34 protein-coding genes (1 of these 34 running past the window's edge) are annotated in these 57671 nt (G+C 71.4%); 16 read left to right on the forward strand and 18 right to left on the reverse strand.

What is annotated here, in order from left to right; all coding sequences use genetic code 11:
• From ACFQ7Q_RS17770 to ACFQ7Q_RS17785, 4 genes are all read right to left on the reverse strand, one after another.
• Positions 1-378, reverse strand: a 378-nt coding sequence (locus tag ACFQ7Q_RS17770; protein ID WP_383555746.1) for an AAA family ATPase, incomplete at its 3' end; no start/stop codon positions are given.
• Positions 375-3986: a DUF4132 domain-containing protein gene (locus ACFQ7Q_RS17775; protein ID WP_383555749.1), complete on the reverse strand. Its 3612-nt coding sequence runs from the start codon at positions 3984-3986 to the stop codon at positions 375-377. The genes ACFQ7Q_RS17775 and ACFQ7Q_RS17770, both read right to left, overlap by 4 nt.
• Before the next feature lie 77 nt (positions 3987-4063).
• On the reverse strand, positions 4064-4990 hold the full coding sequence (locus tag ACFQ7Q_RS17780; protein WP_383555752.1) for a ketopantoate reductase family protein: 927 nt from the start codon (positions 4988-4990) through the stop codon (positions 4064-4066).
• Complete coding sequence (locus tag ACFQ7Q_RS17785; protein ID WP_383555754.1) at positions 4987-5550, reverse strand: winged helix-turn-helix transcriptional regulator; 564 nt, start codon at positions 5548-5550, stop codon at positions 4987-4989. The genes ACFQ7Q_RS17780 and ACFQ7Q_RS17785 overlap by 4 nt, the downstream gene beginning before the upstream one ends.
• Positions 5551-5617: 67 nt before the next feature.
• Here ACFQ7Q_RS17785 and ACFQ7Q_RS17790 point away from each other — a divergent pair, with 67 nt between their 5' ends.
• From ACFQ7Q_RS17790 to ACFQ7Q_RS17805, 4 genes are all read left to right on the forward strand, one after another.
• The gene (locus tag ACFQ7Q_RS17790; RefSeq protein ID WP_383555756.1) at positions 5618-6865 is read left to right on the forward strand and encodes an ROK family protein; all 1248 of its coding nucleotides are present in this window, start codon (positions 5618-5620) and stop codon (positions 6863-6865) included.
• 265 nt (positions 6866-7130) lie between these two features.
• Entirely contained in the window at positions 7131-8603 is a 1473-nt protein-coding gene (locus ACFQ7Q_RS17795; protein WP_383555758.1) for an ABC transporter permease, read from the forward strand.
• Positions 8604-8645: 42 nt separating this feature from the next.
• On the forward strand, positions 8646-9356 hold the full coding sequence (locus ACFQ7Q_RS17800; protein ID WP_383555760.1) for an ABC transporter ATP-binding protein: 711 nt from the start codon (positions 8646-8648) through the stop codon (positions 9354-9356).
• Positions 9357-9685: 329 nt separating this feature from the next.
• A complete protein-coding gene (locus ACFQ7Q_RS17805) occupies positions 9686-10408 on the forward strand; it encodes a CDP-alcohol phosphatidyltransferase family protein (RefSeq protein ID WP_383555763.1) in 723 nt (240 codons plus the stop codon).
• Here the strand turns inward: ACFQ7Q_RS17805 and ACFQ7Q_RS17810 are convergent.
• Positions 10389-10871, reverse strand: coding sequence for an adenylyltransferase/cytidyltransferase family protein (locus ACFQ7Q_RS17810; RefSeq protein WP_383555765.1), 483 nt, complete (start codon positions 10869-10871; stop codon positions 10389-10391). The two genes, ACFQ7Q_RS17805 and ACFQ7Q_RS17810, sit on opposite strands and share 20 nt — an antisense overlap.
• 195 nt (positions 10872-11066) lie before the next feature.
• Between ACFQ7Q_RS17810 and ACFQ7Q_RS17815 the strand changes: the two genes are divergently transcribed.
• Genes ACFQ7Q_RS17815 through ACFQ7Q_RS17825 form a run of 3 tightly spaced genes read left to right on the forward strand, consistent with a single transcriptional unit; the run spans position 11067 to position 15243 of the window.
• Positions 11067-12272, forward strand: coding sequence for a glycosyltransferase family 4 protein (locus ACFQ7Q_RS17815; RefSeq protein ID WP_383555839.1), 1206 nt, complete (start codon positions 11067-11069; stop codon positions 12270-12272).
• Positions 12269-14005, forward strand: coding sequence for a lipopolysaccharide biosynthesis protein (locus ACFQ7Q_RS17820; RefSeq protein WP_383555768.1), 1737 nt, complete (start codon positions 12269-12271; stop codon positions 14003-14005). The genes ACFQ7Q_RS17815 and ACFQ7Q_RS17820 overlap by 4 nt, the downstream gene beginning before the upstream one ends.
• A complete protein-coding gene (locus ACFQ7Q_RS17825) occupies positions 14002-15243 on the forward strand; it encodes a hypothetical protein (RefSeq protein WP_383555770.1) in 1242 nt (413 codons plus the stop codon). Before ACFQ7Q_RS17820 ends, ACFQ7Q_RS17825 begins: the two co-directional genes overlap by 4 nt.
• Here the strand turns inward: ACFQ7Q_RS17825 and ACFQ7Q_RS17830 are convergent.
• A complete protein-coding gene (locus tag ACFQ7Q_RS17830) occupies positions 15216-16721 on the reverse strand; it encodes a hypothetical protein (protein WP_383555772.1) in 1506 nt (501 codons plus the stop codon). The genes ACFQ7Q_RS17825 and ACFQ7Q_RS17830 overlap by 28 nt on opposite strands.
• 159 nt (positions 16722-16880) lie before the next feature.
• Between ACFQ7Q_RS17830 and ACFQ7Q_RS17835 the strand changes: the two genes are divergently transcribed.
• Both ACFQ7Q_RS17835 and ACFQ7Q_RS17840 read left to right on the forward strand, forming a co-directional pair.
• Entirely contained in the window at positions 16881-17417 is a 537-nt protein-coding gene (locus tag ACFQ7Q_RS17835) for a WcaF family extracellular polysaccharide biosynthesis acetyltransferase (protein ID WP_329113513.1), read from the forward strand.
• A gap of 5 nt (positions 17418-17422) precedes the next feature.
• A complete protein-coding gene (locus tag ACFQ7Q_RS17840; RefSeq protein ID WP_383555842.1) occupies positions 17423-18556 on the forward strand; it encodes a glycosyltransferase in 1134 nt (377 codons plus the stop codon).
• On the opposite strand, the gene ACFQ7Q_RS17845 is transcribed toward ACFQ7Q_RS17840, so the two are convergent.
• The 3 genes from ACFQ7Q_RS17845 to gmd all read right to left on the reverse strand — a co-directional run bounded on the left by ACFQ7Q_RS17845 (position 18535) and on the right by gmd (position 23228).
• Positions 18535-19215, reverse strand: coding sequence for a hypothetical protein (locus tag ACFQ7Q_RS17845; protein ID WP_383555775.1), 681 nt, complete (start codon positions 19213-19215; stop codon positions 18535-18537). The two genes, ACFQ7Q_RS17840 and ACFQ7Q_RS17845, sit on opposite strands and share 22 nt — an antisense overlap.
• Positions 19216-19295: 80 nt before the next feature.
• Positions 19296-22016: a LamG-like jellyroll fold domain-containing protein gene (locus ACFQ7Q_RS17850; RefSeq protein WP_383555777.1), complete on the reverse strand. Its 2721-nt coding sequence runs from the start codon at positions 22014-22016 to the stop codon at positions 19296-19298.
• A gap of 198 nt (positions 22017-22214) precedes the next feature.
• Positions 22215-23228, reverse strand: coding sequence for a GDP-mannose 4,6-dehydratase (gene gmd, locus ACFQ7Q_RS17855; protein WP_383555780.1), 1014 nt, complete (start codon positions 23226-23228; stop codon positions 22215-22217).
• A 125-nt stretch (positions 23229-23353) separates the two neighbouring features.
• Here gmd and ACFQ7Q_RS17860 point away from each other — a divergent pair, with 125 nt between their 5' ends.
• Complete coding sequence (locus tag ACFQ7Q_RS17860) at positions 23354-24319, forward strand: GDP-L-fucose synthase family protein (protein ID WP_383555782.1); 966 nt, start codon at positions 23354-23356, stop codon at positions 24317-24319.
• Between the two features lie 18 nt (positions 24320-24337).
• Here the strand turns inward: ACFQ7Q_RS17860 and ACFQ7Q_RS17865 are convergent, their stop codons facing one another.
• A complete protein-coding gene (locus tag ACFQ7Q_RS17865; RefSeq protein ID WP_383555785.1) occupies positions 24338-25813 on the reverse strand; it encodes a sugar transferase in 1476 nt (491 codons plus the stop codon).
• Between the two features lie 613 nt (positions 25814-26426).
• On the opposite strand from ACFQ7Q_RS17865, the gene ACFQ7Q_RS17870 reads away from it, so the two are divergent.
• Both ACFQ7Q_RS17870 and ACFQ7Q_RS17875 read left to right on the forward strand, forming a co-directional pair.
• The gene (locus ACFQ7Q_RS17870; RefSeq protein ID WP_383555788.1) at positions 26427-27956 is read left to right on the forward strand and encodes a glycoside hydrolase family 71 protein; all 1530 of its coding nucleotides are present in this window, start codon (positions 26427-26429) and stop codon (positions 27954-27956) included.
• Between the two features lie 54 nt (positions 27957-28010).
• Positions 28011-28481, forward strand: coding sequence for a hypothetical protein (locus tag ACFQ7Q_RS17875; RefSeq protein ID WP_383555791.1), 471 nt, complete (start codon positions 28011-28013; stop codon positions 28479-28481).
• 3 nt (positions 28482-28484) lie between these two features.
• On the opposite strand, the gene ACFQ7Q_RS17880 is transcribed toward ACFQ7Q_RS17875, so the two are convergent.
• Positions 28485-28907, reverse strand: coding sequence for a DUF350 domain-containing protein (locus ACFQ7Q_RS17880; protein ID WP_352189376.1), 423 nt, complete (start codon positions 28905-28907; stop codon positions 28485-28487).
• A 189-nt stretch (positions 28908-29096) separates the two neighbouring features.
• Here ACFQ7Q_RS17880 and ACFQ7Q_RS17885 point away from each other — a divergent pair, with 189 nt between their 5' ends.
• Positions 29097-29624: a DoxX family protein gene (locus tag ACFQ7Q_RS17885; RefSeq protein WP_383555793.1), complete on the forward strand. Its 528-nt coding sequence runs from the start codon at positions 29097-29099 to the stop codon at positions 29622-29624.
• 12 nt (positions 29625-29636) lie between these two features.
• Here the strand turns inward: ACFQ7Q_RS17885 and ACFQ7Q_RS17890 are convergent, their stop codons facing one another.
• The 7 genes from ACFQ7Q_RS17890 to ACFQ7Q_RS17920 all read right to left on the reverse strand — a co-directional run bounded on the left by ACFQ7Q_RS17890 (position 29637) and on the right by ACFQ7Q_RS17920 (position 46426).
• On the reverse strand, positions 29637-32234 hold the full coding sequence (locus ACFQ7Q_RS17890; protein WP_383555796.1) for an ATP-binding protein: 2598 nt from the start codon (positions 32232-32234) through the stop codon (positions 29637-29639).
• Entirely contained in the window at positions 32231-35461 is a 3231-nt protein-coding gene (locus ACFQ7Q_RS17895; protein ID WP_383555799.1) for a hypothetical protein, read from the reverse strand. Before ACFQ7Q_RS17895 ends, ACFQ7Q_RS17890 begins: the two co-directional genes overlap by 4 nt.
• Positions 35458-39081, reverse strand: coding sequence for an AAA domain-containing protein (locus ACFQ7Q_RS17900; RefSeq protein WP_383555802.1), 3624 nt, complete (start codon positions 39079-39081; stop codon positions 35458-35460). Before ACFQ7Q_RS17900 ends, ACFQ7Q_RS17895 begins: the two co-directional genes overlap by 4 nt.
• A complete protein-coding gene (locus ACFQ7Q_RS17905; protein WP_383555804.1) occupies positions 39074-43027 on the reverse strand; it encodes an AAA family ATPase in 3954 nt (1317 codons plus the stop codon). Before ACFQ7Q_RS17905 ends, ACFQ7Q_RS17900 begins: the two co-directional genes overlap by 8 nt.
• Positions 43028-43031: 4 nt before the next feature.
• Positions 43032-44483 carry a hypothetical protein gene (locus ACFQ7Q_RS17910; RefSeq protein ID WP_383555807.1) on the reverse strand — a complete coding sequence of 484 codons (1452 nt, stop codon included), beginning with the start codon at positions 44481-44483 and terminating at the stop codon, positions 43032-43034.
• A 276-nt stretch (positions 44484-44759) separates the two neighbouring features.
• Positions 44760-45926 (reverse strand): N-acetylmuramoyl-L-alanine amidase, encoded by a 1167-nt coding sequence (locus ACFQ7Q_RS17915; protein ID WP_383555810.1) that lies wholly within the window; start codon positions 45924-45926, stop codon positions 44760-44762.
• The gene (locus ACFQ7Q_RS17920) at positions 45923-46426 is read right to left on the reverse strand and encodes a hypothetical protein (RefSeq protein WP_383555812.1); all 504 of its coding nucleotides are present in this window, start codon (positions 46424-46426) and stop codon (positions 45923-45925) included. The genes ACFQ7Q_RS17915 and ACFQ7Q_RS17920 overlap by 4 nt, the downstream gene beginning before the upstream one ends.
• 452 nt (positions 46427-46878) lie before the next feature.
• Between ACFQ7Q_RS17920 and ACFQ7Q_RS17925 the strand changes: the two genes are divergently transcribed.
• The 3 genes from ACFQ7Q_RS17925 to ACFQ7Q_RS17935 all read left to right on the forward strand — a co-directional run.
• A complete protein-coding gene (locus tag ACFQ7Q_RS17925) occupies positions 46879-55455 on the forward strand; it encodes a DNRLRE domain-containing protein (protein WP_383555814.1) in 8577 nt (2858 codons plus the stop codon).
• A gap of 112 nt (positions 55456-55567) precedes the next feature.
• On the forward strand, positions 55568-56521 hold the full coding sequence (locus tag ACFQ7Q_RS17930) for a hypothetical protein (protein WP_383555816.1): 954 nt from the start codon (positions 55568-55570) through the stop codon (positions 56519-56521).
• 227 nt (positions 56522-56748) lie between these two features.
• On the forward strand, positions 56749-57671 hold the start of the coding sequence (locus ACFQ7Q_RS17935; protein ID WP_383555818.1) for a molybdopterin-dependent oxidoreductase. The gene runs 3289 nt beyond the window's last position; 923 of the gene's 4212 nt are visible here — the first part of the coding sequence; its start codon is at positions 56749-56751; the stop codon falls past the right edge of the window.

The following is a 57671-nucleotide window of genomic DNA, read 5'->3' on the forward strand; positions in this document are numbered from 1 at the left end:
GTACTTGATCTGGTCCTCGGTGGTCGCCGCTCCGCCCTGGACGACGAGGGTGGAGTCACCGCTGACCGCCGCCGCGATCAGCTCGGAGAGGAGCGACTTGGCCGTGCCCGGCTCACCCACCAGCATCAGCCCGCGGTTGGTGGCGAGGGTCACCAGCGCGCGCTCGACCAGGGCGGTGTCGCCGACGAACTTCCGGCTGACGCCCGCCTCGTCGTCACCGACGATGAACCGGCGCGCGGCCAGCAGGCTCAGCCGCCAGCCCGGGGGCCGGTGATCGGTGTCGCCGGCCCGCAGGGCCGCCAGCTCCTCGGCGTACCGGATCTCGGCCGGTGGCCGCTGCAGCCGCTCCTCCGGGGCCTGTGCGAGGGAAGTGCTCACGAGGTCAGCTCCGTCAGATCGGCCAGCAGCTCGGACACGGTCACCGGGTCGAGGTCCGCGAACTTCAGCCGGTACTCCCGGCTGCCCCAGTGGTCACCCGGCTGCCTGTCCAGCCAGATGGTCTCCAGCAACTGGTCCGGGAACATGTCGACCACGCCCACCGCGATGCCCTCGTGCAGGGCGATCACCAGATAGCACTCGGGTCCGATGCGGCGCGAGAACCACCGCTCCACGCCCGCGTCCTGCGGCTGCCCCCGCTCCCAGCCGCGCTTCTGCAGTCCGAGCAGCTTCCCGACGGGCACGGTGATGCCCTCGAAGCGGGTCAGGCGCGCCCCGCCGGCCTCCTCCTCCGTCACCGCGAGGACGGGCCGTCCGAGCTGCGGGAACGGCTGCACGATCTCGTAGTCGGCGAACAGCTCCGACCACGTCTCGACCAGGGTGTCCCCCAGGTGCAGGGGGTGGGCGAGCGTGACGGTCGCGTCGTCGGCGACGGCCACCGTCTCGTCCTCGGCATCCGCGTACGTACGGTCCTCGGCCACCCGGAACGCGGTGACCGTCCCCTCCTCCTCGGCGAGCCACACCAGACGTCGCACCAGGTGCCAGACCAGCGGATGGTCCACGAACAGCTGCCGGAACTCAGCGCCCGTCCAGGAACGCCGGGTCACCATCGCCTCCTCCAGGCGCCGCACCTGGTCCGAGGCGATCGTCCGGGCGTCCTTCTTCAGCGCGGCGAACCGCTTGCGCTCGGCCGGGGCGAGCTCGGCGTCGTCCCGTACACCCGGCTTCGGCAGATCCTTGAGGCGCCGGCCGCTCTCGTCCCGTACGAAGGGCCTGAGCTGCTCGTCGAAACCGACCGTGAAGCGGCGGGTGCCGTAGTCGACGACCGTGCTCCCGTCGGTGTCCAGACCGAGGTCCGGCACCAGACGGTCCGCCAGCTGCTCGCCGGTCAGGCCCAGCTCCGCCGCCACGGCGGAGATCTTCTCCTGCGCGCGGAGCTTCAGCGCCTTGAACTTCACCCGCTGGGCGATGCCGTGCAGATGCAGGAGCGCCACGTCGGTACCGATGGCGGCCAGGACGTCGAGCCCGTCGACCGCCCGGTGGTGCGCGCCCTCGCCCGGCCAGGCACGGATGATCGGGGTGAGCGCGCGGACCGTGTCGTCGTCCCCGAACCAGCCGAGGGCATGCAGCGCCCACGCGTCCTTGGGGGGCATCCCGGCGAGCCGCCACTCCTCGAACAGCGCCCAGGCGAACGCAGAGAGGGAGTCCTTCGCACAGAGCTCCCGTACGACGGCGACACCCGGATACAGCGCACCCGGCTTGGAGAGCGCGAGCATGGTGAGGACATGGCCGACGACCGAGGAGGGCAGGCCCCCGCCTGCGGACGTCACGAGCTGCGGCAGGGCGGGCGGATCGGCCCAGGTGCCCAACTGCGGCATCCGCGCGGGCAGCGCGGCCTCCAACGGATCGGAGTCGAGCAGGATCTCGATCGCCTCGGCCGCCTCCGCGCCGTACTCCGCGGCCGCCTTCCGTACGACGTCCGCGCCGTGCGCCGACACGATCACCCCCAGCGCCCGCTCGGCGGCGGTCCGCGCCGCACCGGGCTTGCCCAGGGCGTCGGGCACGAGCAGCCGTGCGGCCTCGACGCCGTGCCGGACGAACCAGGCCATGGCCGTCTTCCCGGCCGTCTTGAGCCGCTCCAGCCAGTCGGCCATCAGCCGGGCCACCGCCGGATCGACGAACGGCAGGAGGACCGGCGCATGCGACGTCGGCTGGCTCGCGGCGCTCCGCAGCATCGCCGGCAGCGCGGCCAGCTCATGCCGGGCGACGAGCGGCTTGAAGGTGTTCGGTCCGTCGTAGACGGCGTCGCCGCCCTTCCACTCGGCGAGGAGCGGCCGGACGTCGTCGACGGGAGCGTGGGTGAACACCGCCACGTCGTGCCAGGAGCTCAGCCTGCCCGAGCGGAGCTGTTCGACCAGTTCCTCCATCGGCCGGTACGGCTCCCAGCCCGAGACCCATGACTCGGCGGTCGTCCACTGCTGCCGCTCGCCCGGCTGCCACTCGATGCGGGAGTCGGACGGGGCGACGAGCCCGGTCACCACCCGTGGCTTGACGACCTTGCGGGGGCGCGTCCACGGCGGAGCGGTCAGCAGTTCCGGCAGGGACTCCACAGGGACGTCCTCGACACGCCCGTCCTGGCGCGCGAGCGGACCGACGATCTCGGCGACCTCATCGGACAGTTCGGGCAGGACGGCGAGCGCCGTCTCACGGTGGGCGGCGACATGCGTCCGGAGCAGCCGTCCGGCGAGCGAGGCGCGCTCACCCGAACCGCGTGAGGCCTCCGCCAGCAGGCGCAGCGCCCGCACGGGGAAACGGTGCGTGGCGGTGATCAGGGCGGCCCGTACGTGCTTGTCGTCGATACGGTCGACCAGATGGCGGAAGGCCGTGTCCGAGGGCAGTTCGCCGAGAGCGGCGGCTATGGCCTTGGTGTCGTCCGTGTCGATGTACTCCCGGTTCAGCTCACCGGCGAGCAGGGGCGCCATGGCGGCCCCCACGCCCTCGCCGAGCGTCGCGACGACGGCGGGGCTCCAGCCTCGCCAGTCGAGCTCGCAGCGGTCGCCGAACAGCGCGACCTGCTCGGCGGATCCGAGGGAGCACAGCAGCATCTCCCGTACACCGGCCTCGATGTGTGCCGGCGCCTGGCGCTGTGCGCAGCACTCCTCCACCCATTCCCTCTCCGAGGGAACCAGGAACGACACGGAGACGGACCTGCGGACGCTGTCCCGGTGGGTGGCGAGGGCGTCGACCGAAGCCCGGTACGTCGTCTCGTCCGCCACCGCCAGCAGGGACCGGACCCGGTCGAGCGCCGCCCGCGAGGTCTTCCGCCCCCAGGAGCCGGAGCCCTCCTGCTCGACCCGCACGCCGACGAGGAAGCTCCGGTGGCCCTGCTGGTGCCAGTCGTTCTGCGTCTCCTGCAGCTCGACGGCGGCGCGGGCGGCGAACGCCAGCCCGAACTCCGCCGTCCAGGCGTCCGCGACCACCGCGTAGCTCTCGCCCTGGGCGTTGACCAACCGCGCGAGCACCGCCGCGCCGACGGCGTTCGGCACGCCGTCCCGGTGCGAGCGGGCCGCTTCCACGAGCACGGCATCGCTCCGCGAGCCGTCGAGCGCGCGCTCGATCGCCTCGGCGTCCCGCGCGAGCCACCCCCGGAGCTTCTCGGGCGCGTCGCCGTCCACCGGGGGTACGTCGACCCGGACGCCTCCGCGCCGCGGGAGGAGCTTCCGCTTCCAGGCCGCGGACAGAACGAGGGCGTCCTCCTCGGCAAGGACGGCGGGCGCGGAGGAGGCGGCCTCGGAGACCTCCGGAGCGGCCCTCTCCGGCGTGGGCGGGACGGTGACCGTCGACTCGCCTGCCTCCCGGTAGCCCTTCCGCTCCTTCTCCGCGACGGCCTTGGCCAGGTACGACTGCGCGGCCTCGGACGAGTCGAACTCCTTGACCCGAGTCTGGCCGTCGGTGCCGACGCGGCCGAAACGGACCGTCACCGACGTCCCGGCCGCCTCGGCCTCCCAGAACTTGTCCGAACCGTCACCGACGTACTCCCAGCGCCGCACGGGCCCTCCCCTTTTCCCGGTTGATCATGTGTCCGCACACTAACGCGGGCCTCTGACAACGGGATCGGGCACGGGGATCAGAGGGCGGCCGCGACCCGTTCCTGGTGGACGCGCAGGTGCAGGGTCGCCAGGTCGAGGAGGGGGGTGGGCACCGACAGAGCCCGGGCCCTGGCCACCAGATCGCCGAAGAGGTGCTCGACCTCCGTCGGGCGCCCGGCCACCAGATCGCGGTAGAGGGAGGGCACCATCGAGGACCCGGGCGCGGTCACGATGCCCAGCGTCGCGGACCGTTCGGACTCCGGCACGGGATGGCCCGCCGCGGCCGACACGGCCACCGCCTCCGCCAGCACCGCCGGCCCCAGTTCCGCGCCGCCCGGGACGGCGTTGACCTCACCGACCGTGCCGCGCATCAGACTCGTCACCGCGCCGAAGGTCGTGATGAAGACCCACTTGTGCCACATGGAGGCCATCACGTCCTCGGGCACCAGGGCGTCGATGCCGGCCTCGCTCAGTACCGCCCGGACCTTCTCCACCCTCGGCGAGGGGGACCCGTCCTGCTCACCGATCGTCAGATGGGCTATCGGCGCGAGGCGGACGATGTCCCCTTCCTCGTCGAGGGTGGTGACCACCTTGGCGACGCCCCCGAGGACCGGTGCGGTGCCGAAGCGGGCGTTCAGGGTGTCGATGTGGGCGAGCCCGTTGAGCAGCGGCACGATCGCCGTGTCCGGGCCCACGGCCGGGGCGATGTCCTCGATCGCCTGCTGGAGCGCGGTGGACTTCACCGAGAGGAGGACGAGGTCGTACGGCGTGGTCAACTCGTCGGCCGTGAGCAGCCGAGGCTCCACGGACCATTCGTCGTCCCGGCCGGTGATGCGCAGACCGCGCTCGCGGAGCACGGCGGCGCGGTGCGGGCGGACCAGGAAGGTGACGTCCTGTCCGGAGCGGGCCAGCAGGGCTCCGAAATAGCCTCCGGTGGCTCCGGCGCCGACGACCAGGATCTTCATGAGTGGGAACCTCTCTCGGGGCCTTGAGTGGCGGACGGGGTGAGCAGCGGGCTGAGCAGACGGTGCGGGCGGGTGAGCGCAACCGTCACCGGGTCGTCGGCCTCGGAGGCGGGCGCGAGTCCGGGGCCGGGGGTCACGAGGGTGTCGCGGGCCTCGACCGGCGCTCCGCAGCCGGTGCAGCGGCCGTCCCCCGCGAGGGGGGCGTCGTCGGCGGCGTGGCGGAGGACGCGGCGCGGGCCGCCGTCCCGTGCGTAGAACTCGTCGCCCCAGGAGGTGAGCGCGCGGACGGCGGGCCAGAGCGCCACGCCCTTGGGGGTCAGGCCGTAGACCTCACGGCGCCCGGTGTCCGGGAGGCGCTGGAGGACACCGGCCTCGGTGAGGGTGGTGAGCCGGTCGGAGAGGACGGCGCGGGGGAGGCCCAGATGGGCGGCGAACTCCCCGAAGCGGCGGACCCCGTAGAAGGCGTCGCGCACGATCAGCAGGGTCCAGCGCTCGCCGATGATCTCCATCGAACGGGCGAGGGCACAGGTCTGACCGCTGTAGTCGCGCGGAAGGGGCATGGCGCAGACAGTAGCGCAGAGAGTTCGGTGGTTGAACTGTTTTCGCCGGGGTTAGGCTCGGCGCACGATGAAGAAGACTCCGGGGACCGGGGACGCGCACGCGGCTCCGCCCAAGGCCGACAAGGCGAGCGTGCGACGGCACAACCTCAGCCTCGTCCTGCGGACCGTCCACGAGGCGGGCGAGACGACCCGCGCGGCGGTCGCCGCGCAGGTGGGACTGACCCGCGCCGCCGTCTCCTCGCTGGTCGAGCACCTCCTCGACCAGGGCTTCCTGATGGAATCGGGCAAGACGTTCAGCGGGCAGGCGGGGCGGCCGGGGACGGTGCTGAAGGCTGCCGACACCGGACCGGCCGGGCTCGGTGTCGAGATCAACGTCGACTACGTGTCCGTGTGCGTCGTCGACCTGGCGGGCACCGACCGGCTCCGGATCACCGAACCACTCGACAACCGCGCGGCCGACGCCACCGACGTCCTGGGGCGCGCGGCCCGGATCGCGGCGCGGGTCCTCGCACGGGCGGCGGAACGGGAACTCCACCCGACGGGCGTACGGCTGGCCCTGCCCGGTCTCGTCTCGTCCGGGACCGTCCACCAGGCCCCGAACCTCGGCTGGAACCGCGTCTACGCCGACCGGATCTTCGCCGCCGCCCTCACCGCCCTGCGCCCCGGCCACCCCGAGCTCCGGGTCGCCTCGGACAACGAGGCGAACGTCGCGGCCCTCGCGGAGCTGTGGTTCGGCGCGCTGGGCGACGTACGGAGCTTCCTGCACCTCACCGGCGAGATCGGCGTCGGCGGCGCGATCGTCGTCAACGGCGAGCTGCTGCGCGGCGCGCACGGATTCGCCGGCGAGATCGGCCACATGGCCGTCGACGCGGAGGGCCCGCTGTGCCGCTGCGGCTCGCGCGGCTGCCTGGAGCAGTACGCCGGCCAGTCGGCGCTCCTGCGGGCGGCGGGACTCCCGGAGACGGGGGAGGCCGGGTCCTCGGGGGTCGAGGAGTTGGCGCGCCGAACGGCGGAGGGCGAGCCGCGGGCGGTGGCCGCCGTCGAGGAGGCCGGCCGGATGCTCGGCCTCGCCCTCTCCGGCGCGGTGAACCTGCTCGACCCGGAAGTCGTCGTCCTCGGCGGGATCTACCCCCGTCTGATTCCCCGACTGGGCCCCGCCGTGGACGCCGAACTCGCCCACCGCGTCGTCTCCGGCCTCTGGACCCCCACCGCCGGCCGCCTCCGCCCGGCCTCCACCTCGGCCGACGCGGCGCGCGGAGCGGCAGCCGTGGTCATCCGCGAAGTCCTGGCGGACCCCTTGTCCTACGGCCACTGACCCCGGCCCCCGCGAGCGCCTGGGGCCCCGTCCGATAGCGCCCCGCGCGCCGCCGAGCTCCGACTCGCCCGGGGCGTACGCCCCGTGCCGTCCTGGGCACCCGTCCGAGGCCGACGCATGCGGCACCCCGACCGTCCCGCGAACGCAAGGCGCCCCAGGGACACGGACGGCGGTCCCCCCGCGCCCGCATGCCCCGTCACGACTCTCATGCCGCTCTCACGTGGGCCTTATCCAGCCATCACCACGCGCACCTAGCTTCGCGCCCATGTTCTTCACCTACCTCCGGCGCGAGCTGCGCCGTCGCAGAAAGGCGGCGCTCGTCGTCGCCTCCGGGCTCGCGCTCGGGATCGCGCTCGTCATCGTCGTCAACTCCGTGGCCTCCGGGATGAAGCAGGCGCAGACCCAGGTCCTGGAATCCCTCTACGGACTCGGCACCGACCTGACCGTCACCAAGGCCCGTGAGGAGCCCTCGGCGGGTGGGCAGGCGCAGCGGCCGCGGTTCGAGTTCGACGCCGGGGAGGACGGCGAGGAGCAGAGCAGCGACCGGTTGATGGTTCAGGGGTTCCAGACCCTGCCCGCCTCCACCGTCGCCACCGTCGCGAAGCAGAACGGCGTCGCCGACGCCGTCGGCGGTCTCAGCCTCACCAACCTCAAGATCGACGGCCAGTTCAGGCGCGGCGAGATCAGGGAGGGCACCCGGCAGGCCCAGCCCGGCGGCCCGGGCGGCGGCAACGGCAGCGGTGGCGGCGGCACCGTCGAGGGTGGGGGCGCCGCCTTCGACGTCAACTCCTTCACGCTCTACGGCACCGACGTCACCGCCCCCGAGCTCGGCCCCCTCACCACCTCCACGATCTCCAAGGGCCGTACCTTCAAGACCTCCGAGACCGAGGCCAAGGTCGTCGTCATCGACAGCGCCTACGCCAAGCAGGAGGGCCTCGACGTCGGCGAGACCCTCACGGTCAAGGCGGTGAAGTTCGAGATCGTGGGCATCGCCACCGCCGACAGCGGACAGTCCGCCGCCCAGGTCTATCTGCCGCTGAAGCAGGCGCAGACCCTGTCGGACTCCAAGGACAAGATCACCACGGTCTATGTGAAGGCGACCGACTCGACGAAGATCGACGCCGTCAAGTCCGCCATCCAGAAGAACGTCTCCGGCACCACGGTCACCACCTCCGCCGATCTCGCCGAGACCGTCTCCGGCTCCCTCGACACCGCCGCCAACCTCGCCACCAACGTGGGCAAGTGGCTCTCGTACGCCGTCCTCGTCGCCGCCGTCCTCGTGGCCGGTCTGCTCACCTCCTCCGCGGTCAGCCGCCGCGTGCGCGAGTTCGGCACGCTCAAGGCCCTCGGCTGGAAGAGCGGCCGGGTCACCCGGCAGGTCATGGGCGAGGCGCTCGTCAACGGCCTCATCGGCGGCGCCCTCGGCATCGCCGTGGGCCTCGGCGGCGCCTACCTCGTGACCGCCGTCAGCCCCACCCTCACCGCCGAACTCGGCTCCGGCGCACTGAACAGCGGCGGCCCCGGCGGCGGTCGCATGATGGGCGGCCCCGGCATGACCGCGGCCCGCGACGGCGCCGTCGGCAAGACCCTCGACATCGCCCTCACCGCCCCCGTGAGCGTCACCACCGTCGGTCTCGCCGTGGTCCTCGCCCTCGGCGGCGGGCTCGTCGCCGGCGGCTTCGGCGCCTGGCGCGCCTCGCGACTGCGGCCGGCGGACGCCCTGCGCCGCGTCGAGTAGCCGGAAGCCCGAACCCCCTTCACGTATCGCAGGAGTTGCACCATGTACGAACTCACAGGCGTCACCAAGCAGTACCGCAGAGGCCAGGAGAGGGTCGACGCGCTCGCCGGGATCGACCTCACCATCAGCGAGGGCGACCGACTCGTCATCCAGGGTCCGACCGGCGGCGGCAAGTCCACGCTGCTCCAGATGCTGGGCGGCCTGGACCGGCCCACGGCGGGCACCGTGATGCTCGACGGGGTCGACCTGGCGAAGCTGCCGGAGAGCCGACTGACGCGCGTGCGCAGTCAGAACATCGGCTTCGTCTTCCAGTCCTTCAACCTCATCCCCACGCTCACCGCCCAGGAGAACGTGGAGACCGCGCTCGTCCCGATGGGCCTGAAGGCGTCCCAGCGGCGCGGCATGGCCGCCGAGGCGCTGGAGTCCGTGGGCCTCGGCGAGCGCCTGAAGCACCTTCCGTCCGAGCTCTCCGGAGGCCAGCAGCAGCGCGTCGCGATCGCCCGGGCCCTGGTGAAGCGGCCCAAGGTGCTCCTGGCCGACGAGCCGACCGGCAACCTCGACGAGTCGATGCGCGACGAGATCGTGGAACTGCTCGAAGGCCTTTGGAAGGAGCACGGGTTGACGTTCGTGATGGTGACGCACGACAGCGCGATCGCCCGCCGCGCCCCACGCCTGGCGACCATCCGCAAGGGCCGGATCACCCTCAAGGAGAACCGCCACGCCGAAGCCGTGGAGGCGTCGCCGAGCTCTTGATCACAGGCCGCATCGCCTGTCGTGATCATGATCGCCGGGTGACGCCCGTCGGCCTCGTGTCCGGTGACCGGGCCGCCGCACGATCCGGGGTGCCGGGTTCGCGCCCTTTCCGGGGGCCGGTCCCGGCACCTCGCAGGACGTCGTCGCACATCATCGCGTCTGGGGCCGCCGGCGGCGCCCGCGCGCCCTGCCGGGGCGGATGACTCGTTCTGCTCGGTCCGGCACCGGCATCGACCCCCGCACCTCCCGGGTCCTGCGATGATGTGCGCCATCATCACGTACAGATGTACGGCTTTCGACCGTACGTAGAGACGACCCGGGGGGGGTTCGTGGGAACGATCGGGACCGCGCTGGCCGAGCTGAGATCCGCGCAGAAGTCCGCGAAGGGGGTCTCGCTCTACTCGCGCTTCGTCAACCGGCCCGTGGGGCGGTACCTCGCGGCAGGCTCGTACGCCGCCGGACTGACACCCAATCAAGTCACTTTGATCAGCGCCGGGTTCAGTTTTGCCGCCGTCGCAGGGGTGGCCCTCGCCACGCCGTCCTGGGCACTCGGTCTGCTGATCTGGCTCGGTCTCGCCGTCGGCTTCGCCTTCGACTCGGCCGACGGGCAGCTCGCCCGCCTGCGCGGCGGCGGCAGCCCGGCGGGGGAGTGGCTCGACCACGTCGTGGACTGCGCGAAGATCACCGCCCTGCACCTGGCGGTGCTCATCGCCTTCTACCGGTACCCCGAGCACTTCGGCACGAGCACCGACGGCTGGCTCCTCGTCCCCCTCGGATTCCAACTCGCCGCCGTCGTCACCTTCTTCGGCGGACTCCTGACCGAGAAGCTCAAGCCCCGCCCGGCCCCCGGCACACCCGCGCCCCAGCCCTCAACCCTGCGGGCCGTGGCGCTGCTCCCCGTCGACCACGGGGTGTTCTGCCTGGTCTTCCTGCTGCTCGGCGGCGGCTCCGCCTTCCGCTGGGGCTACACCGCGCTCGCCGTGGCGAGCGCGGTGTTCCTCCTCGCCTTCCTCGCCAAGTGGTTCCGCGAGCTCAGCGCAGCCCCTCGCTGACCCCGCCCACTCCCGTGCCCGGCTCGGCCTCCTGCGTCAGGAGGTCGAGCGCACGGCGGAGCTGGGTGCTGGAGGTGTGCATCGTGTACGGGAAGTAGACGATCTCCACGCCCACCCCGGCGAAGTCCCGTTCCAGACGGTCCCCCTTGGGCGTACCGCGCCAGTCGTCGCCCTTGAACAGCACGTCGAACCGGACCTGTTTCCACGTCTCCAGCTTGTCCGGCACGGTCTCCACGAAGGCCGCGTCGACGTACTTCACATTGCGCACGATCTCGAGGCGCTCGACCAGCGGGATCATCGGGCGCCGCCCCTTGGCGAGCTCGGCCATCTCGTCCGAGACCACGCCGGCCACCAGATAGTCGCACTGACTGCGGGCGTGCCGCAGGATGTTGAGATGGCCTATGTGGAAGAGGTCGTAGGCGCCCGGCGCGTAGCCGACCCGGTACGGCCGTCCATCGGTCATGTGTGAAACCCCCCAGGTGCGTTCGCGCTCCCCAGCGCGAAGGAGTTCCGACGATAGCGTGCACGTTCCGTTGAGAGTGGGTGAACGACTAGGGTGAGGGCTGGTTCACGTACGGGGGAGAGGGACGTCAGCGTGGGGGAAGTGGCAGCGGGGAACAAGGGTGGCGGTACGCCGGTCATACGGCGGCGGCTGCTGATGGTGTCCACCAACTACGCGCCGGAGCACGCCGGAATAGGCCCCTACGCCACCCAGATAGCCGAGCACTGGGCGGCGGTCGGCCACGAGACGCATGTGCTCACCGGAATGCCGCACTACCCCTCCTGGTCCCTCGACCCGGCCTACGCGGGCGCCTGGCGCCGCACCGAGCAGCGCGCCGGAGTCATCGTGTACCGCAGACGCCACACCGTTCCGCCTCGCCAGACCGCCCTGAAACGCGCCGCGTTCGAGGCGTCCGTGCTGGCCCACGGACTGCTCGCGCCTCCCTCGATGGCCCGGCCCGACGCGGTTCTCGCCCAGATGCCCAGCCTCGCCGGCGGCGTCATCGGCGCCCGTCTCGCGGCCCGTTGGCGCATCCCCTACGTCCCCGTCGTCCAGGACCTGATGGGCGCCGCCGCCGCGCAGAGCGGCATCCGGGGCGGTGACCGGGCCGCGGCGCTCGCGGCCCGGGCCGAGACGTACGCCCTGCGCAGGGCCACGCTCGTCGGCGTCATCCACGAGACCTTCGTGGACAAGGTCGCCGACATGGGCGTCGACCGAGGCCGCATCCGCCTCGTCCCCAACTGGTCCCACGTGCCCAGCCCTTCGGCGCCCCGCGCCGAGACCCGGGCGCGGCTCGGCTGGGCCGACGGCGAGACCGTCGTCCTGCACTCCGGGAACATGGGCCTCAAGCAGGGACTCGAGGTGCTCGTCGAGGCGGCGCGGCGCGACCCGAAGATCCGGATCGTCCTCCTCGGTGACGGCAACCAGCGCGCTCACCTGGAGGAGTTGGGCGCCGGCATACCCAACCTGGACTTCATGGAGCCCGTCGGCGACGACGAGTTCCCCGACACCCTCGCCGCGGCGGACGTCCTCGCCGTCACCCAGCGGGCCTCGGTCCTCGACATGAGCGTCCCGTCCAAGCTGACCTCGTACTTCGCGGCCGGACGCCCCGTCGTCGCCTCCGTGGCCGCCGAGGGCGGTACCGCCCTCGAAGTGCTGCGCTCCGGCGCCGGCGTGCTCGTACCGCCCGAGGACCCCGACGCGCTCCTCGCCGAGATCCGTAGACTCGGCGACGATCCGTCGGCCGCAGAGGCCCTCGGCGCCCAGGGGCCCCGTCATGTCGAGGCCCATCTGACCCGGGCGGCCGGACTGGCCCGGATCGACGCACTGATCGACGAGGCTCTGGGGGGTCCGAGCACGTGACACACACGCACGTCACCGCGGTGGAGGACGACGAACCGGAGCTGCTGCGCGACCAGTTCCGCCAGCTCCTGCGCTACCGCGCGATCATCGGCGCCGGCATCGGGATCGGCCTCCTCGGCGGTGTCTGGTTCGGCCTGTCCAACGCCGACACCTACGTCGCCACCAGCCAGGTCGTGCTGCGCGCCCCCGTCAACGACCCGTTCAACCCCAGCGTCTCGCAGGACAAGACGCTCAACATGGGGTCCGAGCGGCAGACCGCGCTCAGCAGCAGCGTCGCCGAGCAGGCCGCCAAGAAGCTGGGCTGGACCGGCACCCTGGGCAAGCTCCAGAAGGACCTCCAGGTCACCAACCCGCCGCAGAGCCAGGTCCTGCAGTTCACCTACACCGCCGACACGCCCCAGGCCGCCGCCGACCGGGCCAACGCGGTCACCCAGGCCTACCTCGACCTGCGCAAGAAGCAGTGGACGGACCTGCGGGCCACGATGCTGGCGGGCCAGCAGAAGCAGCTCGACGAGGTCGCCAAGAAGCACGACCAGAAGACCAAGGAAGTCGACCGGATGTCCGACGGGGCGGCCCGGGACAACGAGTACGCGGTCAAGACGAACCTGCTGAACCGGATCAACGAGCTCGACGCCCGGATCAGCCAGCTCAAGTCCCTCGACATGTCGGCCGGCACCGTGATCCGTACCGCCACCGCCCCCGGCTTCTCCGACGGCCCCGGGCTCACCATGAGCCTCGGCCTCGGCGCCCTCGTCGGCGTGGCGCTCGGCCTCCTCGCCGCCTGGGTGCGGCTCGTCTTCGACCCCGCGCCCCGCTCCGCCGGCGACGTCGCCCGCGCGGTGCGCGCCCCCGTCCTCGGCACCCTGCCGCGCGGAGCCACCGACGTCCTGCTCGCCGACGACCACACGGACGCCCGGGTCGCCGAGGAGTACCGCTCCGTCGCCTTCCGGCTCGCCTACGACCAGCGGTTCGCCGACCGCCGGCGGCTCCTCGTCGTCGCCCCGCGCGGCTCCAACGACGCGGCCGTGGCGGTCGCCTCGCACCTCGCCGCCTCCTTCGCCGAGACCGGCAAGGACGTCCTCCTCATCGAGGCGGACCTGCGCACCCCGACGCTCGCCGGACGCCTGCGCGCCCACGCGGCGGCCGCGCCCCGGTGGAGCCATCCGGTGGAGAGCGAGGAGAACGGCTGGCCGGGACGGCGCCAACTCTCCGTCGACGCGGGTGAGTCCGGCTCCTTCGGCCTCGTGCCGGGCGAGCGGGTACGGAACGTGGCCCGGGCGCTCACCGCCCCCACGGTCACCCGGCTGATCGCCGAGGCCGACTCCCCGAACGCGACCGTCGTCGTCCTCGCCCCGCCCGTCCTCAACTACGCGGACGCGCTCGCCCTCGTCGACCGTGTCGACGGCGTACTCATCGTCTGCGACCCGCGCGGCGTCCACCGCACGGACCTCCAGCGCATCCGCGAACTCATCGCGGGCGCCGGCGGCACGGTCCTCGGCGCCGTCGTCCACACCGCGGGCGGGCAGCGCCGCGCCGCCAAGCAGGCGGGCGGCGGACGGCGGGGCGGAGGCGGCGGGCGGAGCCGGCAGCCGGCACCCGCGCCCTCCGGAGCCGAGGAGTTCACCGACGAGCCCGAGCAGGTGATCCCGGGCGACGGCTCCGACACCGTCACCCTTCGTTCGCTGCGCGCCGAGGACCTCCGGACCGGTGACATCCGCGCGGGCGACCGTTGAGACGAGCCGTCACCGTCGCCGCCTCGGTCCTGGACCAGGCGGCGTCCAGCCTCACCAACATCGCCGTCCTCGTGATCGCGGCGCGGCAGTCCACCGCGGACGGCTTCGCCGCCTTCTCGATGGTCTACATCGCCTTCACCGTGCTCCTCGGTCTGGCCGCGGCGTACGTCGGACAGAGCGTCGTCCTGGAGAAGGGCGAGGAGTACGAGGTCGGCACCGCCGCCCGGTCCGCCGTCACCTTCACCGCCGCCGCCTCCACGGCCGCCGCGCTCCCGCTGCTCGCCGCCGGCGCCGTCATCGGCGGCGCCACCGGTCCCGCGCTGCTCGCCCTGGGCGCCGTCCTGCCGATCGTCCTCGTGCAGGACGGGCTGCGGTACGCCTTCTCCGCGCTGCGGCAGCCGCACCGCGCGCTCGCCGCCGACGTCCTGCGGCTCGCCTGCGCCGTACCCGCGCTGCTCGTCCAGCCGCACGGCTCCTCACCGGCCCGCCTGGTCCTCGTCTGGGGTCTGTCGGCGCTGCCCGCCGCCCTTCTCGGACTCGCCCTGCTCCGGCCCTTCGTGCGGAACCGCCCCGGTGATCCGCGGCGCTTCCTGCGCAAGGACCACCTCGGCCGGCGCTTCGTCGTCGAGTTCGCCGTCGGCAACGGCTCCAGCCAGCTCGCCGTCCTCGGCCTCGGACTCCTCGCGAGCCCACTCGCCGTAGGCGCGCTGCGCGGCGCCTCGACCCTCTTCGGCCCGCTCAACACGCTCTTCACCTCGGTCAACGCCTTCGGCCCGCCCGTGCTCGGCAGAGCGGGCTCCCGTCGCGCCATCGTCCGTGCCGCCGTCGGGCTCGCCGCCGCCCTCGCGCTCGTGGCGCTCGGCTGGGCCGCCGCCCTGTACGCGCTCCCGGAGCGCGTGGGCCGCGGGCTCCTGGGCGACACCTGGCGGTCCGCGGCGGAGCTGCTGCCCGCCACCGGAAGCCAGTACGCCGTGATGGCGGCGGGCACCTGCGCCCTGGTGACCCTGCGGGTCCTCAGCCCGCGCGCCACGCTCTCCGTCCAGGTCGTCTTCTCGCTGCTCTCGGTCGCCCTGATGCTGGGCGGGTACGTCGTCGGCGGCGTGATCGGCGCCGCATGGGGCCTGGCCGCGGGCTCCGCGCTGAAGGCCCTCGCCGCGTGGACCCGGGTGGCGCGGACCCGCCCCGAGCCGGTCCCGGAGCAGCAGGACGGTCAGCGCAGCGCGGCGCCCTTGTCCTGACGCCAGGTCGTCACCAGGGCGATGCAGATCAGCGCGATCGCCACCCGGCCCGACGCCTGGAGCAGCGGGCCGCGCAGCAGGATGAAGGAGTACCCCGCCACCAGCGGTACCACCAGGGAGATCAGGCTGCCCGGTGGCGCCCTGCGGGTGCCCCGCCGGGCGAACCGCCCGTCCACCCGCGCGGCGGCGTACCCCATCCCCATCATCCCGGCGCCCATGCCCACGGCCCCGAAGTCGATCCAGAGCTCGGCCCAGACGGGGGAGGAGAGATTGGTGTTCACCGTCCCCATCCACTGGCCGACCATCACGCCCGTGTCGCGCGGCTTGCCCGGCCACACCGACCGGGGCACGACGAAGAGCACGGACCCGGCCAGCTGACGGCCGTAGCGGTGCCGGCTGCCCGAGTTCACCAGCGTGATCGTGTTGGCGAACATGCCGACCTGGTCGTAGTCCTTGAGCGCCAGCGGCTCCAGGACCGACGTCGTCTCCACGGGGCGGTAGTTCTTCTCGTCGTACCGGAAGCGGTCCGAGAACGGGAAGACGATCAGAGCCATCACCACCCCGAGACTCAGCGCCGACCGGTACATCGCGGCACTCACCGGGAAGACGGTGAACAGCAGCGAGAACATCACGGTGAGGAACCAGTACCGGGGATTCGAGATCGGGTTGTTCACCACGCAGTTGAGCAGCACCAGAGCGAGGAAGACGGCGATCACCATGGGGCGGCGCCGGGCCCGTCGCGAGGTGACCAGCCAACGGCAGTACACCAGCAGCGCGAAGAGCGCGGGGACCGTGCCGAAGCCGCGCAGGAACGCCTGCCCGGCCTGCGAGTCGGCCTGGGAGACACCCGCCTCCTCGATCCCGGCGATGATCTCCTGACGGCTGGAGAAGAACACCGCGGGCCCGCCGAGCTTGACGACGAAGAGCCCGCTGCACAGGAAGGCCAGCAGCACCAGCAGATACAGCCGCCGCCGGTGCACCAGCGCCGGACGCTCCTCGCCCCGGCCGGAGCCCCCCGGACGGCCGCGGGCCAGCAGCGACCCGAGGTCGAACGCGGCGCAGCCGACCAGGACCAGCGCCACCGCCGTCGTCAGATCGGAGCGCGGGCCCACCACCGGCGTCGGCACCCGGCCGAGCACGGCCTGCGCGAGCGGCGCCACGCCCATCGCCATGTAGACGAAGAGCCAGAAGGAGCCCTGGAGCAGTTTGCGTCGACGCGTGAGGATCATGGCCGAGAGCCGGGCCCCGGCGTACATGGTCAGCGCGATCTGGAGGTAGTACGCGGCGTCGTGGACCCCCGCGCCCGGCTGGATCGCCACCAGCAGCGGCAGGAACACCGTGAAGCCCAGCACCAGCGGGATCGACAGGGCCCGCGAGAGCAGCGTGCGCGGGGAGACCGGAGGGGCGAGGAGCAGGGGCGCGGGAGCCGTCGGCCTAGGGCGCGGCTCCGCCGCCGTCTCGCGTACATCCGTCGTCATACCGCCCCCTGGAATCGCGGGACTTCCGGCCCCCGGCACATCAATGCGCCACCCCGGAACGTCACTTCGCGGCAGTCTACCGACGCCCCCCTGTCACCTCCTGTCAACCGTTAGTCTGATCCTCTCGGCGCCTGGGGAGGCGCTGTTGGGGGTGGACTCATGCGGAATCTCCCGGCCTTCACGCTGGCCGGATACGACAAGGGCCGCGGCAAGCTCGTGCAGGCCCTCTGGTTCGCGGTGATGAACACGGTCTTCATGGCCTGGTTCTGCCCGGCCAGGCTGCGGGTGGCGCTGCTGCGGGCCTTCGGCGCGACCATAGGCGACGGCGTACTCATACGGCACCGGGTCAGGATCCTGTGGCCGTGGAAGCTGACCGTGGGCGACCACACCTGGATCGGCGAGGGCGCCTGGCTGCTCAACCTGGAGCCCGTCACCCTCGGCGCGCACGTCTGCGTCTCCCAGGAGGCGCTGCTCTGCACCGGCAGCCACGACCACCGGGCAGCCGACTTCCGCTACCGCAACGCCCCGATCACCGTCGAGGACGGTGCCTGGGTAGCGACCCGTGCCACCGTCCTCGCCGGGGTCACCGTCGGCCGCCACGCGGTCGTCGCCGCCGGCACGACCCTGCACAAGGACCTGCCCGAGCTCACGCTGCACACGGCCGACGGCCGCCGTCCGGTCCCGGTGCCCGCATGAGCGGCCTGCGCGTCCTGCACGCGGTCACCCTGCACAGCCCCACCCATGCCTTCGGCGGACCGGTCAGGGTGGCGGTCAACCTCTGCCACGGGCTGGCCCGACGCGGCCACCGGCCCCGTCTGGTGGCCCTCGGTGACGGCTTCGGCGAGCGGCTTCCGACCGAGGTCGACGGAGTGCCCGCACGGCTCTACCAAGCCCGCTCGATCCTCCCGCTCGGCTTCAGCGGCATCACCTCGCCCGCGCTGCTCGCCGGGGCGGGCGCGCTGGTCAGGGACGCGGACGTGGTCCACGTCCACCTCGCGCGCGACCTGGTGACCCTGCCCGTGGCGCTGGCCGCACTGAGGGCCGGCCGGCCGCTCGTGCTCCAGACGCACGGCATGGTCGATCCGAGCGAGAAGTTCCTGGCCAGGATCCTGGACGCGCTCGCGGTCCGGCGCGTGCTGCGCGGCGCATCCGCCGTCCTCCATCTCACGGGCCGCGAGCGCAAGGACCTGGACGCCGTCGTCGGCGGTCCGCTCGACCGGGCCGTACGGCTGGTCAACGGCGTACCCGCCCAGGATCCGCGCCCGGCACCGGCCGGTCCGCCCCGCATCCTGTACGCGGCCCGGCTGCAGTCCCGCAAGCGCCCCACGGACTTCGTCGCGGCCGTGCCCGAGATCCTGCGCCACCACCCCGACGCCACGTTCGTCCTCGCGGGGCCGGACGAGGGCGAGCGGGCGGCCGTGGACGCGCTCGTCGCCGAACTGGGCGTCGGTGACCGGGTGGACCGGCCGGGACCGCTGTCGGCCGAGCGGATGCTGGAGGAGCTGCGCAGCGCCCACGTCTACGTGCTGCCATCGGTCGACGAGCCGTTCCCGATGTCCGTCCTGGAGGCGCTCTCGGTCGGCACCCCGGCCGTCGTCACGGACTCCAACGGCCTCGCCCGCGACATCGAGGAGGCCGGCGCGGGACGTGTGGTCACGGACGCCGCGGGCATCGCCCCCGCCGTCACCGCGCTGCTGGACCGTCATGCGAACGACAGCGCCTCCGTGGCGGCCCGGAAGCTGGCCACGGAGGCGTTCTCGATGGAGGCCGTCCTCGACACCCTGCTCGGGGTGTACGAGTCCGTCCGGGTGGATCAGGCCGGCAGCCAGGCGTAGCAGGAAGAGGAGACGAACTCCGCCGTCCCCGCGGGGACGGCGGCTTTCACAGGACCCTTCGCGCCGAGCGCCGGACCCGAGGCCAGCACCTTCCCGTCCTTGTCCAGGGCCCGCCAGGTGCACGACGGGTCGCTGGTCAGCGCGCGGTACGTGCCGGCCTTCGGCCGCGTGGCAGTGCCGTCGGGGAACCCGGTCCTCGCCGTCGCGAGCAGCGGCTTCTGCGCCGGGCACAGATGGTTCACGGCGGCCTCGGCGTCCGGGATGTCCCCGGCGACGAGGGCGCCCACCGCCGCGTCCTTGTCGCGCTTGGCGGTGCGCTCCAGACGCTGGCAGGACTCCTGGCCGGTCTGGAGCACGGCGGCCGGATCCGTGTTCTCGGGCACCCGCCCGCTCAGATACTCCTTCTGCTCCGCGGTGAACGAGCCCGTGACGGGCTTGAGTTCGGCATCCGGAACGACCGGTCCCTTGGTCGCGGAGGGGGTGGGGCCGGTCGGCTCGGCCTCGGCCTGCCGGTCGGGCACGACCGCCGAGCGCGTGGGCGTGGCGGCCTTCGGCGCGCCGTCGGAGCCGTCACCGCCCGAGGAGCAGGCGGAGAGGGTGAGCAGAGCGGTCAGCAGGGCCGCCGCCGCGGCCGGGCGCCGGTGAAGAGGGCGACGCATGGGGAACTCCCGTGGTACGTCGGATGCGGGGCCCGGCGGACCGGGCCCCGCATCCTGGGATGGACGGTTCAGCGCACCGGCTACGGGGCGCCGAAGGTCAGCACCAGCTGCGGAGTGCCCTCCGCGGCCGACGCCTCGGACGACCAGAGCCACAGCGGGTCGGTCCCGGTGCTGGTCAGCGCGACGCTGTACGAGCCGCCGAGCGCCGCCGAGATCGCCGAGGTGTCCAGCGCCGCCGAGTAGACGGCCGAGCCGTCCGTGGCACCGCTGAGCGTCCCGATCGGACTGCCGGCGAGCGCCGGGCGGTTGGTGTACGTCAGTGCGGCCTCGGTCCAGGCACCCGTGACCGGCACGACGGACTGGGAGTCGGCCGAGCCGGCCCCCGCCGCCGTGGAGGTCTTCACCGCGAGCCGGGCGCTCTTGAGGACGGTGCCCGCCGGGGCGGCCGGCAGCGTGAACCGCAGGTACGACTCGTACGCCGCCGTTCCGCGCACGGCCAGCGAGCTGGACGTGCCGTAATTGGTGCCGGGGGCACCGGCGTTGGCGTACGTGTCCTCCGACGCGGTGACCGAGGTGACCGTGTCGGCGGGCGCGGAGGCCAGGCTGTGGTGCTTCGCGACCTGCGCCGCGGTGAGCGCCGTCGGGTAGACCGCCGCCTCGTCGAGCTGTCCGGCGAAGAAGGTGCTCGTCGGACGCAGCGGCCAGCCGGAGAGGTTGTCCGCCCCGACGTGCCAGTAGCCCGGGTACTGCTGGTTGGTGGTGACGTTGTTGGACGCCAGCAGCTTGCCGTCGACGTACAGCTTCATGCCGTCCGGCCCCTGGGTGCCGACCGCGTGGTGCCAGGCGCCGTTGTTGAAGGAGCCCAGCGACGTCAGGGTCCGGGCCGTGCCCGTGTAGACGCCGAACACCACGTTGCCGGTGTTCGTCATGTAGAGGTGCTTGTCGTAGCTACCGCTGTTCCGCGTCGTGTTGTTGCCGAAGCCGATCAGCTTGCCGCCGCGGTTCGTGGTCGTCTTGAACCACGTCTCGACGGTGAACGAGCCGGTCACGTCCTGACGCCGGTCGCTGTGGATCTGCTCGTCCGTGCCGTTGAGGGCGACCGCGGTGGACGCGCCGCTGACGGCGGCCGGGGTCTGGCGCAGGACAGGCGCGTTGACGTACAGACCGCTGTTGTTCCCGTTGGAGGAGTCGGCGGCGTACGGCGTGGCCGACTCGTCGAAGCGCCAGTAGAGCCCGGCGCCGTCGGCGATCACCTGGGAGGCGTACGGCTCCGGCGAGGTCGGGACCGTCACCGTCGACGTCGCGGACGGGGCGCTGGTGTTGCCGTCCGCGTCACCGGCCGTCACCCGGTAGGTGTAGGTCTGGCCCGGGGTCACGGCGGTGTCCTTGAACGAGACCTGGGGACGCGACCAGTGCAGCGAGTCGCCCTGGACGGTCGCGATCGGGGTCGCGGCGCCGTTGCGGTAGACCTTGTACGTCAGCGTCGAGTCGTCCAGGTCGAGGCTGGAGCGCCAGCGGACCTGCACCGCGCTCGGGGTCACCGCGGCGGCGCTCACCGTCGGCACGGTCGGCGCGCCGGTGTCGGGGCCGGAGGCGAAGCGGGTGAGACCCTGCGCCGGAGCACCGTTGGTGGTGGTGAACTCTCCACCCACCCACAGGTACTTGGTGGCACCGGTGCCGGAGATGGTGAAGGCGCGCGGCCCGATGCCCTCGCCGAGACCGTCGTTGGTGTCCGGGAACCAGCCGAGCTTGCCGGTCGACGTCGTCGGCTGGGCGAGCAGGTGGTAGCGGCGCCCGTCCGGGAACTCGCCGACGCTGGAGCAGTCGTGGGCGTGCGACGCGCTGTACAGCACACCCTGGTAGGAGCGGACCGCCTGGGTGGCGCCGAGGCAGGTGTCGCGCCAGCGCTGCTCGAAGTCGGAGAGGTTCAGGGCGATACGGCCGTCGAAGACGCCACCGCCCGTGCCCTCGTTGCCGGTGTAGAAGCCCGTCGCGTCCGTCTCGATGTCCTTGACGACGGAGTTCTGCGGGATCCAGCCGTTGGGGTACGCCTTCGTCACGGCGCCGGTCGTGGAGTTCACCACGGCGAGCGCGTGCGAGTTGGCCCCGTTGACGGTGAAGAAGTCACCGCCGAGCAGCACGCGCTGCCCGTCCGGGGTGACCTCGATGGCCCGGCCCGGCTCGTCCGCGTTGGCGGTGAACGGCAGCAGCGCGCCGGCGGTGGTGACGGCGGCGAACCGCTGCCGGGTCTGCCCCTCCACGGTGCCGAAGTCGCCGGCCGCGTAGACGGTGGTGTCGGTGACCGCGAGCGCCCGCACGGTGGCGGGGAAGCTCGGGGTGAAGGCCGCCTTCGGCGTGCAGGTGGCGATGTCGATCGCCGCGACGCTGGAGACCGGGGTGCCGTTGACAGCACCGAAGTAACCACCCGCGTACAGCGTCTTCTTGTCCGGCGAGACCACGAGGGCCCGCACGGTCGCCGTGCCGCTGCCGACGGTGAATGAGAGAGTGCAGTCGGTGGGCGCGCCCGTCGCCGCGTCCAGCGCCGCGAAGTTGACGGCCTCCTTCGGAGTGCCGGTGCCGCCTTCGGGCGGGCGCACCTCGGAGAAGGTGCCGCCCACGAAGACGGTGTCGTTCGCCTCGGCGAGTGCCCAGACGATGCCGTTGGTCTGCCAGGTCGGCAGATCGTCCGCGGTGAAGGCCACCGGCGGCGTCAGGGCCGCGGCCGTCGGGGCCAGGGAGCCTCCGGCTCCGGCCGCGACGGTCAGGACGAGGGCAGCGGTAAGCCCCCAGGATCTACGCATGTTCCCCCCAGGCGTGATAGCCCAGTAAATGTGGCGAGAAGTGGTGCAACTGCCATGTGATGAATGCGAACTGTACGGCGAAATGACAAGCAGAGAAGCCTATTTGGCCAATCCTCTACCTTGCGTATGTCCACGCATCGTGGGAAACGGCCGCCCCGGCTGTCGCCCCGGAGCGGCCGTAACGAAGAAAGACGCAGGTCAGCGGTCGATGCGGACCGTCGCGCCGGCCAACTGGTCCTCGACGAGGCGGACATCGGCATCGACCATGATGCGAGCCAACTCCTCCACCTGTACCGCGGGCTTCCAGCCAAGCAGGTCCTGCGCCTTGCTCGCGTCACCGATCAGTGCGTCGACCTCGCTCGGGCGCTCGTACTTGGGGTCGTAGCGGACGTGCTCCGCCCAGTCGAGCCCCACGTGGGAGAACGCCGTCTCCACGAACTGCCGTACGGTCGCCGGGACTCCGGTCGCCACCACGTAGTCGGTCGGCTCGTCGCGCTGGAGCATCCGCCACATCGCGTCGACGTACTCGGGGGCGTACCCCCAGTCGCGTACGGCATCGAGGTTGCCCAGGTACAGCCGGTCCTGCAGTCCCGCCTTGATGCGGGCCACGGCCCGCGTCACCTTGCGGGTCACGAAGGTCTCGCCCCGGCGCGGCGACTCGTGGTTGAACAGGATCCCGTTCACCGCGAACATGTCGTACGCCTCACGGTAGTTCACCGTGGTCCAGTAGGCGAAGACCTTGGCGGCGCCGTAGGGGCTGCGCGGGTGGAAGGGCGTCTGCTCGTTCTGCGGCGGCGGAGTGGCGCCGAACATCTCGGAGGAGGACGCCTGGTAGATCCGGGTGTCGACCCCGCTGGCCCGGATCGCTTCCAGGAGCCGCAGGGCGCCCAGGCCCGTCACGTCGCCCGTGTACAGCGGTGCGTCGAACGAGACCCGCACATGGGACTGCGCGCCGAGGTTGTAGACCTCGTCGGGGCGGATGTCGCGGAGCAGGTTCACCAGCGCCACACCGTCCGAGAGGTCGGCGTGGTGCAGCACGAACGAGCGGTTCGCCTGCTGGGGATCCTGGTACACGTGGTCGATGCGCTCGGTGTTGAAGCTGGACGAGCGACGGACGAGGCCGTGCACGGTGTAGCCCTTGGACAGCAGCAGTTCGGCCAGGTACGAGCCGTCCTGCCCGGTGACTCCGGTGATGAGTGCGGTCTTGCTCATGCGTGGTGCCCCTCCCGAACGGACCGGCCCCCAGCCGGTCCGTAACTTGCGGATATTATGTGATCCGAGCCTTAAATCCGGATCTGCTGTACTGCGGTCCCCGTCGGCCTGGCATGATCCGGGCCATGACTGAATCGACGACCGCCCCGACGGAAGCCCCGTCGTATCTGCCCGAGCGAGCCCGGATATTCGTCGCGGGCCACCGCGGCCTCGTCGGCTCCGCGATCGCCCGCAGGCTGACCGCGGACGGGCACGAAGTGATCACCCGGACCCGCGCCGAGCTCGATCTGCGCGACGCCGCCCGGACCGCGGCGTTCCTCGCCGAGACCCGCCCCGACGCCGTCGTGCTCGCCGCCGCGAAGGTGGGCGGCATCATGGCGAACAGCACCTACCCCGTGCAGTTCCTGGAGGAGAACCTCCAGATCCAGCTCGCGGTCGTCGCCGGTGCGCACGCCGCCGGGGTCGAGCGCCTGCTCTTCCTCGGCTCGTCCTGCATCTACCCGAGGCTCGCGCCCCAGCCGATCCCCGAGGACGCGCTCCTCACCGGCCCGCTCGAACCCACCAACGAGGCCTACGCGCTGGCCAAGATCGCCGGCATCGTGCAGGTCCAGTCGTACCGGAAGCAGTACGGAGCGGCCTACGTCTCCGCGATGCCCACGAACCTCTACGGGCCCGGGGACAACTTCGACCTGGAGACCTCGCACGTCCTGCCGGCGCTGATCCGCCGCTTCCACGAGGCCCGCGAGGAGGGCCGTGAGGAGATCGTGCTCTGGGGCTCCGGGAACCCGCGCCGGGAGTTCCTGCACGTCGACGACCTCGCCGCCGCCTGCGCCGTACTGCTGCGCGGCTACGACGGCGACGAGCCGGTCAACATCGGCTGCGGCGAGGACCTCACCATCCGCGAACTGGCCGAGACCGTCGCCGAGGTGACGGGGTACCAGGGCCGGATCGCGTGGGACACGAGCAAGCCCGACGGCACACCCCGCAAGCTCCTCGACGTGTCCCGGCTGACCGGACTCGGCTGGAAGCCGGCCGTCGCGCTGCCCGACGGCATCGCCTCCACCTATGCCTGGTGGCGGGAACAGAACTGACGTCATGCGGCCGGCCCGTCAGTACGCTCCGCGACCGTCGACGACGGCGCGGAACGTACGGGCCATGACATCGACATCGCTGGTGAACGACCAGTTGTCCACATAGTGGAGATCGAGCTCCACCGTCTCGTCCCACGACAGGTCCGAACGACCGCTGATCTGCCACAGCCCGGTCATCCCGGGACGCACGGCGAGCCGCCGCAGCTCCACGTCCCCGTACCGCGCCACCTCGTCCGGCAGCGGCGGTCGTGGCCCGACCAGGGACATCGAACCGAGCAACACGTTGATCAACTGCGGCAGTTCGTCCAGCGAGGTGCGACGCAGCAGTCTCCCCACCCGGGTCACCCGGGGGTCGCGGCGCATCTTGAACATCAGCCCGTCGTGCTCGTTGGCCTGCGACAGCTCCGCCTTGCGGGCGTCGGCGTCGAGGAACATCGTGCGGAACTTCCACATCACGAACGGGGTCCGCCCCTGGCCGACCCGCACCTGCTTGTAGAACACCGGCCCTGTCGAGGTGAGCTTCACCGCGGCGCCGATCCCGAGGAGGAGCGGCGACAGCGCGAGCAGCCCGAGGGCCGCTCCGGCGCGGTCCATGACCGACTTCAGTACCTGCTGCACACCGCTGCGCACCGGCGGTGCGACCCGCAGCAGCGCCATACCGGCCGCCGACGTGGTCTCCAGCCGCTTCACGGCGAACTCCACCAGGCCGGGAGCCAGGGCGAGTTCGGTACCGGCGTCGTGCAGCCCCCAGGAGAGCCGCCGCAGCCGCTCGCCCGCCATCAGAGGGCCGGCCGCGACGAGGACGACATCGGCCTCCAGCTCGCGGGCGGCGGCCAGGACATGGGTGGTGTCCCCGTCGGCGGCCTCCGGCATCGGCACGCCGAGCCGGGTCGCCACGGGAGCGCCGGTGCGGACCTGGCCGTCCCCGATCGCGACGACGCCGACCACCACGTACGGATGCTCGGTGCGTCCGGCGAGGTGCTCCGCGACATCACCTGCGGCCGCGGGTTCACCGAGGACGAGCACCCGGGTGACCACCTGCGCCTCGCGGCGGGCCGCGACGAGGTGATGCCAGGTCAGCTTCGAGCAGGTCAGGGTGAGTACGGGCGCCGGGATCAGTGCCGCGAGGCAGAGCAGTGCCGGGTGGTGCAGATCGGCGGCGGCGCGCAGCACGGCGAGTACCCCGAGGAGGATCAGCCAGTCGTGCAGCACGGGCAGGCTGCCCCGCGACTCGCCGAGTTCCCGCCGCGCGTACCGCCTTCGGAGCGCACGGACACCGACCCAGCACAGGGCGGCGACGAGGGCGCCGACATAGGCGTACGGCTGACGCTCTACACTCATGATCAGCGCCGTGGGCAGCCCCACGCCGAGGATGTCGACCGTCAGCGCGAGGGCCGGGTACCAGCGCGCCTTGGCGCGTGGGTGCGGCGGTGTCGCCACGGAACCGGCCGCGGTCCCTGCAGAGTTGGTCTCAGTTGTTCGGGCATGCCACATGTACCCCCCAGGCACGTTTCGACGTGCGTCAGCCCGTTCGTCGACCCCCTGATCGATGAACATGTGTCGCAACGCCCGGAACAGTACGACAAAGACCCGCACGTCCGCTGCTGTTCACACGAACGACCTCAGAAGGTGACGGCTCATTCATCTCGTGACATCGAGGCCGGTGTGGGCACGGCCGAACGCATGATACGTCCGTGCGAAGGGAGTTGACGCACGTGAGGCCATGGGGCGAACGGGTGAGGACGTGCCGGAGGTCGCGGAAGACACACGAGGCAACGGTGGGGGAGGAGGCACCGGTTGTGTCCGAAACCACACCGACGGGAAGCCCCCATGAGGGCGTGAGAATGCGTCCCGTGCCGGTCGGCGGTCCGTCGATCACCCCGCTCGAACACGAGCAATTCGGCGCGCCGTTGCCCGCGATGCGGAACGAGCAGATGGCGTCCTGCGCCGCCGGTCACTCCACCGACCGCGTCGGAAGCGGTACGCGACGGCCCGCCGCGGCCCGTCCGGCGCGCACCCGACGGTGGTTGTTCCACCGCCCGCGATCGGTTGTACTACAGCCAGTCCGCGGGCCCCGCGGCAGCTCCGACCGACCCTAAGGACGCCCATGGCGGACAAGCCCCCAGCCCGGACCCATCGGGCACCGGGCCGCCGCCGGCTGCTTCCCGGACTCGCCCTGGGCGTGCTGCTCCTCGGTGCCTGGGCCGGCATCGGAACGGCCGGCGCGCTCCGCGACGACGCCCCCGCCGAGCCGGCCTCGGCGCCCCCGGCGGCGTACAGCACCGCCCTCCCCTTCGACCTGCCCCCACCCCGCGAACTGCGCCGCTCGGGCAAGCTCGTCTTCGCGCACTACTTCACGCCGTACCCGCTCTCCCTGGACAACAAGCCCGCGGACCGCGACTACTACAGCCGCAACTACCTGACCCCGCACGGCGAGAAGGGCAAGCACCGGGCGTACGGAGGGCTGCTGCGCGACCGGCCGCTGCCCGCCGCGCCCGAGGCAGGGAACTGGGAACTGGCCCATCTGCGCCAGGAGATCCGTACCGCACGCGACGCCGGGCTCGACGGCTTCACCCTCGACCTGCTCTCCGAGAGCGGACGCAACCGGGACCGCGCCGAACTGCTGCTGCGGGCCGCCCGCGAGGAGGACCCCGGCTTCCGGATCCAGCTCATGCCCGACATGACATCGCTGAGCACCACCCCCGCCTCCCTCGCCGACATGCTCGCCCGACTGGCCCGTCACCCCTCGGCCCATCGCCTGCCCGACGGCCGGCTCGTCGTCTCCCCCTTCAAGGCCGAGGAGAAGGACCCCGGCTGGTGGCGGTCGATGATGCGTGAGCTGGAGACCCGGCACGGCATCCGCACCGCGCTCGTCCCCCTCTTCCTGGACTTCACCCCGGAGCGCGAGCGGTACGCGGCCATCAGCCACGGCTTCTCCGAGTGGGGCGCGCGCAGCGCCAACCGGCAGGACGGAGAGGGCGCCGCCGCGGCCCGCGCCCACCGGCTCGGCAAGATCTGGATGCAGCCCGTCTCCGTGCAGGACGCCCGCCCCAACCAGGGCGTGTACGACGAGGCCGGCAACACCGAGACGCTGCGGGCGAGTTGGGGATCCGCCATCGACTCCGGAGCCGACTGGGTCCAGCTCACCACCTGGAACGACTACTCCGAGGGCACCCACTTCGCGCCCTCGCTGCACAACGGCTACGCCTACCTGGACCTCACGTCCTACTACCTGACCCGCTTCAAGACCGGCGCCTGGCCGAGGATCGTCCGCGACACCCTCTATCTGACCTCACGCGTCCAGTTCGTCGACGCCGCCCCGCCCAGCGCACGCCAGCCCCGGCTGATAGAGCCCCGCAAGGGCACGGCGACGCCCAGGGACACCGTGGAGGTCCTCTCCTTCCTCACGGCACCCGCCCAGGTGCGCACGACGACCGGCACCACCGAGGGCACGTACCAGGCGTCCTCGGGAGTCCATGCCCGCCTCCTGCCCCTCCGCTCCGGCCACAGCTCCGCGACCGCCGTGCGCGCCGGAAAGACCACGACGACCGTCACGACCCGCTACCCGGTGCGCCGCCCGATCGACAAGCAGGACCTGCAGTATTACGCGGTGACGAGCGGCCGCAGCCAGCGCTGACGCCTGGACGGTCGCACCTCGGCCGTTGTCGGTGGCGGGTCCTAACGTAGGGGCATGACGACGAACCGGGGGACGTTCGAGGCGGCCACGGGGGACGGGCCGCCCCTGGCGGAAGGAGAACGGGAGCAGCGGTCGCGGGAGGTGCGGGCGGCCTTCGACGGGCTGCTGCAGATCAGGCGGATGACCAACCGGCAGGGCGGCGACCCGCTGGGCGCGCCCGCGGAGTGGGAGCTGAGACAACCGATCCGGGCCGTGGCCCTCGCCCTGGAAGCGGCGAGGACGGCGGCTTCGGCGGTGGACGACGCGGGTGCGCGGGTGACGACCGGCTATCGGGTCACCGCCGGCGAACGGCCCGGCACCGCGGTCGTCGAGTGGGTGGGTCCGCCCGGCGGCGGGGCCGCACAGGAGGAGGAGGCCGCGCTCACCGCCTGCGTGCCCGTCCTGCGGCGACTCGGCTGGGAGGCGCTGTTGTACCGGGGGCCACGCCGCAGGCGGTTCCTGGAGGTCGAGCCGATGGAGCGGTGAGGATCAGGCGATGGACGCGGACACGATCGCGGAGACGGCGATGTTGCAGGAGGCCGTCACCCAGACCGCCGGGTGCGGCTGAGGGTCGACGAGGGTGGCGCCCAGCTTCCCCGGCGTGACCAGGTCCACGACCAGGAAGGCCACGGCCATCATCACGAGGCCCAGCAGACCGAACGCGGCGGTGGAGGCGAGGCCCTTGCCGAAGTCGTCGTACGTCGTCCAGATCGAGGTGAAGACGATTCCGCCTATGCCGAGCAGGGCGGAGCTGAGCAGCGTCGCGGCATTGCGGTTCCGCTCCTCCCAGATCTGCCGGCCGAGCTTCCCCGGCGTCAGCAGGTCCACCAGGACGATGCCGAGGATCAGCAGCACCACGCCGAGTGCGCCGTAGGCGGTGGCCCGGCCGAGGCCGTTGACGATGTCGCTCATGGGTTGCCGGCTCCGAGAAGGAAGGGATCGTGAATGATCGCGGTCAAGGACCGGCAAAATGTAGCGCATGCGCCCAGGGCCCCGGCCGGGCGGGACGTCACCCGAGTGGAGCATCAACGCTGGGGGCATGGCGCGCGCGGAGGCGACAGTGGAAGGTGACCGACCTTCGGCCTGCCCCGGGAGACCCTGATGACCACCCTGAACCGACGCGACCTCGGGCTTCTCGTACTCCGGCTGGGCACCGGCGCCGTCCTCGCCGCGCACGGCACCCAGAAGCTCTTCGGCTGGTTCGGCGGCGGCGGCATCGAGGGCACCGCGGGAGCCATGGAGGCCATGGGCTTCTCGCCGCCCCGCGAGAGCGCGATCGCCGCGGGTCTCGGCGAGGCCGGCGGCGGCGCGCTGCTGGCCCTGGGCCTGGCCACTCCGGCGGCCGGCGCCGCCGCGGCCGGAGCCATGGCGGGCGCGGTCGCCGTCCATCTCCCCGCGGGCTTCTTCGCCCAGTCCGGCGGCTTCGAGTACCCGGCCTTCCTCGGCTTCACCGCGGCCGCCATCGGCGTCACCGGCGCCGGCCGCTACTCCCTCGACCACGCCACCGGTCACGTCCTCGACCGGCCCTGGGTCGTCGCCACCGCCTTCCTCGCCAGCGCCCTCGCCGCGGCGGCCGTGGTCGGCCGCCGCGCCCAGGCCCAGGATGACGAGTCCGAACCGGACGAGTAGCCCGCGCAGGGGTCACGAGGGCAGCGGCGGGGTGCCCTCCAGTTCCGGAAGGACGAGCCGCAGCGCGGCGCCCGTCAGCGCCGGATGCGAGGAACTGAAGACCTGCGCCTCGGCCTCCACCGCCGAATCCGGCAGGGCCCGCAGGAACTTCCGTACGCGGTGCAGACCCCATCCGCGATCCGGGCCACGGGTGGTCCACTCGGGCTGGAACACCCTCCAGCCCCGCGCCTCCTGCGGCAGCCCCGGACCGTTGTCCTGCACCTCCACGATCACCTCGGGACTCTCCTGCGAGACGGAGACCTGCACCAGGCCGGCGCCGAGGCCCGTCAACGCCTCCGCGGCGTTGTCCAGCACCTCGTACAGCACCGCACGCAGCACGGGCTCGGGCACGTCCACCCACAAGGACGCGGGACACCGGAGATCGACGCGTACCTCCCGGTACTGCTCCTTGCACCGGGCCGTCAGATCCGACAGGACCGCCCCCAGATCGGCCACCCGCGGTTCCGCCCGCGCGACCAGATCGTCGAGGGAGTGCTCCAGCAGCTCGCCACGCGCGAGATCCGCGAGCGTCGCCAACTCCTCGGCCCGGGCACCCCGCTGCTCCGTCTCCCCATAGCGGGCGTACGACGGCACCGGGGCGAAGCGGTTGCGATGCCAGGCAGTCCAGCCGACGGGCGTCGCGACGACGTCGGAGGTGACCGACGCCGCGTCGTCCGCCCCGCCCTCCGGGCCGCCGGCGCGCTCGATCTCCTTCAGCAGGACCGTCAGCTCCTGCTCGGCCGAGGGTCGCAGCGCCCGCACGGCGCCGGAGAGCGGCACACGCAGCGACGAGTCCCCCTCAGGGGTCTGCGGCCCCGTGGGCACCCGATCGCCACCGTGCTCCGCCCGGACGAGCAGACCACGGGCCACCAGCGTGTCGATCGCCGCCAGGACCCGAGCCCTGGCGCCGGTCCAGTCCGAACAGATCTCGGCCCAGTCACCGAGGTCTCCCAGGGAGACCCGTCCGTCCTCGGGATCACAGACCGAGAGGGCCGCCCACCACGCGGCCTGGGCCACCGGTTCACCGCAGCGGGCCAGCAGTTCGGCCCGCAGCGCGCGGACGAGCGCCTTGTCCTTCCGCCAGCCGCCCGTCTCCGCCGGCCAGAGGTCACCGCCGACGGAGCGGTCGTCCACGTTCTGGGCGTAACGGAGCATCACCCACAGGAGCCCGGGATCCATGCCGGTGCAGCGCTCCATCGCCCGCACCGCGGTGGTTCCTCCTCGCAAGGACATGTGGGTGATCCACCGCAGGGCCCGCCAGGCCGCTTCCGGTGCCCTTCCGAGGATCCGCTCGAGCACCGCCGGGCTGTCGCCGATGAGGGCCTCCACGGGCCACTGCCGCGCCAGGATGCCCAGGGTACGAGCCGCCCTGTCGGCAGGCAGCACGGCCAGACCGAGCAGATCCCGCAGGCTCAGCACGGCGGTTGCCGTACGGTCGGTGTACTCGGTGCTCACCAGGCCGGGGCCGACCGCGACATGCGCGTCGTGCGCCGCGAGTTCCGCCGGCACCGCGGTCGTTCCCAGATCGGCGACGAAGAGGTCCACCCGGCCCGTCGGATGCAGACCCGACAGCGGCTCGTCGCTGAACAGCCCGTCGAAGAAGGTGAAGTAGCCGCCGTCGATGCGGTGGGCGACAGCCCCTTCACCCGGCCCGCCGAGGAACCGTCCGAGCGCGTCGGCGAAGCCCTCCGCCGCCTCCGGTGACGTCTCCCGCCCCAACCGACCGAAGGCGGCGAGCAGTTGTTCGGCGGCCTCATCGGCGGCCTTCCACGCCATGAACTCCGGTGGCCTGCGCATCGCCGGGTTCAGCTGGTACTCCAGGAGCGTGTCGGGCATCCAGGCCCTGTCCCACACCGGGAGCGGCGCCAGTGCCTCCGGCACGGGAACGCCGAGGGGCTCCCGGTTCAGCAGCGCCTGGGCGGTGACCAGCTCGCCGGCCCGGAGCAGCGCCCGTACCCGGACCACGGCGAAGTCGCCGTCCCCGGCCCTAACGGCCTGTCCCGTCTCCGCGGCGGCCGCCCGCTCCTGTTCCGTGAGGAGCAGTTCCAGCTCCTGGGCGAGGGCCTCCACCCGATCACCCAGCTCCCGCTCCCGTTCGGACAGCACCTCATCCGCGGCGGCGCCGCGTGCCCGGGAGGTCTCGACCAGCGCCGCGACGTCCGGCTCCTCGAAGGCGACGCCCGCCGCCTTCGCCCGCCTGGCCAACTCCAGGACGCGCTGCCGCACCGACTCCGCACGGGCCTCCCGTGCGTCGTCCAGCCTGCGCGCCAGCAGCTCGGCCTGGTGCCCGTCCAGTACCGCCCCGCCGTGGAGCAGACGCTCGGCCGCGTCGTGCTCCGCGCGGTCGAGCAGCGCGTCGAAGGTCGCGCTCGGCGGCATGCCCCCCACGTGCGCGAGAACGGCTTCGGCGAGCAGGTCGGCGGCGAGCTCGGCCGCGGCACCATCGGGCACCGGACTGTCGTGCGGGTCCGCTTCCGCGGGGTGGCCGTGCTCCGCCAGGGCGGTCAGGACGCCCGGGAACCGGACACGGCCCGGCCATGTCTCCAACAGCGCGCGTGGAACCCCGGTCATCTGTCGTCCTTTCCGATCACCGGCAGTGAGGCGAGAGCGCCCAGGAGGGCCTTCGCCGGGTAGCGGGCGGGCTCGCCCAGTCCCTCCGCCTCCTCGAGGAGCGTGTGCCATGTGCTGTCGAGGAGGCGCGCGAAGGCTCGCTGCTCAGGAGCGAGCGTGGGGAGCATCGCCGCCCCGGATGCCGTCGTCTCCCGCTCGGACTCGGCCGCCGCCTGCAGCGCCGCGAGACGCCGCGCCGTGGCCATCACGTCGGCGACCCGTCGCGCGTACGCCAAGTGCTTGCTCCACTCGACCTTTCGCACGCCCAACTCCGTGGCCAACTGGTCCATGTGGTGCCGTGCCTCCAGGGCGTCGGCGGGCAGCTCGGCGGCGGTCTCCGCCCTGAACTCGGCCGTGGCCCCGCCGTCGGCCATGGCCAGCACGCGGACGAACAGTCCCTCGGGCGGCCGGAACATCGCGCGGTGCATGCGCTGCCCGTCCTGGAACTTGAAGTGCTGTTCCGCCCGTTCGAAGTCCCTCACCTCGGTGACGACGCGCGTCCAGCCGTCCCGGACGTCCGCGTCCCGCTTCTGCTGTTCGGCCCAGGCGTTGATGTCCTGGAGCGGCACGGGGGCCTTGGTCACGTGGAAGCAGCTCGCGGCCTCCCGCGCCAGGTGGAGCCAGCCGGGCGGTACGTCGGCGGCCGCCATGCTGCCGGGCGCCGTCAGCGCCTCGCAGACCTCGTGGCCGATGTCGCCGCCGTGCAGCAGCATCTCGGCGACCGCGCCCACCAGGGCGACGGTGCGGTGCTCGCGCGGGGCGTCGACCAGCTCCATCGCGCTGAAGAACAACTGGTCGCCGAGCGGACCGTGTTCGAGCGGTACCGCCACGGCCGCGAGCGGCGGCGGCAGGGACTCCGCGTCACCGAGCATCGGGGCCAGCAGATAGGCCTCCATGAACGCGTGACGCTGCCATGCGTCGTGCAGGAGCCAGCGTCCCCAGCGCCGTCGCTGCCCTTCGTCGCCCGTCGAGCCGAAGAGCAGCGCGGCGGAGTCGCCGCGCAGCCGGTCCGGCGACGCGCCGTCCGCGAAGCGGTCGTCGAGCACCGTCCAGTCGTCGGCGTCGACGCGTACCGAGGAGAGGGCGGGCAGCGGCGGCAGATAGTCGTGCCGCGCGTCGGCGTCCCCGCCGTCCGCGGTGGTACCGAACCACTCGGGGATGCCCAGCTCCCCGGCGAAGTCCGTGGTGAACGCGGTGCTCATGATGTGCAGACCGAGCTCGGTGGGCGCGGGCCCCTGCGCGGGGTTCACGGACCGGTTCCCGAGCGGACGGTAGCTGCCGATGACGGTCTCGTGATCGGACAGCACCGCGCGCGCCCGGGCCCTGGTGCTCCGCAGCGTCCGCTCCGCACCGAGACGCCGGTGCAGTTGGGCATAGGTCTGGGCGATCCGGCGACCGTCCTTGAGCGGGGGGTGCTGAAGATGGATCACCACGCCCCGGTCCCGGAGCCGCATCAGGCGTCCGCCGAGGGCGTCCGAGCAGGCCTCGCTCTCGGCGGAGTCGTCCGTGACCGCGAGCCGTTCGGTGGCGCTGTCGACGGCGTGGTGGACGAGGTCGACGTACATGCCGTCCCACACGGCTCTCACCACCGGATCCCCCCGGTACACCCCCTCCACCGCGTCCACGAGCTCGTGCAGCACGCGGCCCCAGTGGGCCGACCAGCGCGTACGGCTGCCGACCTCGTCCTCGCGCCAGGTGTCCGCCAGCTCCGGCAGGGAGACGTCGCGCCACACGGAGCCGGTGTCCGCCGAGAACTCCGTACCCCGCCGCCTGCCGAAGTCCGCCGGAAGCAGGGCGATGCTCTGCCCCGTCTCCCAGTACGGGTACGTCCGCCGGGCCCAGCTCAGCAGGTCCGTCACACAGCCCGGCGGCTCGTCCGTGCCCTCGGCCGGCTTCACGAGGACACCGGCCCCGGTGTCCTCCGAGAGCGGGCTGCGGGACCCGACGTACGCGTACAGGTCGTCGCAGACGACCGCGGCCGCCGAGCTGCTGCTGCTGCGCTGTTCGAGCAACACGTTCTCGGCGAAGCGGTTCTGGAGGTCGAACAGGGCGGTGGCGACTTTGCCCTCCAGCTTGGCGGCCGGGGTGCCGCCCCACAGGAACACGAGCGTGACGCCACGCTTCGCGGCGAGCTCCAGCGAGGGCAGGAGCGGGTGCAGGGCGTCGTAGGTGATGCGCGGCAGCGCGAGGACGAGCTGGTGGGTCGCGCGCTCGATCAGGTCCTGCACCACCCATTCCACGCCCGCACCCGGGGCCACCCGCTCCACCGAGCAGCGCCCGCGGCGTGCCTCCGCCAGCTGCTCCATGACCCGGGTCGCCTTCGCACGCAGTTCCTGGTGCCGGTCCGGCAGCTCGCCGGAGTCGATGGTCTCCAGGCCCTCGGCCAGCCGGTCCAGACCGACCAGGAGCGAGCGCAGACTGTCGGGCGGAACCACCTCCAGGGTCTCTCGGGCCTGGAGCTGCTGGACGAACCTGCTGTCGGGCCGGTTGCGCACCAGCTCGCTCACCCTGGACTGGAAGAGCTGCAGGGCGCGTCTGCCCCAGCCCGGCGGCAGCTGGACGGGCGTGGCGGTCACCAGATCGGTGGCGGGGTCCCGGTTGACCACCACCTCCACCGTGTTCCAGTGGACGGCCTCGGGCGGGCTCAGCATCGGGTTGGCGAAGGACACGTTCAGCACACGCTGGCGCACCCCGTGCTGCCTGCGGTCCGCGCGGACGGCCTCCCGGACCGCGCGCAGGAGTTCGGTCTGCGGGATGTCGGTCTCCGAGATGCCGCGCGCGAGCGGCATCGCGATCGCTCCGTGCGGGACCCGGTCCATGCCCTTGCGGTGCAGCAGCACGGCGGCCGTCACCGGGTCGAACAGGAACTTGCGCGCCTGCACCTTGGACGAGACGGGCCGCTCTCCCTCGGGCTCGCCGAGGATCGTCTGGGCCGCCTGCGTGTTCTCCAGCGTGTTCGTGGTGAAGTCGACGGCCAGGAACCCCCGGCTCCACAGTCCGTGCACCACGTCCAGCATCAGCCGGTTCGGCAGCGAGAAGAGCTCGCCCAACTCCCGTACGGTGGTGCGTCCCGCGGCCACGGCCCTGAGCACCAGCTCCTCCAGCGTGGAGGCCCCTTCCTCCGCACCGAGCTCCATCCGCAAGGTGATGACACGGCAGGGGATCGCGACGAGCGCGGTCTCGGTCATCGGAGGTCTCCCGTTCCCGTCGCCGCGTCGACGACGATCTGTCCCGTCGAGGCGTCGACGATCCTGCCGACCTCACGGAAGGTCCTGATCACCGACTGCCAGGCGCTTCCGCCATGGCGCTCGAAATGAGGCAGGTTCCCGACCACCACGAGAAGCTGCTGCGCCCGGGAGAGCATCACGTTGATCACATCGGTCTGGGCGGTGTGGCCCACGTTCTGCCGCGTCTCCGTACCCCGTTCCGAGCTGCGGACCAGGGAGACGATCACCGTCTTCGCCTGCCCACCCTGGAAGGAGTGGACGGTGTGCACCCGCCCGTTCAGGAACCCGCGCTTCAGTTCGTCCACCTGCTTGCGGTACGGGGTCAGCACGGCCAGCTTCTTCGGGTCGGTCCGGGTGTCGAGTCCCAGCACACGCGCCAGGTCCTCCACCAGCTCCACCTCCCCCGGGTTCCACCAGTACCCCCGGTCCTCGCAGCTCGTGTGCTGGGAGGTGTCCAGCCAGATCAGCGGCGCGCCCTTCACATAGTCCGGCTTGGTGGCGGTGTGGAACTCGTCGATCTGCGGATCGGGCTTGAGGAACGTGCCGCCGCCGCTGTCGGGATAGAAGGCCCGGGCGAAGGGCTGGGAGATGGTGGGGTGCATACGGAACTGGGTGACGAGGGTGTCCATGGGGCTCTTGGCCTCGGCGCGGATCGCCGAGTCCCGGCCCTCGAAGAACCTGCCGAACATCTGCACGAACCTCAGATAGCTCTCACGTGCCGCGTGATGGAGCTTGATCCGCTCGTCCTGATGCGACCCCAGGCTGTCCAGGAACGTCTTGACGTCCTGGGCGCGGTGCGGCCCGAGCTGCAGGTGGTCGCCCACCAGGGTCCAGCGCACGCCCAGGACCAGCGGCATGATGATCTCCGTCGGCCAGGCCTTGGCCGCCTCCTCGATGATCACCCAGTCGAACACGTCCGACGGATCGCGCACCTCGTCGGTGAGCGTGCCCGCGATCGAGCAGGTCGCCAGCACGACATCGGCGCTGGCCCGGATGCGCTCGGTCAACTCGACCATGTTCGCCTCGGCGACATCGGACCACCGCAGCATCAGCTTCTCCTCCGAAGCGTTGCGGGCTCCGATGTGGCCGTCCGCGACCCGCTTGCGGATCCGCTTGACCAGATCCCCGGCGATCGCCTCCGCGGTGAAGGGGCGCAACTCCTCCGGCAGCTCGGCGGCGTCCTTCGTCCGCGACTGCTCGCGGAGCATCAGCACCTGCTGGCTGTCGATCGCCGGTCTGAGCAGCTCCAGGCACTTCCCCGCCAGCTGGTTCAACGCGTCGTTCGACTGTGCGCTCACCAGCACGCGCGCGCCGTGCTCCGTCCTGAGGAAGTCGCGCAACGCATGGGAGACCACGGTGCTCTTGCCCGTGCCGGGAGGCCCCTGGAGGGCGTAGAACGGATGCAGCCGCAGCATGTCGGCGATGATCTGGGCCGACTTGCCCCGCAGAGGCTTCTCACCGGCCGGCGCCGGAATGTCCAGCGTGATGTCCCGCCGGCCGTGCAGCTCGATCGACTGGGGCGTGTGCAGGACGCGTGCCAGGCCGCTCTTCTGGCGCAGCGAGGCGAGTCCCCGTGCCTCCCGGCGGAGTTGGACCTCCGTGCCGAAGTCGTCGTTGGGCCGGAGCCATCCCTTGCTCGGCAGCTCCTTCCCGGGTGCGGCGTCGACGACGATGGCCTCCGAGTCCAGGCGCTCTCTCAGCCGGAACGCGACGGAGCCGCTGCCGAAGTACGGACTGTGCCGGTCGTGCACCACGGCGACCATGGGCTTGCCGGACTCGGCGAGAAGACCCCGGGCGAAGTCGCCGAGCGCCGGCCTGTGTCTGGGATCGGAGCAGTAGGCGGTGAGCAGCTCGTCATCGTGCAGCCACTTGAGTTCCCTGCCCCTGTCGTGGGTCAGTACGTGACGGCCGTCTTCCGTCTCGGTGAGCGTGTAGGGGTACTGGCGGGCTCGGAGCGCCACGGTCTGGTAGTCCAGCATGAAGGAGACGGCGCGCAGCATCTCCTGGACGTCGGCGCCCTGCGCGCCCTGCTCCGTGTTCTGGACCGCGTCGGTGAGATCCTCCCAGGAAGGGCGGCCCTCCTGCTCGTCCTCCAGTGGCTGCCCCAGCCGGAACGGCACCAGGTCCACCTTGCCGATGCGTCGTTTCGGCCTGATCGACAGGATGTCGGACGCGAAGCGTCTGTCCACGAGGTACTTGATGACCAGGGTGTCGGTGCGGGTCACCGTGCGACGGCCCATCGCGTCGTACTCGTAGAGGAACGCGCAGAACCACACGGCCTGTTGCCCGATCAGCGCCCACTGGGCCTCGCGGAGCGAGCGGGCGTCGCCGTCGACGAATCCGACCGCGCCGCCGTGGCAGTGGACGAGCTCGGCCTCGCGCAACTCCTCCTCGAGGAAGGCCTGGAGCTCCTTGGATCCTTGAGGGGTGTCGGGGCTGTGGTCGGTCCAGCCGCGGCTCGTGTGGATCGTCACCACCGACTGATCGGGCATGAAGGCCAGCAGCCGCGGCTTGGCGCCGGTCGGTGCCGGGTCCAGGGCCAGGCAGATGCCGGACCAGTTGCGCTGCAGGTTGGCCGAGGCCTCGAAGGACGAACTGCGGCCGGTGGGCGAGGGGTCGAGCATCTCGAGCAGCGCCTGGCGGAGCGGCCGGGGGAGCTTGAGGGAGAGATTGAGTTCACGGCGCATCGCCCCGTGCAACCGGGCCAGCGCCGCGGGCAGTTCGTCGCCCTCGGCACGGTCGACGGCGGCGCACTCGTCGGGCAACCGGTCCGTCAGGGGGCCGACGAAGAGCTCCCAGCCGAGCACACCGAGTCCGAAGACGTCGGTGCTGCCGTGATCCAGGTGACGCAGCCGGACGTCGCAGAAGACCGACGGGTGGTTCTCCGGTGCGAGATAGGCCAGATGGTGCGCCTTGGTGACACCGGGCGGCGGAACGAGGAACAGCGCCTTCACGGCCTCGTCGTACGTCGCCTTGCTGCTCGGTCCGTGGACCGACTGCAGCAGGTTGTTCAGCAGCGCGCTCAGTTCGAACCGTGCCAGGGCGAGGGTCGTCCGGGCCGGGTTGTTCGGCACGGGGTTGACCCGGACGGCGGCCAACGTCAGGTTCCGGTGCACGATCCGCGTTCCGTGCAGCTGGCTCAACGCGTCCACCAGCAGGCTGAACTGCTCGAAGGCCACCACCGGGTAGGCCGTCGCCCACAGGTCCACCACGGTCCGCCAGTCCTTGGCGAGCGGCTGCCCCTCCTGGCGCGTCATGATGAACGCGACACGGAAGGTCCGGTCGAAACGGCCCTCCACGATCTCCGGCAGCGCCGGATGACCGAGCATCTTCAGCCGTAACAGATTGCGCACCTCGTGGTCCCAGAGGTCGCCCCCCGCCTGGTCGACTTTGAGGAAGAGCGCCACCTCGCGCACGTCCGTGGCGTGGTCCAGGTTCCGCACGACGAAATGGATCAATCGCCCGCGGATCAGCTCCTGGTAGCCGCCCACCAGCCGGTACCGGCCGTGCCGGGCCTGTTTCCCCGTGAACAGAGCGTCCAGCAGGTCCTCGATGTCCTCCGGCGCCAGCTCGTCATCCATGCGTCTCCTCCGTTCCTCCGCCGTCACCCTCACGCACGGCGGGATTGAGCCTGAGCACCACGAGGCCGTCGTCGGTGGCGACCGCGAGCGGCCCCGACGGAAGGGGTGCGAGCCGCGTGCACGGCGACCCCAGCGGTATCCGGCGCACCGGCCGCCAGCCGGACGACGGTTCCTCGCGCCACACCACGACCACCCCTTCCCGTCCGGCGGTCGCCCGCAGCCGGGCCGGGCGGTTGGGAGCTGCCGGTGCGCCGAGTGCGACGCAGCCGACGGTGCGGCTGTGCAGGTCGTAGGCCCCTTCGGGCAGCGGCGCCTCCTCGGGCGCGGCTTCGCCGGCAGGAGCCGGCACGTTCAACTCGGCACCGTCCGACGCGCGCAGGACCCGTACCGTCGTCCGTCCGGCGCGCCGCTCCGTCACCACCAGCGTCTCCGTGCCGTCCGCCGACACATGCGGTCGCAGGTCGCGGATCGACGGCCCGCGGCCCGTCGGCGCGTCACCGGCGCGGGCCGCCGCCGAGGGGTCCCAGAAGTGCACCGTGGAATCCCGCTGCGCCGCCGTCACCAGGACGCTGCCGCCCTGAGGCCCGCGCAGGGCACCGATCGCCGTGATGGCCCTGCTTCCCGTCGAGGTCTCGAGGAACGCGGGACGGCCGGGCGCGGCCTTCGGACGGACGACCCGTACGCTGCCCTGCCTGTCGCCGACCACCGGCACCGCACCGTGCTCGGCCGTCGGAAGGGCCGCCAGGACGGGATCGGCGCTGTGCACACCGGGCGGCGGCCCGTCGGGATCGGCCACGATCGCCGGACTGTCGTCACCGGTGCTCACACGCCACTGCGCGAGGCGGCCGTCGTCCGTGACCGTGATCAGCCGGTCCGCACCGGTGGGGCCCGAGACACACACGAGCCCGGCCAACGCCGTTCGCGCGCTCGTGCGGTGGACCGGTGCGGGGACCGCGCCGCCCACCTTCCACAGCCCGAGGAGTCCGGACCGGTAGGCCACCACGACGAGCGGTGCGTCCTGCGGGCCCGGGAGGGTCACGAGACCCACCACATCGCCGGCGGAGATCGCCTCGCCGGGCTGCGACAGTGTCCCGTCCGGGCCGAGGAGTGCGAGATAGCCCGCCTCGCCCGCGACGACGAAGCGTCGGGTGCCGTCGGGGACGGCCGCCATCACCCGCACCACCTCGACGGTCGATGTGGTGCGCGGCTCCGGACGTTCGGCGGCGATGCCGGTGCCGAGGTCGGCGTCCGTGTCCCAGAGCTGAAGCGTGCGGTCGTCATGGGCGACGGCCAGCAGGCCCGGCCCGCGTGCGCAGCCCGTCCCGTCGCCGTCCCCGCCCTCGCCGCCGGTATCGGCGTTGCCCGCGGGGGGCGCGGTCGAGCCGAGGGCGGCGAGCGCGGTCACCGGGCTCTCGCACCCGCTCAGCAGCAGCGTGGGGTGGTGCTCCCGCCACGGCTCCCACGCCATGACGGACCCGTCGAGGGAGCCGGTCACCAGCCACGCGGAATCGGGGCGGGTGACGAGCGTGGTCACCACCGTGTCGGCGCCGCCCAGTCGCAGATGCAGGGGCACACGGCGCACCCGTCCCCAGGCGACCTCCCAGGCGGCACCGGGTCCCGCGTCATGCGTCCGGCCGGCCGCGCGGAGCCCACCGAGCTGGCGCAGCCCCGGTCGGTCGTCCGGCTCGGACTCCTTGATCAGGTGCGCCGACGCGACGGTGCCCAGGACTTCGATGGGCAGATCGGTGGGCGCGGTACCCGTTCCGGGCCCGGGGGTGAGCGCCAGAGCGCTCAGCGAGGCCGGCGGCAGCCGGTCGACGACGGCGGGTCGCTCGGCGAGCGCCGACCAGCCGGGCGCTCCGCAGTCGGCCGCGTACTCGGCGAGCCGGGTGGCCAGATGCGGGCTGAGCGGCTGACCGGCCCCGGCCTGCGCGGCCGCGAGATCCAGTAGCGCCAGGAGCATCTCGTACCTGCGGTCGGGCGTGCCGTCCCCGAGCAGTTGCTCGGTATGGGTGCGGTGCGCCAGCCGGAACACGCTGCGCCGGTCCTCTCCGTCGACGAGGACATAGGCCGCGGCCCGGTTCAGGAACAGCCCCACCTGATCGTCGTCGAAAGGAGCGTCGGCTCCGGCGATGCCCGCGGCGGCGCGCGCCCAGATGCCGTCCGCGAGGGGCAGTCCGCGGCCGTGCGCGTAGGCGAGCGCCCGCAGCAGCGGCTCGGCCGTGGGAAGTCCCGTCGTGATCCGCTGGACGGCGGCCCCGAAGATCCCGCTCTGGTCGCGCTCCAGCATCTGGGCGAGCGCGGTCCGGCCGTCAGGTCCGGGGGAGAGCACGGTGGGCCGCTGCCCGATCTCCTGGACCACCAGGGCGGCCTGGAGGAACTGCCAGGAACCGGTGCGCACATGGGCTTCCACGGCGTCCGCCACGGTGCCTGCCACGACCTCGTGCCACGCGTCGTCACCCGCGGGATGTTCGCGCAGGATCTCGCGTACGTTGCGTTCGGCGTAGTCGCGGGCGGCCGACGGGTCCGGGGCGAGGGTCAGCACACGGGTGTGTCCGGTCGCCCACCCGAGGGCCTCGAGCAGGTCGACGTGGCCACCGCCGTCGGCCGGTCGGCCCCCGCCCGCGACGCCGGCGAGCGGCGAGGGCCGGGTGCCGACGAGCAGCCGCACCCCCGTGGTCGCGAGGTCCCGTAACAGGGCCGCGATCGGGACGGGATCCCTGGCCTCGTCGAGAGCGTCGGCGACGAGCAGCGCCGGCGCTCCCGTGGCCGGACCGTGGGACAGCTCGGTCAGGCGGCGGCGTACGGCGTCGAGCACGTCACCGCCTCCGGGGTCCGCGTCGAGCGTGTCGGCCAGCCGGCGGACGACGTCCTCGGGGGTGCTGCCGGTCAGGGGCAGCACCGCCACGATCCTCGGGGCGGGCCCGATGTCCTGTTCCTCCCCGCGACGGTGGGACCACCGCCGCAGCGTCTCGCCGAGCAACGCCGACTTGCCGGCGCCGGGCGCGCCCGTGACGGCCAGTACGGAGGCCGCGGCGGGATCGGCGCACCACGAGGCGACGGTCCGCAGGTCCGCTTCCCGGCCGGTGAAGTCGTGGACCACTTCGAGGAACCCCACCTTGTCCGGAGCCGGCATGAGCGGCGGTGCGTCGGGTGCCTCGTCGAAGCGGTTCTGCTGCCGGCGCAGGTCGGCCACCGTGGTCGCGCCGGCCAGCGGAACCCTGTCGCGCAGGACGAGTCGGAGCTCGGCGCTCGTCTCCCCGCCGACGAGTTCGGCGTGGACACGGTGGCGCATGAAGTGGCCCTGCAGGTCGCGGAGGGTGAAGACCTCGTCGAGCGAGGTCTTCGTGTCCAGGTACCGCTCCAGAACCTTGCGGAACGTGCCGAGATAGCCCTGCGCCTCCGGCTTTCCGGTGGCGATCAGCAGCAAGGAGCGCGTCCGCGGCTGCTTGGAGCCGTTGAACATGCGGGCCACGTCATGTGCGAAGTTCTCCGAGTTGCACGCCTCCACCATCACCAGCGCCCAGTGGCTCTCGTCCTGCTCACGCCTGCGCTGCTCGGCGTGGACGTAGTGCGCGACCATCTCCGGAGTCACCCGGGCGTCGCCGCGCTCCTTGGAGCCCGGTACGAGCAGCACGGCACCCAGGGTCGCCGCGCGGCCGTGGCCGAACCACAGCAGCGCGGACGGTCGGGACTCGTCGTCGCCACGACGCTCCCCGGCCCAGTGCGCGAGCGCCTCGTCGGCGTCGGTCAGGGACTCCACCGCGCGGCCGGCGAAGACGGGGGCGACGGTCTCCCCGCCCATCCGTCGCAGCACGGCAGCCGTCCGCTCGGCCTCGCCGACCGTGTCCTCGTCCGGGAGGCCGGCCACCGGCCCCACCGGAATCAGATGGACGTCGAACGAGTCCGCGACATCGGCCTCCATGTCGTCGAATTCCGAGGCCATGGCGTCAGAGGTGCCGCTCCGATGCCACCACGAGCACGAGCCGTGTCACCGGCTCGCTGCCGCCCACCACCTCGATCTCGTACAGCCCCGGCCTGGTGGCCACACAGGTCGCCGCCAGCCTCCCGTCCTGCCCGGGCACCGGCTTCAACTCCGGGTACAGGACCTCGTCGAGACCGCTGACCTCCCTGGCGGTGCAGTGGAGGTCGAAGACGCCGTCCCAGCCGGACACCTCGATGGTGATCGGGGACCCTGGCTCGACCCATTCCGGTACGTCCAGATCGAACGTGCCGTTCCCGAGCATGGCCCCGAGCTCGTCGGGATGACGCAGCCCGCGCAGCATCCCGCGCGCCAGATCGACGACGGTGCGACTACGGGCGAGGGCGCCGTGCTCCTGGTAGACCGAGATGGCCTTCTCGCGGGTGCCGGGGAGATGCGCGGCGAACTGGTACACCGTGCCGTCGCCCTCGCGGTTCTCGCGCCGGGGCCGGCCGTCGGGGTGGAACAGCACGCGGTCGTCGGCGGGATCCCGTTCGAGGATCGAGTCCTGGCCGACGACGGCGTCCGCCTCCATGCGGTAGCTCTGCGGAGTGCGCTTGCCGAGGCCGACCACCATGCTGTGCTCGGGCAGGGTGATGCCCTGCCTGCTCTCCCGCCACCGCAGGGTCTCGTCGACCAGATCGCGCCGGCCGCCCAGCGACACGAGGTCGTCGGCGGTCGGCACCCGTGAGTCGAGGCCCAGGTCGAGCGCACGGTAGGACGGGAGCAGGTCGTACACCCCGGGCATCGTCCGGGTGGCGTCGCGCAGGGTGGTACGGGGCAGCAAAAGCGGCGCGCCCTTGCCGGAGTTGAGCATGACGGCCGCCTTCACGGAACCGCTGAAGGGGGTGCCGACGGTCATCACCGCGCGAATGTCGGGCCGGAGATCGCCGCGGTGGAGAAGTTCGCGCACGAGGAGCCCGCCCATGGAGTGGGCGACGAAGACGATACGGGCCGGTCCGGCCTCGGGACGGCCGCCGAGGTAGTGGCGGTGGGCGGCGTGCTCACGCCAGGCTTCGAGGTGCCGACGGGCCGCGGTCGCGAGCAGCCCCCCGTTGTGTTCGACCGAGAGCCGCCAGTCGTACGGGAACGCGAGAACCGCGCTGCGGTGCAGGGCCTCGTGGCGTAACTCGCTGACCAGGTGGTTGTAGGGCTGTGCCTGGCCGAGCCCGGGCATCGACTCGGCGATGTTCAGCACGCCGGTCGGCTCGACCCGCCCCGTACGCCCCGTGCGCTCCTCGTCCGAGACGGCGAGCTCGCGCAGCCGTCGGGCATGCATGCGCGCGGAGTACTCGAAGAGCCGCCGGACGCCCCACAGTTGCTTACCGCTCTCGACGTCCTTGAGCGCACTCCCCATGATGCCGGGCACGATGATCACGGCATCGTGCAGCCGCCGCTCGGGAATCCTCTGACCGCTCACGCTCCACGCCCCCCTCGAAGCCGCCGCCCCATACCGCTCCCCCTCGCGTCACGCCATCGTGGTGGGCCCTGAGGCTAGCAGAGGAGTATCGAAGGTAATGTGGCTTTCGGCCCAGGCCACGAGCCCTTTGAAGCACGGCAGTTGCGTCTTTGCGCCCCTGTGCGCCCCCTGTGGTGCAAGGGGGTGCGACGGAGGGCGCACCGGACCCCGCAGCGGCGACGAGAGCCCCCGGGACCATTCGTCGCCGCTGCCTCCCGGCTCTCGCCGCGCCGGTTCTCAGTCCGCCTGCGCCGCCGCGGCGAGTGCGCGGATGGCGGTCAGATCGGCGTACAGGTTGTTGCCGGGGCACTCGGTCGGATAGCCGTCCCGGTGGCCGGAGATTCGGTTCAGGACCACCTTCTGGCCCTTCGTGAACTTGCCGTTGTCGGCCGCCGAGGTCAGCTCGGCCGTGCCGGTGGCGTCGTAGCCGGCCAGGCCGAGCTTCCAGGCGGCGAGCCCGGCGACGGCCTGGAGGACGGGCTGCGGGGTGGGCGCCTCGTTGTAGTTGCCGAGGACGGCGACACCGGCGGTGTCCGTGTTGAGGCCGTAGGTCTGCGCGCCGACGACCGGCTCGTCGATGCCGCCCGCGCGGCCCTCGAAGACATTGCCGCACTTGTCGACCAGGAAGTGGTAGCCGATGTCGTTCCAGCCCTGGCCCTGCACGTGGTACAGGAAGATCGCGCGGATGATGTCCGCGGACTGCGCGCACGTGTAGTCGTTGGTGCCCGCCGTGTGGTGCGTGAACACCACCTTCGTGTCCGTCGTGTACTTCGCCGGGCTCAGGACCAGCGACTCGTCCGCGCCCCACCCCGAGCGCGGGACGACGGCGGGCGCCGACGCGGCAGCCCCGGCCTGCGACGTCGTGGTGGCCGTGTCGCGCTCCGGGGCCACCCCGGCCGCACCGGCCTGCGACGTCGTGGCGGTCGTGTCGCGCTCCGGGTCCACCAGCTCCACCCGCAGTCCGGCGGGCAGCTTCGACAGCTCCCGGCCCGTCACCCTGACCTGCACACCGTCTGACGGCCCCGTCCACAGCGGCTGCGTTCCCGCCCGCGACGCGCCGGCCTCGGTGCCGGTGCCGGTCTCGGGCGTCCGCACATCGAGTTCCAGGTCGCGCCAGCCCGACCAGACGCCGGTGACGCTGTCGCGAGTACGGACCTGCGCCGTGCCGCCGAGCTCGGCTCGTGAGTCCGCCCAGGTGACGCCGACCATGCTGAACGGTGCCGTGCGCCGGGCCGACAGCGCGCGCTGCGCGGGATCGGAGCCCTGCAGCGCGATGCTCCGGACGTCGTGCGGGATCCGTGCCGCCGCCGGCACCGCCGGGGAGGTGGCACCGAGGGTCGCGAGGCTGACGGCGGTCGCCGCCGCGACCCGGGCGGTACGGCGGAGGAGACGGGGGTTGTTCACGGGGCTCCTTCAGGGGCTGTGGACGCTTCGGAGGTGGGGAGGTCACTGCTGCACGTGGTCCGGCCGAAGGCACCGGTGGCGGTGGCACGTTGGACGTGCCTGCCGCCTATGGCCAGGGTGCAGCTCACCGTGCCGCCCTTCTCTCCGAGGGTGACGTCGACGATCGGGGAAGCGCCGATCGGCACGCTCACCGTCTTCCTCCACGGCAGGCCCGCGTTCGTGACCACGTCCGCACGGTCGCCGCTCGCCCCGCGGTAGGAGATGTCGGCCGCGCCCTCGCCGAGCACCTCGTAGGTCACCTCGGCGGTGGGCGTCGTCGCCCGCTTGCCCGCCGGCTCGTCCCCGGTGTCGAGGACCCCGTAGGCGACGAACGCTCCGCAGGCGAGCAGGAGCGCCACCGCGATGGCGATGCCCCCGCGGTCGAGGCGTCCGCCGTCCGGGGCGAGCTTCGTGCCGCCCGCGGTCGGGGAAGCCCCCGTGTCGTCCGCGTTCTCGGGCACATTCGGTCCTGCCGGTTGTTCGGTCGTCGGCATGGCCGCGCTTTCTGTCGAGGTGGAATTCGCCAGGGTTATACACCATCAGATTCGACGAACGCCAGGCTACGGAAAAGTCGGGCATGGCGGCCTCAATCACCGCGGTCCGGTCAGCAAAATGCCCTGAATGCGTGAGCGGTTGACGAGGCATCAACTCTGTGTTGAAGAATTCCTCCGCCACGATCGGCACATCTTTGACGAGGTTGCTTTCCCGTAAACGGAAGGTGACCTGATTTGGCATGTCCAGAGGTGCTCCGGTCGAGGTCAGACACATCGCGACCGGCCGCGGAGCGCCCGCGCCGGCGCGTCGGTGCGCCTATTTCGCCCAGCGCGGAACGGGTGCCGAGGAAGGGAATGGCGTGAAAGTGAGATACGGGCGGGCGATAGCCTGCCTCGTGGTATCGGCCGTCGTCGGTACCATGCTGCCACAAGTCGCTTATGCGGCACCGGTATCCAGTGATAGCGGCGAGGGTATCGCCGATTCCCTCGCGGGCTGGTTCTCGGACGACGAGGACGAGAACAGGCTGCCCGAGTCGCCGAAGACCGGCGGGACCCCCGTGCTGCCGAGCCGGGACAAACTGCCGAAGGGCAAGCCGGCCGCGAAGCCGAAGAGGGTCGGCGAGCTGACGGGCCGACGGACGGCGAACGCACGGTACTGGCAGCTGTCCGACGGACGGGTGCAGGCCGAGGTGTCCGCGGTGCCGACCGGATACCGGGCGGGGAAGTCCTGGAAGGACATCGACCCGACCGTCACCCCGACCGGCACCAAGGGCTTCGAGTTCGCCAACACGACCAACGCCGCGAGCAGTTGGTTCGGGTCGGACGCGCGGCAGTTGCTCCGGTTCGAGTCGGCGGACGGTCATGCGGTCACGCTGGGACTGGAGGGTGCGGGCCGGCTCGCACCGGTCGCCAAGGGCGACACGGTCACCTACAAGGACGCCGTCGGCGGCGCGGACCTGTCGTACGAGGTCGGCCCGGGCCGGGTGAAGGAGAACATCGTCCTGGCCGAGCGCCCGGCCGGCCCGGTATCCTTCACCTTCACCCTGGACGCGGGTGGCCTGACCCCGAAGGCGGGCAAGGACGGCTCGGTCCTCTTCTACGGTGAGGCCGCGAATCCGGTTCTGGTGATCCCCGCCGCGTTCATGACGGACGCGAAGAAGGACACCCGCTCGCCGTACGGTCATGCCTACAGCGACAAGGTCACCCAGAAGCTGACGAAGGCCGGCAAGGGCTGGAAGCTGACGGTCACCCCCGACGCCTCGTGGCTGGCCGCGCCCGAGCGGCAGTACCCCGTCACCGTCGACCCGACGATCTCGATCGCCCCGACGCCGACGACGGCGCAGGACGTGATGATCTCGTCGGACGGTCCTTCGACGAACTACGACGACAACTGGCGGCTGTCGGTCGGCAACACCAGCACCGGCGCCTCGCGTGCGCTGCTGCGGTTCCCGCTGACCGGCGTCCCGGCCGGCACCAGGCTCGACGCGGCCGATCTCAAGCTGTACTACGACCAGACGCACACCACGGGCGACACCGAGGTCCAGCTGGAGGCGCACCGCGCCACACAGGCGTGGACCGAGGCGCAGGCCACCTGGAACAACGCCAACGCCATCACCGGCGAGCTCTCGGGCACGGCGGTCGTGGTGGACGACGGCGACGCCGGGCGGACGGCGGCCGTCGGCGCCTGGCCCGCGTCGGGGAACACGGCGTACACCCAGTACGCGGTCAACCAGGACTACCTGTACAACAAGGACTCGGTCGCGGGTGACACATACACCTGGCAGCCGAGCCTCCCCGAGGACGGCACCTACCAGGTCGAGGCGCACTCCGTCCCGGCCTCGGACCGCGCCACGAACGCGCCGTACACCGTCACGTACGACGGCGGCAGCAAGGCGTACACCCTCAACCAGCAGGCCGGCACGGGCGGCGTGTGGAAGACGCTGGGGTCCCACCCGTTCAAGGCCGGCACCCTCGGCAAGATCGTCCTGGGCGACGGTCCTGCGTCGACGGCCACCTCGGTGATCGCGGACGCGGTCCGCTTCACCAAGGGCGGCGTCGTCACCAAGCAGCCGGGCGAGCTGAACACCTGGCACACCTTCCCGGTGACCAAGACCGTCCAGTCCTGGATCGACGGGACGAACACCAACCACGGATTCGTCGTCAAGGCCGGCGACGAGAGCGCGAACGGCCCCAAGGGCGGACCGCGTTACGAGGGCAGTGAGTTCGGCTACGGCGGCGAGACCGCCAACTACCCACGTCTGGTCCTGACGTTCGGCCGGCAGGGGGTCGATCTCGCCTCCCCGACCACGATCCACGACACGGGCGCGGAGCTGTCCTGGTCGGCGTACCAGGACAAGGACCCGATCGGCACCGGCGACGACATCGTCGAGTACCAGGTCCACCGGTCGATCAGCCAGACCTTCACGCCGTCCGCGGCGACGCTCGTCTCGCCCGTCGCGTCCACGGTGACGTCGTTCACGGACACCACCGGCGTGCCGACGAAGGCCGACGACCCCGATCCGTTCGGCCGCGCGTACTACTACATGGTCGCGGTCAAGACGAAGGACGGGCAGGTCGTCGCCGCCCCGACCCAGCTCGTACGGCTCCCCAAGGCGGGCCGGACGACGAAGGTCCTGGACGCGACGCAGGACACCACCCTGTCCTCGGCCCGCACGACCCTCACGCACGACACGATCGACGACGGCGGTCCGAAGAACTGGATCAGCGTCGGCAACAACTCGGCCACGTACGGCGACACGCGTGCCCTGCTGAAGTTCCCGGCGCTCGGCATCCCCACCACGGCCCGCGTCCTGGACGCCAAGGTCCGTCTGTGGAGCACCCAGACCGCCCAGGACACCGCAGGGGCGGTCTACGAACTGCGCCCGCTGACGCGTGACTTCGACGAGGCCACCGCGACCTGGGTGAAGGCGAACGCCACCACGAACTGGACCACGCAGGGCGGCGACCTCGGAGCCGTGACGGGCGACACCGGGGCGAAGACCAACGACCCGGCACGGCACGACTGGAACGTCACCTCCCTGGCCCAGTCCTGGGTGACCACCCCCGCCTCCCAGCAGGGCGTCGCCATCAGGATGGCCGACGAGGCCGCCGCGCAGGAACGCACGCTGTTCCTCTCCTCCGAGGGCGCCGAGCAGCGCCTCCGCCCGAGGATCGTGGTCACGTACATCGACTCCACCACCGAGTCGACGTACTACGCGCCGCAGACCCCGGCACGGATGACGCCGAACACCGACTACACCGTCGACTTCACCCTCACCAACACCACCGCTGCGACGTGGAGCGCGGCCGACCAGGTCCTCACGTACAAGTGGGCCCTGCCGGACGGCACCGACGTCACCAACGGCGGCAACCAGGTCCAGACGGCCCTGCCCGCCGACGTCGCCCCGGGCGGCTCGGTGAACCTCCAGGCCGTGGTGAAGACGCCGATCAATTCGGACAACGGCAACAAGCGCACCGACTACGTCCTGACCTGGGACGTCTACAACAAGACGGCCGGCACATGGGCCTCGGGCACCTCCGGCATCCCGGGGCTGAAGCAGAACGTGGCGGTGGAGGACCCGACCTCCAACCAGCTCGGCATGGAGAAGTTCTACTCGTACACGGGCAAGAACACCGGTGCCGGCTCGACCGTCATGAACAACCTGGCGTCGGGCAACAGCGTCTGGCAGTACAACGCCTTCACCAACCCGGGCCGCGGTGTCACCACCTTCGCCCGCTTCGCCTACAACAGCCAGGACACCTCCGACACCGTCTCCGGCCACGGCTGGTCCTTCCAGGCCGCCGGCCCGATCCGGCTCGGCGCGCCCCTGGAGTTCCACCCCAAGCCGAACCCCACCGAGATCAAGCTCCCGGACGGCGACGGCACGACCCACGTCTTCCGCAAGCAGGCCGACGGCACCTGGAAGGCGCCGGCCGGTGTCCACTACAAGGTGGCGGCCAAGCCCGGTCTGGACTGCACCCCGCTCAAGGATCCGGTGCCCGACGCCTGGACGATGACGCGTCCCGACGGGTCGCGGTTCGTCTTCGGCTGCGACGGCTATCTGACGGCGCTGGTCGAGAAGAACGGCAACACGCAGACGTACACCTACGAGGAGCGGAAGTCCAACAACAAGCCGACCAAGTTCCTCAAGTACATCACCGACCCGGCCGGCCGGCAGTCGCTGACGATCGAGTACTACTCCAAGGCCGACAGCAACAACCCGAAGATCATCGACCACATCAAGTCGATGACCGAGATCTCGGGCCGCACGTTCGCCTTCGAGTACTCCGACAAGGGCCTGCTCACCAAGATCACCGACGGTGCCGGCTCCGCCCAGCCGAAGGTCTTCGGCTTCGAGTACGACGCCACCCAGGGCAACAAGAACGTCAAGCTGGTCAAGGCCGTCGACCCGCGCGGCAACGCGACGGCGATGACGTACTACGAGCCGCAGGCCGGTGACGACCCCAAGTACCACTGGTGGACCAAGTCGATCACCGAGCGCATGCAGGGGGTCACGACCTTCGGCTACGCGGTGAACGCCGGCAACTCCAAGTTCGTCGACACCGAGGTGACCGACGCCCAGTCGCACGCCACGGACTACGTGTCGGACGACTTCGGCCGTCCGGTCCAGACGGCGAACGCCAAGTCCCAGACCACGAAGCTGTCGTGGGACGCGGACAACAACGTCACGTACCTCGAGGAGGCCAACGGCGCCAAGACCGCGTACTGCTACGACCAGAAGACGGGTTACCCGCTCTGGAAGCGCGACGCGGAGAACAACAAGTCGGGCATCCCGCCCCCGGGCGACTGCGCCCCGGGCACGTACCCGGCGAACTCGGCCCGGTACACCTACCTGACCCGAGCGGACGGCTTCTCGGCCGACCTCCTCACGAAGACCTCCCCGGAGGGCCGGAAGTGGCAGTTCGGGTACGACACCTTCGGCAACCTGAAGACGGTCACCGACCCGAAGGGCGTCTCCACGCCCACGGCCGGTGACTACACCACGTCGTACGAGTACAACGCCTACGGCCAGCTGACCAAGGCGACCGACCCCAACGGCAACCCGACGACCACCGGTGACTTCGGCCCGACGGGCTACCCGGCGAAGATCACGGACGCCCTGGGCAAGGTCACGTCGTACCTCTACGACGAGCGCGGCCAGGTGCGCGAGGTCACCGACGCGCTCGGCAAGAAGACCACGCAGGCCTACGACACCTACGGCCGGCCGAAGGAGAGCACGGTCGCGAAGGACCAGGCCGCCGGCATCCTCATCACCACGCCGGCTCCGGTCTTCGACGCCAACGACAACATCACGACGTCGACGGCGCCCAACGGCGCGGTCTCGACCGCGGTGTACGACGCCGCGGACCAGATCAGCTCGGCCACCGCTCCCAAGGACACCCCCACGTCCCCCGAGCGGCGGACCGTCTACACCTACGACAAGGTCGGCAACCTCAAGACCGTCACCGAGCCCAAGGGCGCGCTGACGACCTCGGACGCCACCGACTACGTCACGACCAACCACTACGACGAGATCTACCAGCTCACCTCGGTGGTCAACGCGGCGGGCGACAGGATCTCCTACGAGTTCGACGACGTCGGCAACTCCGTCGAGGTCGTCGACCCGAAGAAGAACGCGACCCCGGACACCGCCGACTACACGTCGAGGATGGCCTACGACCTGAACCACCGGCTCACGTCCTTCACGGACGCGGCGGGCAAGGTCAGTTCGCGCACCTACGACAAGGACTCGCTGCTCCTCACGTCGACGGACCCCGCGAACGCCACCACGACCTACACCTACGACGAGCGGGGCAAGCAGACCGAGGTCAAGGCCCCGTACGACGGGACCACGTTCCGCACCACGAAGTACGAGTTCGACCAGGCCGGCAACGCCACCAAGGTGATCACGCCGAAGGGCACCTCGACGGCCACCGCGGACGACTTCTCCGCGCGTACCGAGTACGACGCGCTGAACCGCCCGGTCAAGCAGTTCCAGCCCTACGACCCGAACGACTCCGCGCACAGCGACCCGAACGTCTACACGCAGACGGTGTACGACGCGGTGGGCCGGGTGGAGCGGCAGTCGCTGCCGCCGTCACGAGGCCAGACGGTCCGTAACGACACGGTCTTCGAGTACTTCGACAACGGCTGGACGAAGAAGTCCACCGACCCGTGGGACATCAGCACGACGTACGACTACACCGAGATCGGGCAGCAGAAGGCCCGTACCCTCACGTCGGCGGGCGGCTCCTCGGACCGCACCATGACGCAGTCGTACTACCCCGACGGCAAGCTCAGGTCCAAGTCGGACGACGGCGTGCCGGTGGGCAAGTCGGTGGTCCTCGTCGACAACTCCGACAGCCAGCACATCTCCACCACGGGCACCTGGGCGACCGGTGGCATCGCCGGTCAGCAGGGCTACGACCACCGCACCCACGCGGCCGGCACGGGCACCGACGCCTTCACCTGGACGCTCAACGTCCCGAAGGACGGCACGTACACCGCGTACGTCAAGTACCCGAAGGTCACGGGCGCGGCGACGGCGGCGAAGCACACGCTGTCGCAGGGGACGACGACCCACCCCTCGGTCACCAAGGACCAGAACGCCGGCACCGGCTCCTGGGTGACGCTGGGCACCTACAGCCTGAAGCAGGGCAACGACGCCAAGCTCAAGCTGGAGCAGAGCAGCACGGGCATCGTGGTCGCCGACGCGGTCAAGCTGGTGCGGGACACGTCCGCGGAGACGGATGTCGAGAAGCGGACCTTCGCCTACGCCTACGACGTCAACGGCAACCTGACGTCGATCGACGACACCTCGTCCGGTGCGAAGATCGACGCCTACACGGTCCTCTACACCGGCCTGAACCAGGTCCAGAAGGTGACCGAGGCCCTCGCGGGCCAGGAGAAGAAGGTCACGTCGTACACCTACGACGCCAACGGCCAGGCCGACACGGTCACGCACCCGGACCAGTTCTCCAAGTACGGCTACGACCTGCGCGAGCTGGTCAAGCAGATCTCGGTCGGCAAGTCCGCCACGGACGCCTCGCCGAAGGTCACGTCGTTCACGTTCACCGACCGCGGCCAGCGGCTCAAGGAGACCAAGGCCAACGGCAACACCGTCGACTACACGTACCACCTCGGCGGCGAGCTGAAGTCCACCACGGAGAAGAAGGGCTCCGGAACGCTCGTCTCCTCGCACACCTACGCCTATGACCTCAACGGGAACAAGGCGCAGGACGTCGCGAAGAAGATGAACGCCGACAACCACGCGGCGTACCTCGACTCCACCACCGACTACACCTACGACCCGGTGGGCCGCCTCACCGAGTCGGTCAAGACCGGCAACGGCGCGGGCACCGAGACGTACGTCCACGACGACAACGCCAACGTCGTCTCGCAGACGGTCAAGAACGTCACGACCACGTACGAGTACGACCGCAACCGGCTCCTCCGGGCCACCACCGGCGGCTCGACGGCCACGTACGCCTACGACCCGTTCGGCCGGAAGGAGTCCGTCACGGCCGGCGGCCAGGTCATCGAGAGGAGCGTGTACGACGGCTTCGACCACGTCGTGGAGTCCCAGAAGAGGGACGAAACCGGCGCGATGAAGTCGACGACGTACACCTTCGACCCGCTCGACCGCACCGCCTCGAAGACGGCCGACGGCAAGACGACCGACTTCAGCTACCTCGGGCTGTCCGACGAGGTGCTGACCGAGGAGATCGCCGGACAGCTCACCAAGTCCTACCAGTACAGCCCGTGGGGCGAGCGGCTGTCCCAGGTCAAGCACAACACCGACGGCACGGGCGAGGACGGCTACTACGGCTACAACGCGCACAACGACGTCGAGACGCTGACCGACAAGGACGGCGACACCAAGGCGACGTACGGCTACACGGCCTACGGCTCGGACGACAAGACCGAGTTCACCGGCATCGACAAGCCGGACGCCGCGGACCCGACGAAGCAGGAGTACAACCCCTACCGCTTCAACGCGAAGCGCTGGGACGCCCAGTCGGGTACGTACGACATGGGCTTCCGGGACTACGACCCGGGGCTCAACCGCTTCACCACACGGGACATGTACAACGGCGCGCTGGCCGACATGAACCTGGGCTCGGACCCGTTCACCGGCAACCGCTACGCGTTCGCCGGCGGCAACCCCACCAGCTTCGTCGAGATGGACGGCCACTTCGCCATCCCGCTGATCTGGTACGCGGGTGCGGCACTGGTGACCGCCCTGTACGCGGCGACGCCGCAGGGTCAGCAGAACCTGCAGGACGCGGCCACGGCGCTGAGCCAGCTCATGCCGTCCGCGGAGGACGTGTCCTCGTCGAGCTCGTCGTCCAGCGGGACCACCACCGCGCCGACGCCGTCCCCGGCGCCGGGGCCGGCTCCCACCCCGCCTTCGGGCGGCGGCGGGTCCGGGGGCGGTCTCACCACCGGAGAAGCGGTCTCGCTGATCGTCCGGATCTACCAGGGCATATCGGCGCTCGACGCGGGGGAGGACACGTCCTTCCAGCGCAAGGCGATCGACAACGCCGGGGAGGAGAACCGGAAGTGCCAGGCGTCCACCGGGGCGAGCACCGTATGGAACTCCCCCCAGGACACCAAGGACCGGGCCACCGGCGGGTTCGCCTGCCTGAACCCCAGTGCTCCGGCGTCGAGGAACACGAGCGAACCGCAGGACCCGGTCGGCTGGAGCCTGCAGGACGAGTCCGACGACTGGAACCGCGCTCACCTGATCGCCCGTGAATTCGGCGGCAGCCACCTCCGGAAGAACATCGTCCCGACGACCGCCTTCGCCAACCAGAAGGACATGCGGTCCGTGGAGTACGAGATCGAGAGGCGGCTCAAGCTGGGTGAGCGGGTCTATTACCAGTCCATTCCGATCTACGTTCCCAACAGGACGAATCCGATCGGAGTGCACATGTACGTATCGAGTGCGTCAGGCACGTTCTCACGGCTGGTAGCCTCCGGAGTCCACGACTGACGGACTTCGGGCTCATGAGTCCCTTGAGAGACTGATCCAGCACGGATGAGGCGGTGGGGTGCGCGGCCGTTGGCCGTCACCCCACCGCCGATTTCCGTTGAGGGAGGAACACATGAATCATCTCGACGTCGTCCGACTGCTCGGTATCGACGCTCCGACACCACCGGAGGGCGAGGGGTACGGGCAGGCCGTCCCCGAGGACTTCGAACTGCTGGTCCAGGCGCTGCCGGAGGGGGTCGTCGCGGGTTCCCTGCTGCTCGCACGGCCCGAGCTCCCCGTACGCTCCCTGGAAGACTTCACGCGGCCCACCACGGATCGCCTCGCGGACATGGAACGGGCCCTCGGCAGCCGCGAGCAGCGGCTGTGGCTGCCGCTGCACCCGCAACCGGGCGGCATGGTGCCCTGGGGCCGTACCGGCACCGACGGCGTGCTGCTGTGGGACACCACCGCCGCCGACACCGCGGACTGGACGACCGTCGTCGCGGACGACGATTTCCAGCTGTGGCTCGACCTTCCTTTCTCCGCGTCGGAGTTCGTCGCCAGGGCGCTTCTCGGACGCGCGGAGGGAATTCCCGCGTTCGAGACCTACGACGAATACGAGGCGGGCTCGTTCTGGAAGGTCGCCGACGACATGCGGGCCACGGCCACGGTCCTGTCGAATCCCGACATCGGCGCGGTGGAGGAACTCGTCACACGCATCCGGAACATCGGCGCCCCCGGAATCCGCCCGTACGCGGAGGAGCTCGTGGACCGGGCCGTGAACGCGTCGTCCACCCCGTTCCCCGAGGACTATCTGGCGATCATGCGGGAGTTCCCCGGCGGGGTCGTCGCGGGCATGCGGGTGTTCCCCGTCGCGCGGGCCGGCTGGCTGACCGAGGACCGGCTGTTCCTGCAATGGGGAGAGCTGGAGGGCAGGGCGTTCGGCTGGCTCACCTTGAAGAGCGACCCCCAGGACTGGCGCGTCGCCTACATCGAGCCGCAGGGCACCGCGCTCACGCATCTGGAGGACCAGACCTTCGCGACCTTCCTGCGCCGCCGCCTCAAGGGCGACGACTCGCTGTTCTGAGCCGGGGCCCTGCGCCGGAACACCTCTGCCCGACGGCTCCGGCCGTCGGGCAGAGGGCTCACAGCCCCTGATCGCCGCCGGTGCGGGCCGTGTAACGCCCACGTGGCGCAACCGGTCACGGTCGGGCAACAGGGGCTTCATAAGGTTGGCGGGACGGGCTCGACCCGCGGGTTGTCGAGGCGGCTCCGCGCCGGGGCCGTCGATCGACGATCTGAGGGAGCGTTCCTGTGGCGGAGACGAAGGCCGCGAGCGAGCGGGTGCGGACGGTCTGCTCGTACTGCGGTGTCGGCTGTGGGATCGTGCTGGACATCGCCGAGGGCGCCGACGGCCGACGTACGGTCGCCAAGGCATCCGGCGACAAGGAGCATCCGGCCAACGGCGGACGGCTGTGCACCAAGGGCGCGACCCACGCGGACATGATGGCCGCCCCGGGGCGGCTGACCACCGCGCGGATCCGCGCCGACCGGGGGGCCGAACCCGAGGCCGTGGACGTGGACACGGCCGTCACGCGGGCCGCCGCGGGCCTTCGGGCGATCGTCGACGAGCACGGCCCCGACGCCGTCGCCCTCTACGTCTCCGGCCAGATGTCGCTGGAGGCGCAGTACCTGGCCAACAAGCTGGCCAAGGGATTCATACGCACCAGCCGGATCGAGTCCAACTCCCGCCTGTGCATGGCGAGCGCCGGAACCGGCTACAAGCTGTCGCTCGGCGCCGACGGGCCGCCCGGCTCGTACGAGGACTTCGATCGGGCGGACGTCTTCCTCGTCATCGGCGCCAACATGGCCGACTGCCATCCGATCCTCTTCCTGAGGATGATGGACCGCGTCAAGTCCGGTGGAGCGAGGCTGATCGTGGTCGATCCCCGGCGCAACGCCACCGCGGACAAGGCCGACCTGTTCCTGCGGATCCGCCCGGGCACCGACCTCGCTCTGCTCAACGGCCTGCTGCACCTGCTGGTCGAAGACGGTCGGACCGACCCGGACTTCATCGCCGAGTACACCGAGGGCTGGGAGCAGATGCCCGGCTTCCTCGCGGACTACCCGCCCGCGAAGGTCGCCGAGATCACCGGCATACCCGAGGCCGACATCCGGCGGGCCGCGCGATGGATCGGCGAGGCCGGCGAGTGGACGAGCTGCTGGACCATGGGCCT

Source organism: Streptomyces sp. NPDC056527 (assembly GCF_042794475.1).
Classification (GTDB): Bacteria; Actinomycetota; Actinomycetes; order Streptomycetales; family Streptomycetaceae; genus Streptomyces.

Coding starts and splice junctions, on each gene's coding strand:
- ACFQ7Q_RS17830 (WP_383555772.1), bottom strand. CDS start 16,721: ATGACGACGGATGTACGCGAGACGGCGGCGGAGCCGCGCCCTAGGCCG.
- ACFQ7Q_RS17870 (WP_383555788.1), top strand. CDS start 26,427: ATGGCGGACAAGCCCCCAGCCCGGACCCATCGGGCACCGGGCCGCCGC.
- gmd (WP_383555780.1), bottom strand. CDS start 23,228: ATGAGCAAGACCGCACTCATCACCGGAGTCACCGGGCAGGACGGCTCG.
- ACFQ7Q_RS17905 (WP_383555804.1), bottom strand. CDS start 43,027: ATGGCCTCGGAATTCGACGACATGGAGGCCGATGTCGCGGACTCGTTC.
- ACFQ7Q_RS17850 (WP_383555777.1), bottom strand. CDS start 22,016: ATGCGTAGATCCTGGGGGCTTACCGCTGCCCTCGTCCTGACCGTCGCG.
- ACFQ7Q_RS17895 (WP_383555799.1), bottom strand. CDS start 35,461: ATGACCGAGACCGCGCTCGTCGCGATCCCCTGCCGTGTCATCACCTTG.
- ACFQ7Q_RS17800 (WP_383555760.1), top strand. CDS start 8,646: ATGTACGAACTCACAGGCGTCACCAAGCAGTACCGCAGAGGCCAGGAG.
- ACFQ7Q_RS17795 (WP_383555758.1), top strand. CDS start 7,131: ATGTTCTTCACCTACCTCCGGCGCGAGCTGCGCCGTCGCAGAAAGGCG.
- ACFQ7Q_RS17860 (WP_383555782.1), top strand. CDS start 23,354: ATGACTGAATCGACGACCGCCCCGACGGAAGCCCCGTCGTATCTGCCC.
- ACFQ7Q_RS17790 (WP_383555756.1), top strand. CDS start 5,618: ATGAAGAAGACTCCGGGGACCGGGGACGCGCACGCGGCTCCGCCCAAG.
- ACFQ7Q_RS17925 (WP_383555814.1), top strand. CDS start 46,879: ATGCTGCCACAAGTCGCTTATGCGGCACCGGTATCCAGTGATAGCGGC.
- ACFQ7Q_RS17835 (WP_329113513.1), top strand. CDS start 16,881: ATGCGGAATCTCCCGGCCTTCACGCTGGCCGGATACGACAAGGGCCGC.
- ACFQ7Q_RS17780 (WP_383555752.1), bottom strand. CDS start 4,990: ATGAAGATCCTGGTCGTCGGCGCCGGAGCCACCGGAGGCTATTTCGGA.
- ACFQ7Q_RS17785 (WP_383555754.1), bottom strand. CDS start 5,550: ATGCCCCTTCCGCGCGACTACAGCGGTCAGACCTGTGCCCTCGCCCGT.
- ACFQ7Q_RS17880 (WP_352189376.1), bottom strand. CDS start 28,907: ATGAGCGACATCGTCAACGGCCTCGGCCGGGCCACCGCCTACGGCGCA.
- ACFQ7Q_RS17845 (WP_383555775.1), bottom strand. CDS start 19,215: ATGCGTCGCCCTCTTCACCGGCGCCCGGCCGCGGCGGCGGCCCTGCTG.
- ACFQ7Q_RS17890 (WP_383555796.1), bottom strand. CDS start 32,234: ATGACCGGGGTTCCACGCGCGCTGTTGGAGACATGGCCGGGCCGTGTC.
- ACFQ7Q_RS17930 (WP_383555816.1), top strand. CDS start 55,568: ATGAATCATCTCGACGTCGTCCGACTGCTCGGTATCGACGCTCCGACA.
- ACFQ7Q_RS17865 (WP_383555785.1), bottom strand. CDS start 25,813: ATGTGGCATGCCCGAACAACTGAGACCAACTCTGCAGGGACCGCGGCC.
- ACFQ7Q_RS17815 (WP_383555839.1), top strand. CDS start 11,067: ATGGTGTCCACCAACTACGCGCCGGAGCACGCCGGAATAGGCCCCTAC.
- ACFQ7Q_RS17885 (WP_383555793.1), top strand. CDS start 29,097: ATGACCACCCTGAACCGACGCGACCTCGGGCTTCTCGTACTCCGGCTG.
- ACFQ7Q_RS17810 (WP_383555765.1), bottom strand. CDS start 10,871: ATGACCGATGGACGGCCGTACCGGGTCGGCTACGCGCCGGGCGCCTAC.
- ACFQ7Q_RS17900 (WP_383555802.1), bottom strand. CDS start 39,081: ATGGATGACGAGCTGGCGCCGGAGGACATCGAGGACCTGCTGGACGCT.
- ACFQ7Q_RS17875 (WP_383555791.1), top strand. CDS start 28,011: ATGACGACGAACCGGGGGACGTTCGAGGCGGCCACGGGGGACGGGCCG.